Source organism: Isoptericola cucumis (assembly GCF_014635665.1).
Lineage (GTDB): Bacteria > Actinomycetota > Actinomycetes > Actinomycetales > Cellulomonadaceae > Isoptericola > Isoptericola cucumis.
The window spans coordinates 1-56263 of sequence record NZ_BMDG01000016.1; the positions used below are offsets into that span (position 1 = coordinate 1).

Annotated in this window: 54 protein-coding genes (1 of these 54 cut by a window edge); 24 read left to right on the forward strand and 30 right to left on the reverse strand. The window is 74.0% G+C overall.

The window, feature by feature from the left end; translation table 11 throughout:
• The first annotated feature begins 153 nt into the window (after window positions 1-153).
• Window positions 154-873, forward strand: a complete 720-nt coding sequence (locus tag IEW03_RS18650) for a FadR/GntR family transcriptional regulator (RefSeq protein WP_188525225.1) — start codon at window positions 154-156, stop codon at window positions 871-873.
• A gap of 32 nt (window positions 874-905) precedes the next feature.
• On the opposite strand, the gene IEW03_RS18655 is transcribed toward IEW03_RS18650, so the two are convergent.
• Complete coding sequence (locus tag IEW03_RS18655) at window positions 906-1574, reverse strand: TetR/AcrR family transcriptional regulator (protein ID WP_188525226.1); 669 nt, start codon at window positions 1572-1574, stop codon at window positions 906-908.
• Window positions 1575-1707: 133 nt separating this feature from the next.
• On the opposite strand from IEW03_RS18655, the gene IEW03_RS18660 reads away from it, so the two are divergent.
• A complete protein-coding gene (locus tag IEW03_RS18660) occupies window positions 1708-2826 on the forward strand; it encodes an epoxide hydrolase family protein (protein ID WP_188525227.1) in 1119 nt (372 codons plus the stop codon).
• Here IEW03_RS18660 and IEW03_RS18665 read toward each other — a convergent pair.
• The 5 genes from IEW03_RS18665 to IEW03_RS18685 form a co-directional block, all read right to left on the reverse strand.
• Window positions 2801-3256, reverse strand: coding sequence for an RbsD/FucU family protein (locus IEW03_RS18665; protein WP_188525228.1), 456 nt, complete (start codon window positions 3254-3256; stop codon window positions 2801-2803). The genes IEW03_RS18660 and IEW03_RS18665 overlap by 26 nt on opposite strands.
• A gap of 2 nt (window positions 3257-3258) precedes the next feature.
• Window positions 3259-4143: a fumarylacetoacetate hydrolase family protein gene (locus IEW03_RS18670; protein ID WP_188525229.1), complete on the reverse strand. Its 885-nt coding sequence runs from the start codon at window positions 4141-4143 to the stop codon at window positions 3259-3261.
• Window positions 4144-4298: 155 nt separating this feature from the next.
• Window positions 4299-5294 carry an aldo/keto reductase gene (locus IEW03_RS18675; protein ID WP_188525313.1) on the reverse strand — a complete coding sequence of 332 codons (996 nt, stop codon included), beginning with the start codon at window positions 5292-5294 and terminating at the stop codon, window positions 4299-4301.
• A 38-nt stretch (window positions 5295-5332) separates the two neighbouring features.
• Entirely contained in the window at window positions 5333-6112 is a 780-nt protein-coding gene (locus IEW03_RS18680; RefSeq protein WP_188525230.1) for an SDR family NAD(P)-dependent oxidoreductase, read from the reverse strand.
• Window positions 6109-7083, reverse strand: a complete 975-nt coding sequence (locus IEW03_RS18685; protein WP_188525231.1) for an amidohydrolase family protein — start codon at window positions 7081-7083, stop codon at window positions 6109-6111. Before IEW03_RS18685 ends, IEW03_RS18680 begins: the two co-directional genes overlap by 4 nt.
• Window positions 7084-7219: 136 nt before the next feature.
• Between IEW03_RS18685 and IEW03_RS18690 the strand changes: the two genes are divergently transcribed.
• On the forward strand, window positions 7220-8551 hold the full coding sequence (locus tag IEW03_RS18690) for an alpha-L-fucosidase (protein ID WP_229738430.1): 1332 nt from the start codon (window positions 7220-7222) through the stop codon (window positions 8549-8551).
• Between the two features lie 10 nt (window positions 8552-8561).
• On the opposite strand, the gene IEW03_RS18695 is transcribed toward IEW03_RS18690, so the two are convergent.
• A complete protein-coding gene (locus IEW03_RS18695; RefSeq protein ID WP_188525232.1) occupies window positions 8562-10061 on the reverse strand; it encodes a hypothetical protein in 1500 nt (499 codons plus the stop codon).
• Window positions 10062-10350: 289 nt separating this feature from the next.
• Between IEW03_RS18695 and IEW03_RS18700 the strand changes: the two genes are divergently transcribed.
• The 3 genes from IEW03_RS18700 (at window position 10351) to IEW03_RS18710 (ending at window position 13504) form a co-directional block, all read left to right on the forward strand.
• Window positions 10351-12051 (forward strand): thiamine pyrophosphate-binding protein, encoded by a 1701-nt coding sequence (locus IEW03_RS18700; protein ID WP_229738431.1) that lies wholly within the window; start codon window positions 10351-10353, stop codon window positions 12049-12051.
• A 114-nt stretch (window positions 12052-12165) separates the two neighbouring features.
• Complete coding sequence (locus IEW03_RS18705) at window positions 12166-12657, forward strand: hypothetical protein (protein ID WP_188525233.1); 492 nt, start codon at window positions 12166-12168, stop codon at window positions 12655-12657.
• Window positions 12658-12799: 142 nt separating this feature from the next.
• A complete protein-coding gene (locus IEW03_RS18710; RefSeq protein WP_188525234.1) occupies window positions 12800-13504 on the forward strand; it encodes a PAS and ANTAR domain-containing protein in 705 nt (234 codons plus the stop codon).
• A gap of 3 nt (window positions 13505-13507) precedes the next feature.
• Here IEW03_RS18710 and IEW03_RS18715 read toward each other — a convergent pair whose 3' ends face one another.
• The gene (locus IEW03_RS18715; protein ID WP_188525235.1) at window positions 13508-15406 is read right to left on the reverse strand and encodes an FAD-binding monooxygenase; all 1899 of its coding nucleotides are present in this window, start codon (window positions 15404-15406) and stop codon (window positions 13508-13510) included.
• Between the two features lie 213 nt (window positions 15407-15619).
• Here IEW03_RS18715 and IEW03_RS18720 point away from each other — a divergent pair, with 213 nt between their 5' ends.
• The gene (locus IEW03_RS18720) at window positions 15620-16333 is read left to right on the forward strand and encodes an IclR family transcriptional regulator (protein WP_229738432.1); all 714 of its coding nucleotides are present in this window, start codon (window positions 15620-15622) and stop codon (window positions 16331-16333) included.
• 30 nt (window positions 16334-16363) lie between these two features.
• Here the strand turns inward: IEW03_RS18720 and IEW03_RS18725 are convergent, their stop codons facing one another.
• The gene (locus tag IEW03_RS18725) at window positions 16364-16966 is read right to left on the reverse strand and encodes a TetR/AcrR family transcriptional regulator (protein WP_188525237.1); all 603 of its coding nucleotides are present in this window, start codon (window positions 16964-16966) and stop codon (window positions 16364-16366) included.
• 71 nt (window positions 16967-17037) lie between these two features.
• On the opposite strand from IEW03_RS18725, the gene IEW03_RS18730 reads away from it, so the two are divergent.
• Window positions 17038-17568, forward strand: a complete 531-nt coding sequence (locus IEW03_RS18730) for a DnaJ family domain-containing protein (protein ID WP_188525238.1) — start codon at window positions 17038-17040, stop codon at window positions 17566-17568.
• A gap of 128 nt (window positions 17569-17696) precedes the next feature.
• Window positions 17697-18566, forward strand: a complete 870-nt coding sequence (locus IEW03_RS18735; RefSeq protein ID WP_188525239.1) for a hypothetical protein — start codon at window positions 17697-17699, stop codon at window positions 18564-18566.
• 18 nt (window positions 18567-18584) lie between these two features.
• Here the strand turns inward: IEW03_RS18735 and IEW03_RS18740 are convergent, their stop codons facing one another.
• Complete coding sequence (locus tag IEW03_RS18740) at window positions 18585-19967, reverse strand: MFS transporter (protein WP_188525240.1); 1383 nt, start codon at window positions 19965-19967, stop codon at window positions 18585-18587.
• A 107-nt stretch (window positions 19968-20074) separates the two neighbouring features.
• Between IEW03_RS18740 and IEW03_RS18745 the strand changes: the two genes are divergently transcribed.
• Genes IEW03_RS18745 through IEW03_RS18790 form a run of 10 tightly spaced genes read left to right on the forward strand, consistent with a single transcriptional unit; the run spans window position 20075 to window position 30553 of the window.
• A complete protein-coding gene (locus tag IEW03_RS18745) occupies window positions 20075-21523 on the forward strand; it encodes a fumarylacetoacetate hydrolase family protein (protein ID WP_188525315.1) in 1449 nt (482 codons plus the stop codon).
• Window positions 21520-22236 carry a GntR family transcriptional regulator gene (locus IEW03_RS18750; RefSeq protein ID WP_188525241.1) on the forward strand — a complete coding sequence of 239 codons (717 nt, stop codon included), beginning with the start codon at window positions 21520-21522 and terminating at the stop codon, window positions 22234-22236. Before IEW03_RS18745 ends, IEW03_RS18750 begins: the two co-directional genes overlap by 4 nt.
• Entirely contained in the window at window positions 22233-23762 is a 1530-nt protein-coding gene (gene hpaE / locus IEW03_RS18755) for a 5-carboxymethyl-2-hydroxymuconate semialdehyde dehydrogenase (RefSeq protein ID WP_188525242.1), read from the forward strand. Before IEW03_RS18750 ends, hpaE begins: the two co-directional genes overlap by 4 nt.
• Window positions 23763-23791: 29 nt before the next feature.
• Window positions 23792-24952, forward strand: coding sequence for a 3,4-dihydroxyphenylacetate 2,3-dioxygenase (gene hpaD, locus IEW03_RS18760; RefSeq protein ID WP_188525243.1), 1161 nt, complete (start codon window positions 23792-23794; stop codon window positions 24950-24952).
• Window positions 24949-25770, forward strand: coding sequence for a 2-oxo-hept-4-ene-1,7-dioate hydratase (hpaH, locus tag IEW03_RS18765; protein WP_188525244.1), 822 nt, complete (start codon window positions 24949-24951; stop codon window positions 25768-25770). Before hpaD ends, hpaH begins: the two co-directional genes overlap by 4 nt.
• Entirely contained in the window at window positions 25755-26567 is an 813-nt protein-coding gene (locus IEW03_RS18770; RefSeq protein WP_188525245.1) for an HpcH/HpaI aldolase family protein, read from the forward strand. Before hpaH ends, IEW03_RS18770 begins: the two co-directional genes overlap by 16 nt.
• A gap of 56 nt (window positions 26568-26623) precedes the next feature.
• On the forward strand, window positions 26624-27673 hold the full coding sequence (locus tag IEW03_RS18775) for an iron-siderophore ABC transporter substrate-binding protein (protein ID WP_229738433.1): 1050 nt from the start codon (window positions 26624-26626) through the stop codon (window positions 27671-27673).
• On the forward strand, window positions 27670-28662 hold the full coding sequence (locus IEW03_RS18780; RefSeq protein ID WP_188525246.1) for a FecCD family ABC transporter permease: 993 nt from the start codon (window positions 27670-27672) through the stop codon (window positions 28660-28662). Before IEW03_RS18775 ends, IEW03_RS18780 begins: the two co-directional genes overlap by 4 nt.
• Window positions 28659-29720 carry a FecCD family ABC transporter permease gene (locus IEW03_RS18785; RefSeq protein ID WP_188525247.1) on the forward strand — a complete coding sequence of 354 codons (1062 nt, stop codon included), beginning with the start codon at window positions 28659-28661 and terminating at the stop codon, window positions 29718-29720. The genes IEW03_RS18780 and IEW03_RS18785 overlap by 4 nt, the downstream gene beginning before the upstream one ends.
• On the forward strand, window positions 29717-30553 hold the full coding sequence (locus tag IEW03_RS18790) for an ABC transporter ATP-binding protein (protein ID WP_188525248.1): 837 nt from the start codon (window positions 29717-29719) through the stop codon (window positions 30551-30553). The genes IEW03_RS18785 and IEW03_RS18790 overlap by 4 nt, the downstream gene beginning before the upstream one ends.
• A gap of 9 nt (window positions 30554-30562) precedes the next feature.
• Here the strand turns inward: IEW03_RS18790 and IEW03_RS18795 are convergent, their stop codons facing one another.
• From IEW03_RS18795 to IEW03_RS18845, 11 genes are all read right to left on the reverse strand, one after another.
• Window positions 30563-31936, reverse strand: a complete 1374-nt coding sequence (locus IEW03_RS18795) for a class I SAM-dependent methyltransferase (RefSeq protein ID WP_188525249.1) — start codon at window positions 31934-31936, stop codon at window positions 30563-30565.
• Between the two features lie 95 nt (window positions 31937-32031).
• The gene (locus tag IEW03_RS18800; protein WP_188525250.1) at window positions 32032-33477 is read right to left on the reverse strand and encodes an alanine/glycine:cation symporter family protein; all 1446 of its coding nucleotides are present in this window, start codon (window positions 33475-33477) and stop codon (window positions 32032-32034) included.
• 124 nt (window positions 33478-33601) lie between these two features.
• A complete protein-coding gene (locus tag IEW03_RS18805; RefSeq protein WP_188525251.1) occupies window positions 33602-35092 on the reverse strand; it encodes a dihydrolipoamide acetyltransferase family protein in 1491 nt (496 codons plus the stop codon).
• 34 nt (window positions 35093-35126) lie between these two features.
• The gene (locus IEW03_RS18810) at window positions 35127-36128 is read right to left on the reverse strand and encodes an alpha-ketoacid dehydrogenase subunit beta (protein WP_188525252.1); all 1002 of its coding nucleotides are present in this window, start codon (window positions 36126-36128) and stop codon (window positions 35127-35129) included.
• A complete protein-coding gene (gene pdhA / locus IEW03_RS18815) occupies window positions 36125-37309 on the reverse strand; it encodes a pyruvate dehydrogenase (acetyl-transferring) E1 component subunit alpha (RefSeq protein WP_188525253.1) in 1185 nt (394 codons plus the stop codon). The genes IEW03_RS18810 and pdhA overlap by 4 nt, the downstream gene beginning before the upstream one ends.
• A 272-nt stretch (window positions 37310-37581) precedes the next feature.
• Window positions 37582-37785 carry a transcription antiterminator/RNA stability regulator CspE gene (cspE, locus tag IEW03_RS18820; RefSeq protein ID WP_188525254.1) on the reverse strand — a complete coding sequence of 68 codons (204 nt, stop codon included), beginning with the start codon at window positions 37783-37785 and terminating at the stop codon, window positions 37582-37584.
• A 492-nt stretch (window positions 37786-38277) separates the two neighbouring features.
• The gene (locus IEW03_RS18825) at window positions 38278-38544 is read right to left on the reverse strand and encodes a DUF805 domain-containing protein (RefSeq protein ID WP_229738434.1); all 267 of its coding nucleotides are present in this window, start codon (window positions 38542-38544) and stop codon (window positions 38278-38280) included.
• Between the two features lie 69 nt (window positions 38545-38613).
• Complete coding sequence (locus IEW03_RS18830; RefSeq protein WP_188525255.1) at window positions 38614-39069, reverse strand: SRPBCC family protein; 456 nt, start codon at window positions 39067-39069, stop codon at window positions 38614-38616.
• A gap of 12 nt (window positions 39070-39081) precedes the next feature.
• Window positions 39082-39462 (reverse strand): ArsR/SmtB family transcription factor, encoded by a 381-nt coding sequence (locus tag IEW03_RS18835; protein WP_188525256.1) that lies wholly within the window; start codon window positions 39460-39462, stop codon window positions 39082-39084.
• The gene (locus IEW03_RS18840) at window positions 39459-39920 is read right to left on the reverse strand and encodes an SRPBCC family protein (protein ID WP_188525257.1); all 462 of its coding nucleotides are present in this window, start codon (window positions 39918-39920) and stop codon (window positions 39459-39461) included. Before IEW03_RS18840 ends, IEW03_RS18835 begins: the two co-directional genes overlap by 4 nt.
• Window positions 39921-40011: 91 nt before the next feature.
• The gene (locus IEW03_RS18845) at window positions 40012-41229 is read right to left on the reverse strand and encodes a pyridoxal phosphate-dependent aminotransferase (RefSeq protein ID WP_188525258.1); all 1218 of its coding nucleotides are present in this window, start codon (window positions 41227-41229) and stop codon (window positions 40012-40014) included.
• A 116-nt stretch (window positions 41230-41345) separates the two neighbouring features.
• On the opposite strand from IEW03_RS18845, the gene IEW03_RS18850 reads away from it, so the two are divergent.
• The gene (locus tag IEW03_RS18850) at window positions 41346-42026 is read left to right on the forward strand and encodes an SDR family oxidoreductase (protein WP_188525259.1); all 681 of its coding nucleotides are present in this window, start codon (window positions 41346-41348) and stop codon (window positions 42024-42026) included.
• 9 nt (window positions 42027-42035) lie between these two features.
• Here the strand turns inward: IEW03_RS18850 and IEW03_RS18855 are convergent, their stop codons facing one another.
• From IEW03_RS18855 to IEW03_RS18865, 3 genes are all read right to left on the reverse strand, one after another.
• Entirely contained in the window at window positions 42036-43253 is a 1218-nt protein-coding gene (locus IEW03_RS18855; protein ID WP_229738435.1) for a Fic family protein, read from the reverse strand.
• A gap of 485 nt (window positions 43254-43738) precedes the next feature.
• A complete protein-coding gene (locus IEW03_RS18860; RefSeq protein ID WP_188525261.1) occupies window positions 43739-44674 on the reverse strand; it encodes a transketolase family protein in 936 nt (311 codons plus the stop codon).
• Window positions 44671-45417, reverse strand: a complete 747-nt coding sequence (locus IEW03_RS18865; RefSeq protein ID WP_188525262.1) for a thiamine pyrophosphate-binding protein — start codon at window positions 45415-45417, stop codon at window positions 44671-44673. Before IEW03_RS18865 ends, IEW03_RS18860 begins: the two co-directional genes overlap by 4 nt.
• 132 nt (window positions 45418-45549) lie before the next feature.
• On the opposite strand from IEW03_RS18865, the gene IEW03_RS18870 reads away from it, so the two are divergent.
• On the forward strand, window positions 45550-47289 hold the full coding sequence (locus IEW03_RS18870) for a pyruvate dehydrogenase (RefSeq protein ID WP_229738436.1): 1740 nt from the start codon (window positions 45550-45552) through the stop codon (window positions 47287-47289).
• Here IEW03_RS18870 and hisC read toward each other — a convergent pair.
• The gene (hisC, locus tag IEW03_RS18875; RefSeq protein WP_308808260.1) at window positions 47286-48380 is read right to left on the reverse strand and encodes a histidinol-phosphate transaminase; all 1095 of its coding nucleotides are present in this window, start codon (window positions 48378-48380) and stop codon (window positions 47286-47288) included. The genes IEW03_RS18870 and hisC overlap by 4 nt on opposite strands.
• A 97-nt stretch (window positions 48381-48477) precedes the next feature.
• Between hisC and IEW03_RS18880 the strand changes: the two genes are divergently transcribed.
• Window positions 48478-48870, forward strand: coding sequence for a phage holin family protein (locus tag IEW03_RS18880; protein WP_188525263.1), 393 nt, complete (start codon window positions 48478-48480; stop codon window positions 48868-48870).
• Here IEW03_RS18880 and IEW03_RS18885 read toward each other — a convergent pair.
• The 3 genes from IEW03_RS18885 to IEW03_RS18895 all read right to left on the reverse strand — a co-directional run bounded on the left by IEW03_RS18885 (window position 48839) and on the right by IEW03_RS18895 (window position 51692).
• The gene (locus IEW03_RS18885; RefSeq protein WP_188525264.1) at window positions 48839-50482 is read right to left on the reverse strand and encodes a hypothetical protein; all 1644 of its coding nucleotides are present in this window, start codon (window positions 50480-50482) and stop codon (window positions 48839-48841) included. The genes IEW03_RS18880 and IEW03_RS18885 overlap by 32 nt on opposite strands.
• Window positions 50479-50697: a hypothetical protein gene (locus tag IEW03_RS18890; protein WP_188525265.1), complete on the reverse strand. Its 219-nt coding sequence runs from the start codon at window positions 50695-50697 to the stop codon at window positions 50479-50481. Before IEW03_RS18890 ends, IEW03_RS18885 begins: the two co-directional genes overlap by 4 nt.
• 116 nt (window positions 50698-50813) lie before the next feature.
• The gene (locus IEW03_RS18895) at window positions 50814-51692 is read right to left on the reverse strand and encodes a sigma-70 family RNA polymerase sigma factor (protein WP_188525266.1); all 879 of its coding nucleotides are present in this window, start codon (window positions 51690-51692) and stop codon (window positions 50814-50816) included.
• 106 nt (window positions 51693-51798) lie between these two features.
• Here IEW03_RS18895 and IEW03_RS18900 point away from each other — a divergent pair, with 106 nt between their 5' ends.
• Both IEW03_RS18900 and purB read left to right on the forward strand, forming a co-directional pair.
• A complete protein-coding gene (locus IEW03_RS18900; protein WP_188525267.1) occupies window positions 51799-53148 on the forward strand; it encodes an FAD-binding oxidoreductase in 1350 nt (449 codons plus the stop codon).
• Window positions 53149-53181: 33 nt separating this feature from the next.
• A complete protein-coding gene (purB, locus tag IEW03_RS18905) occupies window positions 53182-54672 on the forward strand; it encodes an adenylosuccinate lyase (RefSeq protein WP_188525268.1) in 1491 nt (496 codons plus the stop codon).
• A 204-nt stretch (window positions 54673-54876) separates the two neighbouring features.
• Here purB and IEW03_RS18910 read toward each other — a convergent pair whose 3' ends face one another.
• The gene (locus IEW03_RS18910; protein WP_188525269.1) at window positions 54877-55485 is read right to left on the reverse strand and encodes a hypothetical protein; all 609 of its coding nucleotides are present in this window, start codon (window positions 55483-55485) and stop codon (window positions 54877-54879) included.
• 19 nt (window positions 55486-55504) lie between these two features.
• Window positions 55505-56263 carry the 3' portion of an arylamine N-acetyltransferase family protein gene (locus tag IEW03_RS18915; protein WP_188525270.1) on the reverse strand. Its footprint extends 87 nt past the window's final position, so only the last 759 of its 846 coding nucleotides appear in the window; its start codon lies off the right edge, out of view — the gene reads right to left on this strand; the stop codon is at window positions 55505-55507.

Consider the following 56263-nt stretch of genomic DNA (forward strand, 5'->3'; position numbering starts at 1 on the left):
TGGCAGGACGTCGCCGCCCGCCTCGAGCGCGCCCGCACCCAGACCGCGGGCCTGATCGTCCCCGCGTGACGGCAGCGACCTCGTCTGTGCGCGGCCGTCGATTCATCGGAGGAATCCCGGCACGAAGCGCCACGGTGCGGGATACTGCCTGACGTGTCGCGCACAGATGAGGTCGTCGACGGCGTCCGCCGCATGATCACCGGCGGCGAGCTCGGCCCCGGTGACCGGCTCCCCGTCGAGAAGGAGCTCGCGGAACGCCTCGGCGTCTCGCGCGGGTCGCTGCGCGAGGGGGTGCGCGCGCTCACCGTGCTCGGCGTGCTCGACACGCGCCAGGGCGACGGCACCTACGTGACCAGCCTCGACCCCGCGCGGCTCATGTCCTCGCTGCAGTTCGTCGTGGACCTGCACGGCGACACCAGCGCCCGGCCCTTCCACGCCGTGCGGCGCGTGCTCGAGACCGAGGCGGCGGGCCTCGCCGCCCACCGCATCACGCCGGAGGCCCTGGAGGAGGCTCGCGCCGTCCTCGACCTGGCGGCGCGCACGCTCGCGCAGGACGAGGTCGACCATGCCGCCTTCATCGAGGCGGACACCGCGTTCCACCGCATCGTCTCCGAGCAGGGCGGCAACCCCGTCGTCACGGCGCTCGTGGAGGCGATCGCCGGGCGGACGTTCCGCGAGCGCCTCTGGCGCGGCCGGCACGAGGAGGGCGCCGAGGAGCGTACCCAGCGCGACCACGAGGCCGTCTGGCGCGCCCTCGCGGCCGGGGACGCCGAGGCCGCGCGCGTCCGCATGGCCGCGCACCTCCTCGACGTCGAGGAGTCGCTCCCCACCCCCGCCCGCCTCGACGAGGCAGCACAGCCCGACGAGTCGTAGGGCGCGGGCCGCGAGCCGAGGCAGGTCCTGCACTACCTCGCGGCGCCCGTCCCCGCCTCCCGCTGCCAGCGGGCACCGAGCTCGGCCTGCGAGGGGCCGTGGCCCGGCAGCGCGCCGTGCGCCTCGGCGTCGGCGCGCAGGCTCGCCAGATGGAGCTCGAGGTACCGGCGCCGCAGCGCCGCGTCCCGTGCGGGGCCCCCGAGACGGATCGCGGCGAGCTGCTCGTAGACCATCGGCAGGTCCGTGTCGACGACGTCGGACCGCACCGCCCGGGCGTCCTGCGCCCGGCGGAGGATCTCCCCCGCGAGGCGCCCGGCCTCCTCGGCGAGCGCACCGTGCTCGGGCGTCGGCGCGAACCGGCCGGCGAGGTGGACGGTGAGGGAGTGCACGTCCGCGTCGACGACGCCGCGCAGCAGGGCCTCGAACGCGCCCCACGGGTCGGCGGTGTCCCGGGCGGCGCGCGCGATCTCGACGAACCGCCGCAGCCCGTCGAGGCAGAGCGTCGCCAGGAGCTCCTCCTTGCTGGCGTACCGGCGGTACAGGGCGCTGATGCCCACGCCCGCGGCGTGGGCAACGGCGGAGACCGGGGCGTCGGGCGCCGCCATGAAGACCTCGCGGGCGGCGTCGAGGATCACCGCGTCGTTGCGGGCCGCCTGTGCTCGCCGTCCGCTGAGCGGGGCGTCGGTGCTCGGGGTGCTCATGGTCTGCTCCGGTGGTCGGGGGGAGAACCGATGGCCGACGATACCACATGTGCGGAACGGAACGTTCCGCTACTGTCTCCAACAGCGGAACATTGCATTCCGTTCCAAGCTTTCGTCGTCAACGGAGACCCCGATGAACGCCCAGCTCACCCCCACCCGGATCGACGTCCCGCAGGCCGAGCTCGACGACGTGCGCGAGCGTCTCGCCCGCATCCGGTTCACCGACCAGATCGGGGACGACGGCGAGGACGGCACGAGCGTCGGCCGCGTCCGCGAGCTCGTGCGGCACTGGCTCGAGGAGTTCGACTGGCGGGCGCTGGAGGCGCGGATCAACGCCTACCCGCAGGTCGAGACGGTCATCGACGGCCAGCGGGTGCACGCGATCCATGTCCGTTCCGGCCGCCCGGACGCCGTCGGGCTCGTCCTCACGCACGGCTGGCCGGGCTCCGTCGTCGAGTACCTCGAGGTCGTCGAGTACCTCGAGGTCGTCGAGCCGCTCACCGCTGCCGGCTACGACGTCGTGCTGCCGTCGATCCCCGGGTTCGGGTTCTCCGGCCCGACCACCGACCGCGGCTGGGACGACGAGCGCGTCGCCCGTGCCTGGGCCGAGCTCATGCGCCGGCTCGGCTACGAGCGGTACGGCGCGGTGGGCAACGACGCGGGCGCGACGATCTCGGTCGCGGTCGGCCGGGTCGACCCGGAGCACGTCGTCGGGGTGCACGTGGCCCAGCTCTTCTCGTTCCCGTCGGGCGACCCCGCGGAGCTGGTCGACCTCACCGAGGAGGAGCAGGCGGCCCTCGCCCACCTCGGGTGGTTCTGGGAGAACATGGGCGCGTTCAACCAGCTGCAGTCGCAGCAGCCGCAGACCCTCGCGCACGCGCTCGCGGACTCACCGTCGGGCGTGCTCGGCTGGCACGCCCAGCTCATGGGCGACGCCGACCCCGGGTTCGTCGTGGCCAACGCCGCCGTGTACTGGTTCACCGGGACGCAGGGCTCGGCCCTGCGGCTGTACCGGGAGAACGCCCTGGCGGCCCGCCGCGCGCAGGAGTCGGGCGAGCGCCGCGAGCCGACGACGGTGCCGACCGCGCTCGCCGCCGCGCAGGGCGATTTCGCCTCCATCCGCCGGTTCGCCGAGCGGGACCACTCCGACATCCGGCACTGGAACGTCTACGAGCGCGGAGGCCACTTCGCCGCCCACGCGGAGCCGGAGCAGACCGCCGCGGACATCACGGCGTTCTTCGCGGCTCTCTGACGCCGATCGTCAGCAGCAGGTTCGCGTAGACGCGCTGGTCGCCGGTCGCGACGAGCAGCGCGACGTCGTCGGACCGGGCGGCGTCGTAGAACGCGAAGCGGTCCAGCTCCTCCCAGCCCACGTCGGGGCCGAGCGTCGCCCGGTACCCGGCGTGGGCGGGGATCTCCTCGCCCGCGGCGACGACGTCGCCCGTCACCCCGCCGGGCACCATCACGGCCGCGGACTCGACCGGGACGGCGTCCACCAGCACCTCCAGCACCTGGTCCACGGTCAGCAGGCCGGGACGCAGGTTGAGGTGCACGCGCTCGGCGCCGGCCCGGGCGCCCGTCGAGTGCGGGTAGTTCGCGTCGGCGAGCAGCACCCGCGACCCGTGCCCCGCCGCGGCCAGCGCCCCGACGAGGCCCGGGTGCAGCAGCTCGTAGCGCAGCACGGTCAGCCCGCCGTCGCTGGCGACGCGGCCGCGACCGCGTGCCGCTGCCGGCCCAGGCCCTCGATCTCCAGCTCGACGACGTCACCGTCGGCCAGGTACGGGAAGCGGCCGGACAGCGCGACGCCCTCGGGCGTGCCGGTGCAGATCAGATCGCCGGGCTCGAGCGTCATGTACTGCGACAGGTGGTGCACGATCGCCGCGACGTCGAAGATCATGTCAGCGGTCGAGGAGTCCTGCCGCGGCTCGCCGTTCACCCACGACCGCAGCCGCAGGCTGCCGGGCTCGACCTCGTCCGCGGGGACGAGGGCCGGGCCGGTGGGCAGGAAGCCCGGGCCGCACTTGCCCTTGGACCACTGGCCGAGGGAGTCCTCGAGCTGCCACGCGCGCTCGCTCACGTCGTCGACCACGGTGTACCCCGCGACGTGCTCGAGAGCCTCGTCGACCGACGACAGGTAGCCGGCCCGCCTGCCGACGACGATCGCGAGCTCGACCTCCCAGTCGACCTTCTGGGCGCCGGGCGGCAGCGGCACGGTGTCGTCCGGGCCGACCACGGTGTTGGGGTGCTTGAAGAAGATGATCGGCAGGCGCGGCGGCTCGGCGCCCGACTCGCGCGCGTGCGCGGCGTAGTTCTGGCCCACGCACACGACGGCGGCGGGCCGCGCGATCGGCGCCCCGCGGCGCAGCGCGTCGGCGCCGTCGAGCACGGGCAGCTCGCCTGCGGCCAGCGCGGCGCGGGTGCGCGCGACGCCGTCGGCCGCGAGGAACGCGCCGTCGACGTCGCGGCTGCCGTCGATGCCGGCCACCAGGGGGCGCAGGTCGTAGGTGACGCCGTCGTGAGTGACGGCGGGGATCTCCTGGCCCACGGGGCCCAGGCGGAGCAGCTGCATCAGTGTCCTCGTTCTTCGTCGGGAGAGATCCGACCCTTCCAGCACGCCATCTCGGACGTTTGCAGGCGTCGAGACGTCCAGCATGACGTTCTCGAAGGGTAGGGGGGCGGGTCGGGGGCGCGAGCGGATGGGTGGATGGGCGGGTGGGTGGTGCTTCAGGCGAAAGCGTCGGGGTGGGCGTCGGGGGCGAGCAGGCCGGCCCCGACGAGGGCGGTCCACAGGTCGGGGGGCACGACGGCGGTGTGCCGGGCGACGGCCTCGCGCACCTGGTCGGGGGTGCGCAGCCCGACGACGGTGCTCGCGACCGCGGGATGGCTGCGCACGTACGCGAGCGCCGCCTCCGGCAGGGTGACGCCGTGCTCGGCGCAGACGGCGGCGACGCGCCGCGTCCGCTCCAGCAGGGCGGGCGGGGCCTGCACGTAGTCGTACGTCGCGTCGTCGGGCGGCACGTCTCGGGCCAGCAGGCCCGAGTTGTAGACGCCGGCGACGACGACGGCCACGCCCCGCTCGGCCGCGAGCGGCAGCAAGTCGGTCAGGGCCGGCTGCTCCAGCAGCGTGAACCGCCCGGCGCACATGACCACGTCCACGTCGGCGTCGCGCACGAACCGCGCGAGCATCGCGGACTGGTTCATCCCGGCCCCGATCGCGCCGACCACACCCTGCTCGCGCAGCTCCACGAGCGCCGGGAGGGCCTCGGCGAATGCCTGCTCCTCATGGTCGTCCGGGTCGTGCAGGTACACGACGTCGAGGCGGTCCAGGCCCGTGCGCTCCAGGCTGGACTCGAGCGAGCGCAGGATCCCGTCGCGGGAGAAGTCCCAGACGCGGCGCACGTCGGCGGGGACGTCGAACATGTCCGGGTCGCGCTCGTGGGCCGTCTCGGGCGACGGCACCAGCAGCCGGCCGACCTTCGTGGAGACGACGTACTCGTCGCGCGCGCGGGCGGCCAGGCTCGCGCCGAGACGCCGCTCGGACAGGCCCAGCCCGTAGTGCGGCGCGGTGTCGAAGTACCGGACCCCGGCCTCCCACGCGACGTCGAACGCGGCCTGCGTCTCGGCGTCCGTCGTCGGCCGGTACAGGTTGCCCGCCTGCGCGGCCCCGTAGCCCAGGCTCGTCAGCCGCACGCCGGTGGCGCGGACCTCCCGGGCCGGCATCGTCGTCGTGGCGGCCGCCTCCTCGTGCCGTGCCGCGCTCACGGCTGCTGCGGCGGGCGCACCCGCAGGTCGTGCATGCCGCCGTCGACAGCGAGCGCGGTGCCGGTGGTCGCCGTCGCGAGCGGGCTCGCCAGGTAGCACACGGCGTGCGCCACGGCCTCGGGGCTCACGAGCTTCCCGGTGGGCTGGCGCGCCTCGAGGGCGGCGCGCTCCGCGGCGGGGTCGTCGGCGGCGTCCAGGAGCCGGCCCACCCACGGCGTGTCGACGGTGCCCGGGTTCACGCAGGTGACGCGGATGCCCTCGCGCACGTGGTCGGCCGCCATCGCGAGCGTGAGCGCCTGCACGGCGCCCTTGCTCGCGGAGTACAGCGCGCGCGACGGCAGCCCGGACCACGACGCGATCGACGCGGTGTTGACCACGGCCGCGTGCTCGGAGGCGCGCAGGTGGTCCAGCGCGGCCCGTGTGACGCGGACGATGCCGAGCACGTTGACGTCGAGCACGCGCAGCCACTCGGCGTCGTCGTTGTCCGCCACGGTGCCCTGCGCGCCGATGCCGGCGTTGTTGACGACGACGTCGATGCCGCCCATCGCGGCCGCGGCCGCGTCGACGGCCCGGCGCACCGCGCCGTCGTCGGTCACGTCGGCGATCTCGGCCCCGGCGCCGGCCGGGACGCCGTCTGAGGTGCGGTCGATCGCGACGACGCGGGCACCGCGGGCGAGCATCGCCGTCACGACGGCGGCGCCGATGCCGGACGCGCCGCCGGTGACGATCGCGCGGATGCCGTCGAGCTCGGGCGGGAGTGCGGTCGGGACGGTCACAGGGGGTCCTCCTGGTGAGCGGGGGTCGTGGCGGGTGCGGTGGCGGGTACGGGCCGGCTCGTGCTCGGGCCGGGCTCCAGCCGGTAGGTGCGGGTCGCGGTGCCGGCGAGCACGGCCGCCCGCTCGTCGCCGGTGAGGCCGGCGACCAGCTCGCGGGCGGCGTCGAGCCACCGGTCGTAGCGGGAGGCGAGCAGGCAGACGGGCCAGTCGGAGCCGAACATCAGCCGGCCGGGCCCGAAGACGTCAAGGGCGTGGTCGGCGACGGGGCGCAGGTCCGCGACCGTCCAGCGGTCCCAGTCCGCCTCGGTGACGAGCCCGGACAGCTTGGCGACGACGTTGGGCCGCGCGGCGAGGTCGGCGAGGTCGCGACGCCAGGCGTCGAGTGCGGACGGGTCGCCGGACGCTCCGCCGGGCGTGCCACCGGACATCGCGGTGGCGACCGGCGGCTTGCCGAGGTGGTCGAGGACGAACGTCACGTCGGGCAGCGCCGACGCGAGCCGGGCGCAGGACGCGAGCTGATGGTCGCGCACGACGAGGTCGAACGGCAGGCCGGCGGCGCCGACGGCGGCGATGCCGGCCCGGACGTCCGGGCGGTCGAGGTAGGCGGGGTCGGTCTCGTCCTGCACCATCGTGCGGACGCCGACCAGGCGCTCCCCGCCCGGGCCGGCGCGCAGGGCCGCGAGCCGGTCGGCGAGGTCGGGGGCGAAGAGGTCGGCCCAGCCCACCACGCCGGCGATCCCGGCCGCGCGGCCCTCCGCCGACGTGGCGGTGGCGAGCAGGTCCACGGTCTCCGCCCAGCGGCTCACGGTCTGCACGACGACGGTCGCGTCGACGCCGGTGGCCGCTGCGCGCAGGTCGGCGGGCGTGAAGTCGGCGTCGATCGCCGCCATCGTGGCAGGGTCGACCCAGGGTTGGGGGGTACGGTCCCGCACCCACAGGTGATGATGGGCGTCGACGACGACGTCAGGCATGGCTGTGCTCCCTCGCGCAATTCATCTAATCTATAGCAAGCGCGTTCGCCAGAGTCCAGACGCCCGCGCGAGAGAACCGCCAGATACGTCGGATCTCTTCTCAGGTCATGACCCAGCTCGACGAGGAGTGAAGCCCGTGCCCCTGCCCCATCGCCCCGTCCCCCGACCGCCCGCCGGCCCGGCCGAGTGGTTCACCGAGACCAGGTTCGGCCTCTTCGTGCACTTCGGACCGTACTCGGCGGCGGCACGGCACGAGTGGGTCATGACCAACGAGCGCATGACCGTCGAGGAGTACGCCCGGTACGTCGACGTCTTCGACCCCGACCTCTTCGACGCCCGCGCGATCGCCCGGGCGGCCAAGGACGCCGGGATGGGCTACGTGGTGCTCACCTCCAAGCACCACGACGGCTTCGGCCTGTGGGACTCCGCCGTCAGCGACTACACGATCGCCCGCACCCGCGGCCGCGACCTCGTCGCCGAGCTGGCGGAGGCCGTGCGCGCCGAGGGGCTCCGGCTCGGGCTGTACCACTCGGTCATCGACTGGCACCACCCCGACTTCACGGTCGACCACGTGCACCCGCGCCGCGACGACGCGGGCGCCCACGCCCTGAACGACGGCCGCGACATGGCCCGCTACCGCGAGTACCTGCACGCCCAGGTGCGCGAGCTCCTCACCGGCTACGGCGCCGTCGACTACGTCTTCTTCGACTTCACCTTCGCCGAGGACAAGGACGGGTGGCGCGGCAAGTACCCCGAGGACTGGGACGCCGAGGCGCTGCTCGCCCTGGTCCGCGAGCTGCAGCCGCAGGCCGTCGTCAACGACCGCCTCGGCATCCCCGGCGACCTCGTCACCCCCGAGCAGTACCAGCCGGACGAGCCGATGCGCGGCCCGGACGGCGAGCCCGTGGTCTGGGAGGCGTGCCAGACCCTCAACGGCAGCTGGGGCTACGACCGGGACAACACGGACTTCAAGGACCCGGACCTCCTCGTGCGCATGCTCGTCGACACGGTGGCCAAGGACGGCAACCTGCTGCTCAACATCGGGCCGGACGGGCGTGGCGCGATCACGCCGCACGACGCCGCGTCCCTCGCCTACGTCGGGGAGTGGATGCGGCTGCACCGCCGGTCGGTCGTCGGCGCCGGTTCGCCGGACCCCGAGCTCGCCGCCGCGATCGGGCCGGGCCTGCCGCCCGGGGTCGTCGTCACGCAGCGCGACGACCGGCTGTACCTGCATCTGTTCGCGTGGCCGTTCGGGCACCTGCACCTGCGCGGGATCGCCGACCGGGTGCGGTACGTCCAGCTCCTGCACGACGGCTCCGAGCTGCGCAGCACGCGCACCGACCCCGACCAGAAGGCGTGGAACACCAACCCCGGCGGGCAGCCTCCCGGCACGCTCACGCTGCACCTGCCCACCGTGCGGCCGGACGTCGCCGTGCCGGTGGTCGAGCTGTTCCTCGACCGCGCCTGACCACCCTCGCTCACGGGTCGTCGGACGTCCGGCCGTACATGCCCCGTTCCGGGTCGTACTTGCTCCGCTCCAGGTGCTCGACCGGGACGCCCGCCGTGGCGGCGCGATTCTCGAGCGCCGCCACGACCGTCCTCACGTCGTCGGTGGGGTGGATCCACAGGTCGGCCCGCGCGTACCCCGAGGCGAGGTCGCCGTCCGCGTACAGGGCGCGCCGCTGGGCGCGAGTGGCCCGGGCGGCGACGACGGCCGGCTCGCGCAGCACCAGGGCGACCCTGGTGCGGGAGTGGCCCGGCACGAACGTCATGTTGATCGCGAGGCTGGAGGACAGCAAGCCCGACCCCAGGAAGGCCGTGATGCGGCGGTCCGCGACCACGAGGACGTCGGCGATCTCGGACCAGCCGATCGCCAGCCCGCCGCGCGTCACGACCCCCGCGTCGGTGACGGCCAGGTCGAGCGCGTCGGCACCGCGCCGGAGCAGCACGGGGACCGCCAGCGTCGCGAGCGTGATCCCCACCCCCAGGAAGATCACGGAGATCGACGCCAGCAGGGCCAGGACCCTGTCGAAGTCCGCGAAGAACCACTCGCCGAAGGCGCCGAAGTGCTGCGGCGCGTCCCACTCCCACTCGTCGACGACCGGGCTCGACCACATCAGCCCCAGGTGGTCCAGGTAGGCCAGCAGGACGTACCCGACGACGTAGGCGCCCGGCAGCCCGAGCATGACGTACAGCGCGGTCCGCGAGAGCAGGTCCGCCTGGCCCCGCGGCGAGGAACGCAGCACCGGGCCGGACAGGTCGACGGCGCCGGTGAGGTCGACGGGCGCAGGCTCGTCCGCCCGGCGGACGCGGGCGCGGGCACGACGGGCAGCGGCGGACCGCGCGCCGGCGCGGACCGCGCCCACCAGGAGCGTGATCCCGCAGCCCAGCGACACCGCCAGCACGGCGAGCACCACCACGGGCCAGCGGTTCGTCACGGTGAACAGCGGGTCGATCGCGACCCCCTGGTACCCCCAGGCCAGCCAGTCGAAGCTCCCGTACCCGGCCAGCTCCTCGACGTACGCCGACAGGATGTGCACGACGAGGACGGCCACGGGCGCGCTGAGGACCAGGAGCACCGCGGTCCACGCCCGGGGCCGCCGCCGCGCGGACGCCGCCTCGGGCTCGGGCTCGGGTTCCGGCTCGGCAGCCCGCGGGGCGGCGCCGCGGAGGCGCCGGAACCGGCCCTCCGGGCGCAGCCGCTCGCGGACGAGACCGTTGAAGGTGACGAGCCCGACCCACAGCGCGATCGCGATCGCGACGAGGAGGAACGGCGCTGCGACGTACACGCCCCACCCGCCGTCCTGCGCCATCAGCACGATGACCCAGACGCCCAGGCCGGCGAGCGCCAGCGCGACCAGCTTGGCGACGACGAGGCCCCAGGCCTCGGCGACGTAGTAGCCGGAGCGTTCGGTGAGGTGGCGCTCGATCGGCGAGACGGGCGTGGCGGCGCGCGCGGACTTCCGGAGCCTGGTCATTCGTGCCTCCGCAGGCTGTCACGTGGTGGTCGCGCGGGGCCGCGCGGCGCCCGGACCTGCGCGGGCATCCGGCGATCCTAGCCGCCGGCCCGTGGACGACCGCGCCGGACCGGTGGATATAGTGGCGGCGTCGAGGCGGACCTGCGCCGCCTTGCGCTCGAAAAAGGGGCGCACGGCAGCCCGGTCACCGGCAGTCACCACTGCAGCCAGCACGTCGGACCGGCGTCGGGACCGCACGGGACACATACGGACTGTCACTCTCATCCGTCACTGTTCCCAGGAGGCCCCCGTGCCCACGTCGTCCAGCCCCGCGTCCGGCACCGTGTCCGCGCATGTCGCCCGCACGCTCGCCCAGCACGTCGACCACGTCTTCGGCGTCATGGGCAACGGCAACGCCTGGTTCCTCGACTCCCTCGAGCGTTCGACGACGGCCCGCTTCACCGCCGTCCGCCACGAGGCGGGCGGGGTCGTGGCGGCGGACGCCTACTTCCGCGCGGCGGGCCGCATCGCGGCCGCGACGGTCACCTACGGCGCCGGCTTCACCAACACGCTCACCGCGCTCGCGGAGGCCGCGCAGGCCCGGGTGCCGCTGGTGCTGCTCGCCGGCGACGAGCCGACCTCCGGGCCGCGCCCGTGGGACGTGGACCAGATCGCCCTCGCGGCGGCCGTCGGCGCGCGCACGTATACCGTCGGCCGCGCGGACGCCGCCGCGACCACGGTCATCGCCATCGAGCACTCGCTGACCTACCGGGTGCCGGTCGTGCTCGCGATCCCCTACGACGTCGCCGCGCTGGAGGCCGGGCCCGTCCCCGAGGCGCCGGAGCCGGCGCTGCCCGCCCCCCTCGCCCCGTCCGGCCCCTTCGACGCCGCCGCGATCACCGACCTCGCCCGGCACCTCGCAGGCGCCGAGCGGCCGCTGCTGGTCGCGGGCCGCGGCGCGTGGCTCGCCGGCGCGGGCGAGGCGCTCGGCGAGCTCGCCGAGGCGACCGGGGCCCTGACCGCGACGACGGCACTGGGCCGCGGCGTCTTCCCCGACGGCCGCTACGACCTCGGCGTCGCGGGCGGCTTCGGGGCCGAGGGCGCGATGGCGCTGGTGCGGGAGGCGGACGTCGCGGTCGTGCTCGGCGCGTCGCTCAACCAGTTCACGATGCGCTTCGGCGAGCTGTTCTCCCCCGGCACCCGGGTGGTCCAGGTCGACGTCGCGGCGACGGCGACGCACCGGCACGTGGGCGGGTTCGTGCGGGGCGACGCCGCGCTCGTGGCCCGCGCCCTCGTCGACGAGCTCAGCGCCCTGGGGGCGTCGCCGTCGGGCTGGCGCGAGTCGGTGGACGCCACCGTGGGTGTCGCCGCCGCGCGCGAGCACGAGCCGGGCCCGGCCGACGGGCTCGCCCCGGACGGACGGCTCGACCCCCGCGCCGTCGCCCACCGGCTCGGCGCGCTGCTCCCGGAGGACCGCGTCGTCGTCTCGGACGGCGGCCACTTCATCGGCTGGGCCAACATGTACTGGCCGGTCGCGTCGCCCGACCGGATGATGATGGTCGGCACCGCCTACCAGTCCATCGGGCTGGGCTTCCCCAGCGTCGCGGGGGCCGCGGCCGCCCTCCCTGGCTCCGCCGTCGTGCTCACGACCGGCGACGGGGGCGGCCTCATGGCCCTGGCCGACCTGGAGACCGCGGTCCGCACGGCCGGCGGGCGGGGGATCGCGGTCGTGTGGAACGACGCCGTCTACGGCGCCGAGGTGCACGTGTACGGGCGACAGGGGCTCGCCGAGGAGCCGATGCGCATCCCCGAGACCGACTTCGCGGCGCTCGCCGCAGCGGTCGGGGCGGAGGGCGTCGTCGTGCGCTCGCTCGCCGACCTCGACCGGCTCGCGTCGTGGACGGCCGAGCCCGTCGACGAGCGCCGGTTCCTCATGCTCGACTGCCGCGTCTCCCCCACCGTCGTCGCCCCGTACCAGGAGGAGATCCTGCGGGTGAATCTCGGCCGGTGACCCGCGGCGGGCGGGCCACGGACTCGCGCGGTCCTGCCCCGCGTGCGCGGCATCTCCACCGGCCCGGGCGAAAGGCCTCGCTCCGGCCGCGGGGGCCGTGCCAGGCTCGCGCGCATGTCGATCCCCCCGCACGTGCCTGGCAGGTTTCCGCTCCACGTCGCGCGCGTCCTGCGCGTCGAGGAGGACGCCTGCGGCCTGTGGACGCCCGACGGTGTCACGTCGGCGGTGTTCGCGCCGATGTTTCCCACCCCGCGGGTCGAGCGCGTCCAGCCTGGCCACCTCGTCGCCCTCGCCACCAGCCCGGACGGGGCCGAGGCCGTCGTCTGGCGCTGGTTCGACGCCGTGGTGCTGGGGCCCGCGGACGACGACGGCGTCCGGCTCTGGGAGCCTGCGCACGGCGAGGTCGTGGCGCGCCGACGCCGGCCCGCCACTGCCCTCGAGCCCGGGTCGCGCGCCTTCGCCTCCGCGGGTCTTCCCGGCGCCGACTGGTGGGTGACCTGCCCCGCCGGTCACCTCCCGCCCGCCGCGGACGTCGACCTGGACGAGGTCCACGCGCTCTACTCGGACAACCACCTGTGGGACGGGATCTTCACGCACCCGGCATGACCGGCCGACGCGGGGTCCTCGCGGCCCTGGCGCCGCGGCACGGACCGGTGCACAGTGGGGGCAAGCACGCGCACCTTGGCCGTCGGCTTCGGCCTCGGGCACGCACGGGCGACCACACGTTGTGACGACGAGGGGAGTCCCAGTGAACGAGTCCCAGGTCTCGGAAGAGGCTCTCGAGGCGGCGCTCGCCGCCGGCTCCCGGCCGCCGGTCGGCCGGTATCGGCTCGACCTGACCACCGGCCACTGGGCCTGGTCGGACGAGATCTTCGAGATGCACGGCTTCGCACCGGGCGACATCGTCCCGACCACCGAGCTGATGCTCACGCACAAGCACCCCGACGACCGGGAGCGCGTCGACAGCGTGCTGAAGCAGGCCGCCCGGACCGGGCAGCCGTTCAGCTCCGTGCACCGCATCGTCGACGGCCACGGCAAGGTCCGCACCCTCGCGGTCACGGGGCAGGGGCGCCGCGACCCCGACAGCGGCGAGGTCACGGAGCTCTTCGGCTACTTCATCGACGTGACCGACGCCCACCGGGAGCTGGCCCAGCGGGAGGCCACCGTCTCCATCCAGGCCTCGGCCGAGCGCCGCGCCTCGATCGAGCAGGCGAAGGGCGTGCTCATGGTCGGCCTGGGGCTCGAGCCGGACGACGCGTTCGACCGGCTGCGGGTCGCGTCGAACCTCACCAACGTGCCGGTCCGCGAGCTCGCCACGTGGCTCGTCGAGTGGTTCGCCCGGCCGGGCATGACCACGTTCCCCACCACCGACGAGCTGACGGCGTTCCTCGACGCACCCGTCCCGGCACCCGTGGAGGACGAGCCGGCCGCCGAGACGCCGGCGGCCGGCTGACGCTCACGACCCCGCGCGCAGGGCGCCCTCGAAGAACTCCCCCAGCTCCTCGGTGGCGTCGAGCGGCAGGACGTGCGCCACGTACTGGTCGGGCCGGACGACGACGACCACGCCGCCTCGGTCGAGGCCGCGCAGGTCGAAGACGTCGTCGGGCACCTCCTCGGACGTGCCGGCGGCATAGACCTTCTCGTAGTCGACGAGCTCGAACGGCCCGACCCGGGGCAGGAAGGCCTGCGGCACCCGGCCGACGTCGACCGCGGTGTGGTCCTGCTGGTAGACGACCTTGACGTCGAACCAGGCGTCGGGGTCGAGGCCGTCGGGCGTGGCCGCCAGCGGCGAGCGGGGCGACGTCGCGACCCACTCGGCCCACCGCTCCAGCGCCGAGGGCTGCCCGGGTGCCGGCGCGTCGGCGAAGGCGTAGATCCGCCAGCGCCCGTCGGCACGGTGGTGGTGGCCCAGGTGCACCGGGTTGGCGTCCGCGACCCGCACGACCGGGGCGGAGCGGAACCGCTTGCCGACCGGGAAGCCCGTGGCGAGGCGCTGGTGGGTCGCCGGCCCCACGATCATCGACGGCTGGTACTCCGTCATGAAGCCGGCGGGGAACTCCGCCGTGCGCACGTAGAAGTCCTCCAGCTCGGACGGCGAGTCGAACTCCTCCGGCTTCTTCGCCATCATCGTCGACCACTCGCGGTCGAAGTCGATGAGGTCCTTCGCCACGACGTGCCGCTCGGCGGAGTACGTCGCGAGCAGGCTCTCCGGGGCGCGCCCGTCGAGCACGTGGCCCAGCTTCCAGCCGATGTTGAAGCCGTCCTGCATCGAGACGTTCATCCCCTGCCCGGCCTTGGCGCTGTGCGTGTGGCACGCGTCGCCGGTGATGAAGACGCGCGGCGTGCGGGTGCCGGCCTCCCGGGTGGGCACGTCGTCGAACCGGTCGGTGAGCCGGTGGCCCACCTCGTACACGCTGTGCCACGCGACGTCCTTCACGTCGAGCGTGTAGGGCGTGAGGATCTCGTTGGCCTTGGCGATGATCTGGTCGATCGTGGTGGCACGCACGGCGTGGTTGTCGCCGGTGGGCACCTCGCCCAGGTCGACGTACATGCGGAACAGGTAGCCGCCCTCGCGCGGGATGAGCAGGATGTTGCCCGCCTCGGACTGGATCGAGCACTTGGTGCGGATGTCCGGGAAGTCGGTGACGGCCAGCACGTCCATGACGCCCCACGCATGGTTCGCGGGGCTGCCCATGTGCTGCGCGCCGATCGCCGCGCGCACGCCGCTGCGCGCGCCGTCCGCGCCGACGACGTAGCGGGCGCGCACGGTGCGGCGGACGCCGTCGTGCTCCCCCGCGCACCCCTCGAGCGTCACGACGACCGGGTGGGTGCCGGAGTCCTCGACCTGCAGGCCGACGAACTCCCATCCGTAGTCCGGGCGCAGGCGCGTGGGGGCGTTCGCCGCGGCCTCGGCGAAGTAGTCGAGGACGCGCGCCTGGTTGACGATGAGGTGCGGGAACTCGCTGACGCCCGACGGGTCGTCGACGGGGCGCGCGGCGCGCACGATGTGCGCGACGTTCTCCGGGTCCGGCTTCCAGAACGCCATCTCCGTGATGCGGTACGCCTCGGCGACGATGCGCTCGGCGAACCCGAACGCCTGGAACGTCTCGACGCTGCGGGCCTGGATGCCGTCGGCCTGGCCGATCTCCAGCCGGCCGCCGCGCCGCTCGACGAGGCGCGTCGTGACGTCCGGGAACTGCGCGAGCTGCGCGGCGGCGACCATGCCGGCCGGCCCGGACCCGACGATCAGGACGTCGACGACGTCGGGAAGCTCGTCGGGCCGGTCCACGCCGGTGCCGGCGGGCGGCTGGACCGACGGGTCTCCCGACACGTAGCCGTGGTGGTGGAACTGCACGGGTTCTCCTCATCGTCATCGATGCGCTCCCTCGACTCCCCTGTCGAGGCCTTGCACTTCGCTCGTCGTGCGTTCTATATTCGAACGCAGCGTTCTACTATTGAATGCAGGTTAGCCCACCGGCGCCGACCGGCTCAACGCCCGCAGCGACGACCGACCGCACGACCAGACGACGACCAGACGACGACCAGACGACGACCCCGGAGGACGACGGTGACGACACAGCCCCGGGACGGCGGCGCCCCGTCGCAGACCCTCAGCCGCGGCATCCGCATCCTCGAGCTCCTCGCCGACTCCCACGGGTCCCTGACCATCGACGACGTCGCGGCCCGCCTGGGCGTGCACCGGTCGATCGCCTACCGGCTCCTGCGCACGCTGGAGCACCACGGCCTCGTCGTGCGCGACCGCAACGGGCGGGTCGCGCTGGGCGCGCGGATGGCGGCCCTCGCCGCCGGCGTGGCCCACGACCTGCAGGCCGAGGCGCTCCCCGAGCTGACCGCCGTCGCGAACGAGCTGGGCATGACCTGCTTCCTCGCGGTGCTCGACCACGACGAGTGCGTGACCCTCGTCAGCGTCGAGCCGCGGCACGCCGTCGCCCCGGTGGCCCAGCGGCCCGGCGCCCGGCACCCCGTCACCGCCGGCGCTCCGGGCAAGGCCATCCTCACGCTGGTGCCCGACGCGGAGTGGCCGGCGGACGCGACCGACGGGCTGCGCGACGCCGTCGCCCGGGCGTCGCGCCGCGGCTACGCCACCAGCCACGACGAGGTCATCCCCAGCCTGGAGTCCGTCGCGGTGCCGCTGGCGCTGCACGGGCGGGAGCCCGCGGCGATCGCCGTCGTGCACGTCGCCAGCCCGCTCGGGCACGCCGAGATCGCGGCGCGGCTGGAGCGCTCGGGCCGCGCCGTCCGCGACGCCCTCGGCGGCTGACGCCGAGCGGGGGGCAGCTCGCGCGGACGATCAGGGCGCCGCGGCGAAGAGGCGGTCGAGGTGCTGGTCGACGGCGGCCAGCGCGGCCTGCGGCTCGATCACCTCGAGCTCGAGCAGCGGGGCGAAACCGGTCAGCGCGAGGACGAGATCCGTCTCGACGTCGGGGTCGCGGTCCGGCGCGATCTGCCCCTGCGCGATCGCCTGCCGGACGAGGCTCTCGACCATGGCGCGACCTTCCCGCAGCCCGAGGCCCGCCTGCTCGCGCAGTGCCGGGTCGTGCAGCGTCTCGAGGACGTAGGCGGCGCGCATGCGGCTCGAGGCGCGCGCCTCGGGACCCAGCGGGAGCATCTCGGCGAGGACGAGCCGCAGCACGTCCCTGGGGTGCGGAGGCTGGTCGAGCGCGGCCAGCGCACGGGTGATCCGGTCGCCGGTCTGCGCGGCGGTGAGGTCCATCGCGAAGGTCAACAGCTCCGTGCGAGACGTGAAGTAGTGCTGCAGGTGCCCCAGCGAGACCCCCGCCTCGCGGGCGACCTCACGCATCGTGACCTTCGTCCAGCCGTGCTGGTCGACGACCCGCCACAGCGCACGTGCGAGCGCCTCGCGGCGTTCCTGGTGGTCCACCAGCTTCGGCATGCTGCCTCCGGTTCCTTGCCCATGCGCATGACACAATACAGGCGTATTGGCAACCATGAGAGGGAGCGACGATGGCTGACCCGGACCTACCCTCCGCGTTCTTCAACCCGTACGCGGTCGCCATCGACGACGAGGTGGCGATCGCGCTGCTGGCCGACCTGCTGGTGCGCAAGGCGATCGAACGAGGCGACTTCGACGACCTGCCCGGCAGCGGCAAGCCGCTCGACCTGCCCGACCGCCACGACCCCGACTGGTGGCTGAAGAACCTCCTGAAGCGCGACCGGTTCGTGCTGCTGCCGCCCTCCGTCCAGCTGCGCAAGGAGGACGCCGCGCTGGACGAGCGCCTCGACGCGCTGTGGAGCGAGGACGACGTCCGTCAGGAGGTCGAGGAGTTCAACGAGCGGGTGCGTCGTGGCCGCTACCAGCCGCCGGCCGGGCCGCCCCTGGTCACCATGCCGCGGGACGTCGAGGCGACGGTCGCCGCCTGGGCGGACCGCCGGGCGGCACGGGCCGCGGAGGCACGCGCCGCAGAGGCACGAGCGGAGGCGCACGGGAAGAGCCGCCGCCGTCTCGTCCGTCGGCGGCGGTCGCTGCGCGCCTGAGCGCGCTGACCTGCGGGAACGGATCCTCGCGTGGCGGTCCTGGCGACATCTGTGCATGGTGTGCGAGGTGACTCGAGCAACGGCTGACCCCGGAGTCCCCGCCGCGACACCGACCCCGGAGGTGCCCGATGAGCTCAAGCCCGATGTCCCCCGCCGACGCCGGCCCGTGGACCGGCCGCCGACGGCTCGCCGCCGTCGGGGCGGCCGCCGCCCTCCTGTGGTCCCTCTGCCCGTCGCCCGCGCTCGCCGGGCCGGTCGCGGCCCCGGAGCGGGAGGGGCACGTCATGACACGGCCCGAGGCGCTCCTGCCCATGGGGTTCGGCAAGCAGAGCAGCCGCTCCAGCACCTTGAAGCGCTACCTGCGCTGGGCCGACGCCTACGGGTTCCGCGTGTCCGAGCACCCCTCCTACGGGGGCGTCACCCGTGGGGCGCACGCGTCGCGGTCGTGGCACTACGACGGCCTCGCCGCGGACCTCAACTGGGGCCCGCCCGGAGCGCCCGCGTCCGAGCGGACCAACGTGAGGTTCGCGATCAAGGTGGCGAACTCGCTGGGCCTCGGCGTGATCTACGCGCGGGACGGCACGGTCGGCTCGGCCGCCGACCACCGCAGCCACCTGCACGTCGACGTCGGCTCGACGTCCAACTACGGCAGGGGCCTGGTCCGGGTCCCCGAGGGGCAGCGCAGGACGCAGTCGCTGCAGGGCGCCGCCCACTTCCCCTGGGCCCAGCGCGACAACCTGTGGGGCACCAACACGGACAAGCGGCTGCAGGCCATCCGCGCCGCCTCCCGGATGCACGGCACGAAGTTCCCCTACGGCGTGAAGCTGGCCCAGCGCGCGGTGGGCGTCACCGCCGACGGCAAGTGGGGCCCGAAGTCGCGCGCCGCCCACGACAGGACCGTCGCCGCCGTGCAGCGCGCCATCTCCGTGTCCCCCACCGGCATCTGGGGGCCCGTCACCGAGCGCACCTACCTGAAGGTGCGCGCGAAGCTGCGCTGAGCTCCCCGGACGCGCCCGTCAGGCCCTGCCGACGCCGTAGATCGGGCTGGCGGACTGCTCGGCCTCGTGCTCGGGTCCGAGCGGGATGCCGGTGCGGTCGCGCAGCAGGAGCGTGGCGGCGAACGCGACGACCATGACGCCCGCGATGTAGTACGCGACGGACGTCGCCGTCCCCGTGGTCTGCACGAGCCAGGCCGCGATCGTCGGGGCGAACGCGCCGCCCAGGATGGCGCCGATGGCGTACGTGATCGACACCCCCGAGTAGCGGATCGACGCCGGGAAGAGCTCGGTGAAGTACGCCGCCTGCTGCCCGTACGTGAACCCGTTGCCCACGGCGAAGAGGGAGACACCGAGGAACAGCAGCCACGGGTCCCCGGTGTTCACCAGGGGGAACAGCAGGAACACGGTGGCGAGGAAGGCGATCCAGCCGATGATGTAGGTGTTCCGGCGCCCGATCCGGTCCGACAGGGCGCCCGCCGCGAACGTGCACACCAGCCAGACGACGGACGCGCCCGCCACCGCGAGCAGCACGGGGGTGCGGTCCATCCCGACGAGCCCGCCGTCGGCGACCGGGGTGGTCGCGTAGTTCTGCAGGTACCCGCCGGTGGTCATGTAGCCGGCGGCGTTGTTGCCCGCGAAGGTGAGCGCGGCGAGCAGCACGAGCAGCCAGTGCTTGCGGAAGAGCGTGAGGATCGGGGTCTTCGCCGCGGCCTTCTTCTCGGCGATCTCGAGGAACACCGGGCTCTCCTCCACCCGGCGGCGCACCATGATGCCGACGCCGATGAGCACCACGCTCAGCAGGAACGGGATGCGCCAGCCCCACGCGACGAACGCGTCGCCGGGCGAGATCACCCCGGTCATGAGCGCGAGCACCCCGGAGGCCAGCAGCAGGCCGACGGGGACGCCGATCTGCGGGAAGGCGCCCATCCGGCCACGCCGCCCGGCCGGGGCGTGCTCGACGGCCATGAGCACGGCGCCGCCCCACTCCCCGCCGGTGGACAGACCCTGCAGGATGCGCAGCAGCACGAGCAGCACCGGTGCGGCGATGCCGATCGTCTCGTAGGTGGGCAGCAGGCCGATCAGGGTGGTGGCCCCGCCCATGAGCATCAGGGTGACGACGAGCATGGCCTTGCGGCCGATCTTGTCGCCGAAGTGCCCGGCGAGGAACGCGCCGAGGGGCCGGAAGAGGAAGCTGATGCCGACGGTCGCGAACGCCAGGAGCGTCCCGATCGAGGAGCCGGCCGGCTCGAAGAAGAGCGTGCCGAAGACGAGCCCGGCAGCGCTGGCGTAGAGGAAGAAGTCGTACCACTCGATGGTGGTACCGATGACGGTCGCGAACGCGACGCGCCGCATCTCGCGACGCTCGGTGTCGCTGGGGGTGGCTGCAGTGCCGGTGGTCATGTCCGGAAGACCTCTCTGTCAGTCCGCAGGTGGTGCAGTGGGCAGGATCGTATATCATCCGAGATACGACACGACAGCTTCTACCTGACAATGGGGTGCCCGTGGTCATCGACGACCAGCCCAAGCCCGGCAAGATCATCGCCGTCCACCTCAACTACCCGTCGCGCGCGGCGCAGCGGGGCCGGACGCCGAGCCAGCCCTCCTACTTCCTCAAGCCCGCGTCGTCGCTCGCCGGCACCGGCGGGACGATCGTGCGCCCGCTCGGCACGGAGCTGCTCGCGTTCGAGGGCGAGGTCGCGATCCGCATCGGCACCGCCGCCCGCTGGGTCTCGCCGGCCGAGGGCTGGTCGCACGTCGACGCCGTCACGGCGGCGAACGACTTCGGCCTCTACGACCTGCGCGCCGCCGACAAGGGCTCCAACCTGCGCAACAAGGGCGGCGACGGCTTCACCCCGCTCGGCCCGCGCTGGATCCCCGCGCCCGACGTCGACCCCGCCGGCCTGCGCGTGCGCACCTGGGTGGACGGCGAGCTCGTCCAGGACGACTCCACCGGCACGCTGCTCTTCGACTTCGGCCGCCTGGTCGCGGACCTCTCGCAGCACCTCACGCTCGAGCCCGGCGACGTGATCCTCACCGGCACGCCCGCCGGGTCGTCGGTCGTCGAGCCGGGCCAGACGGTGGAGGTCGAGGTGGACGCCCCCGAGGCGCCCGGCGCCCCGACCAGCGGCCGCCTCGTCACCACCGTCACCGCCGGCACGCGCGCGTTCGGCGACTTCGGCTCCCAGCCCTCGGTGGACGACACGCAGCGCGCCGAGGCCTGGGGCACCCCCGCCCCCGCGCCCGAGCCGGCCTTCGTCCTCACCGACGCGATGCGCGAGCGGTTCGGAGGCGTCGCCGTCGCCACGCTGTCGGCGGTGCTGCGCAAGCGCGGGTACACCGACGTCTTCGTCGAGGGCGTGCACGCGGGCCGCCCGGGCGACCGGTTCGTCGGCACCGCCCGCACGCTGCGGCTCATCCCCTTCCGCCCCGACCTCTTCGCCTCCCACGGCGGCGGCTTCAACGCGCAGAAGCGCGCGTTCGACGCCGTCGAGCCGGGCGAGGTGATCGTGGTCGAGGCGCGCGGCGAGCGCGGCACCGGCACCGTGGGCGACGTGCTGGCCCTGCGCGCGCAGGTCCGCGGCGCGGCCGCGATCGTCACCGACGGCGGCGTGCGCGACTCCGAGGCCGTCGCGGAGATCGGCATCCCCGTGTTCTCGCAGGGCCCGCACCCGTCCGTCCTCGGCCGCAGGCACGTGCCGTGGGAGACCGACGTGACCGTCGCGTGCGGCGGGGCCGCCGTGCAGCCGGGCGACGTCGTCGTGGGCGACGGCGACGGCGTCCTCGTCATCCCGCCGGCGCTCGTGGCCGAGGTGCTCGCCGAGGCCGAGGCCCAGGAGGCCGCCGACGCGTGGGTCGCGCAGCAGGTCGCCGCGGGGCACCCCGTCGACGGGCTGTTCCCGATGAACGCCACCTGGCGCGCCCGCTACGAGGCCGAGACCGCCGGCGGTGCCGGATGAGCCTCACGACCGGTCCGACCAGCAGCGTCAGCAAGTCCCAGCGCGCCTACGCGTTCCTGCGCGAGCGGATCGAGGACGGCCGGTTCGTCCCCGGCTACCGCCTCGTGCTGGCCCAGCTGGCGGGCGAGCTCGACATGTCGGTGGTGCCGGTCCGGGAGGCGATCCGCCGCCTCGAGGCGGAGGGCCTGGTGACGTTCGAGCGCAACGTCGGCGCGCAGGTCGCCCTCATCAAGGAGACCGAGTACCTCCACACGATGGAGACCCTCGCCCTGGTGGAGGGCTTCGCCACGGCCCTGTCCGCCCCGCACCTGACCGCCGCGCAGCTCGAGGCCGCCCGCGCGGTCAACGAGCGGATGCGCCGCTGCCTCGAGGACTTCGACCCGCACCGCTTCACCGAGCTCAACCTCGAGTTCCACGCGGTGCTGTTCGAGCCGTGCCCCAACCCGCACGTGCTCGACCTCGTCCACCGCGGCTGGCGCCGGATGAACGTGCTGCGCGACTCGTCGTTCTCGTTCGTGCCCGGCCGGGCGCACGAGTCCGTCGCGGAGCACGACCGCATCCTCGACCTGATCACCGGCCTGCAGGCGGGCAGCACCGACGTGCTCGACGTCGAGCTGGCCGCCCGCCGCCACCGCACCGCCACCCTCGACGCGGTGCTCGCCTACCAGCAGTCCCGCCACTCGTCCCACCAGACCACGGAGGTCCAGCGATGACCAGCCACACGTCGGATGCCACCACCCACGTCGGGAACGGGCACCGCCCCGACGGCCTGCCGGACCGCATCCGCCACTACGTCGACGGCGCGTTCGTCGACTCCGTCGGCGGCGAGACGTTCGACGTCCTCGACCCGGTGAGCAACGAGACCTACGTCCAGGCCGCCGCCGGCCAGCAGGCCGACATCGACGCCGCCGTCGCCGCCGCCCGCCGCGCCTTCACCGATGGCCCGTGGCCGAAGATGCTGCCGCGCGAGCGCTCGCGCGTGCTGCACAAGATCGCCGACCTCGTCGAGTCGCGCGACGCCCGCCTCGCCGAGCTGGAGAGCTTCGACTCCGGCCTGCCCATCACCCAGGCGCTGGGCCAGGCGCGCCGCGCCGCCGAGAACTTCCGCTTCTTCGCGGACCTGATCGTGGCCCAGGCCGACGACACCTACAAGGTGCCCGGCCGCCAGATCAACTACGTCAACCGCAAGCCGATCGGCGTCGCCGGGCTCATCACGCCGTGGAACACGCCGTTCATGCTCGAGTCGTGGAAGCTCGCGCCCGCGCTCGCCACCGGCAACACCGTGGTGCTCAAGCCGGCCGAGTTCACGCCGCTCTCCGCGTCGCTGTGGGCGGGGATCTTCGAGGAGGCCGGGCTGCCCCGCGGCGTGTTCAACCTCGTCAACGGGCTGGGCGAGGAGGCCGGCGACGCGCTGGTCAAGCACCCCGACGTCCCGCTCATCTCGTTCACCGGCGAGAGCAGCACGGGCCAGCTCATCTTCGCCAACGCCGCCCCGCACCTCAAGGGCCTGTCGATGGAGCTCGGCGGCAAGTCCCCCGCCGTCGTCTTCGCCGACGCCGACCTGGACGCCGCCGTCGACGCGACGATCTTCGGCGTCTTCTCCCTCAACGGCGAGCGCTGCACCGCCGGGTCGCGCATCCTCGTCGAGCGCGCCGTGTACGACGAGTTCGTCGAGCGGTACGCCGCGCAGGCGAAGCGCGTACGCGTGGGCTACCCGCACGACGAGGCCACCGAGGTGGGCGCCCTCGTGCACCCGGAGCACTTCGAGAAGGTGATGAGCTACGTCGAGCTCGGCAAGTCGGAGGGCCGCCTGGTCGCCGGCGGCGGCCGGCCCGAGGGCTTCGAGACCGGCAACTTCGTGGCCCCCACGGTGTTCGCCGACGTGAAGCCCGACGCCCGGATCTTCACCGAGGAGATCTTCGGGCCCGTCGTCGCGATCACGCCGTTCGACACCGAGGAAGAGGCGCTCGAGCTCGCCAACGGCGTGAAGTACGGCCTCGCCGCCTACGTCTGGACCAACGACCTCAAGCGCGCGCACAACTTCTCGCAGGCCGTCGAGGCCGGGATGGTCTGGCTGAACTCGAACAACGTGCGCGACCTGCGCACCCCGTTCGGCGGCGTCAAGGCCTCCGGCCTGGGCCACGAGGGCGGCTACCGCTCCATCGACTTCTACACCGACCAGCAGGCCGTGCACATCACGCTCGGCAAGGTCCACAACCCGACCTTCGGCAAGCACTGACCCGGCCTCGAACGGCAAGGACGCCTGACATGACCCACAAGAACGACCGCACCCTCACCTCCTCGGGCTTCTACGTCTCGCAGGAGGCCCCGATCCACTCCGACAACCCGATCGCGACGCCGTCGAGCCCCGCGCCGGACATCCTGCGCTGCGCGTACATGGAGCTCGTCGTCACGGACCTCGCGGCCTCCCGCCGGTTCTACGTGGACGTGCTCGGCCTGTACGTCACCGAGGAGGACGAGAACAGCGTCTACCTGCGCTCCACCGAGGAGTTCATCCACCACAACCTGGTGCTGCGCCAGGGTGACGTGGCCGCGGTGGCCGCGTTCTCCTACCGCGTGCGCACGCCGGAGGACCTCGACAAGGCCGAGGCGTTCTACGGCGAGCTCGGCTGCGACGTGCGCCGGGACCCGGCGGGCTTCACGAGGGGCATCGGCGACTCGGTGCGCGTGGTCGACCCGCTCGGCTTCCCGTACGAGTTCTTCCACGACACCACCCACGTCGAGCGGCTGTCGTGGCGTTACGACCTGCACACCCCCGGCGAGCTGGTGCGCCTGGACCACTTCAACCAGGTCACCCCGGACGTGCCGCGGGCCGTGAAGTTCATGCAGGACCTCGGCTTCCGCGTCACCGAGGACATCCAGGACGACGAGGGCACCGTCTACGCGGCGTGGATGCGCCGCAAGCCGACCGTGCACGACACCGCGATGACCGGCGGCGACGGCCCCCGCATGCACCACATGGCGTGGTCGACCCACGAGAAGCACAACATCCTCGCGATCTGCGACAAGCTCGGCGCCCTGCGGATCTCCGACTGCATCGAGCGTGGCCCCGGGCGCCACGGCGTCTCCAACGCGTTCTACCTGTACCTGCGCGACCCCGACGGGCACCGCGTCGAGATCTACACGCAGGACTACTACACCGGCGACCCGGACAACCCGGTCGTCACGTGGGACGTGCACGACAACCAGCGCCGCGACTGGTGGGGCAACCCCGTCGTGCCGAGCTGGTACACCGAGGCGTCGCTCGTGCTGGACCTCGACGGCAACCCGCAGCCCGTCGTCGCCCGCACCGACGACTCCGAGATGGAGGTGACCGTCGGCGCCGACGGCTTCTCCTACACGCGCCGGGCCGATGACGGCACAGGCGACGGCGGCGTGCAGGGCTTCAAGCTCGGGGCGACGCTGTGACGGCCGGGGACACGTCCCCCGACGGCGCCCGCACCCTCGACGACGCGGCCGTCGTCGCCATCGCCGACGAGCTCGCCGAGGCCGACCGCACCCGCACGCCCGTGCCCCTCCTGACGGCGCGGCACCCGGGGATGACCGTGGCCGACGCCTACGCCGTGCAGCGCACGTGGCGCGACCGCGGGGAGGCCCGCGGCCGCCGCGTCGTCGGGCACAAGATCGGCCTGACGTCGAAGGCCATGCAGGCCGCGACGGGCATCACCGAGCCCGACTACGGCGTCATCTTCGACGACATGGTGCTCGAGTCGGGCGGCGTCGTGGAGCACGCCGCGTACTCGAACGTGCGCGTCGAGGTGGAGCTCGCCTTCGTCCTCGCCTTCCCGCTGGAAGGGCCGGGCGTGACCGTCACCGACGTGCTGCGCGCCACCGAGCGTGTGGTGCCCGCGCTGGAGATCCTCGACGCGCGCGTCGAGATGCCGGGGCGCACGATCGTCGACACGATCAGCGACAACGCCGCCATGGGTGCCATGGTGGTGGGCGGTCGGCCCGTGCGGCCCGACGACGTCGACCTGCGCTGGGTGTCCGCCCTGCTGTACCGCAACGAGACCATCGAGGAGACGGGCGTCGCCGCGGGCGTGCTGGGGCACCCCGCGCAGGGTGTCGCCTGGCTCGCGAACAAGCTGGCCGCGCACGGCGACTCGCTCGCCGCGGGCGAGACCGTCCTGTCCGGGTCGTTCACCCGCCCCACCTGGGTGCACCCGGGCGACACCGTGCACGCCGACTACGGGACCCTGGGGGCCGTGACATGCCGCTTCGTGTGACCACCGACCGTTCGTTCGCCGCCGTCCTCGCCGACGCCGCCGCCGAGGGGCGGGCCGCCTCCGGCGCCTGGTCGTCCATGGGCAGCCCGGTCGCGGCCGAGATCCTCGCCGGCAGCGGCCTGGACGTCGTCCTGGTGGACGGCGAGCACGGGCCGAACGACCTGACCACCGTCCTCGCGCAGCTCCAGGCCACGGCCGCCTACCCGGTCGCGACGCTGGTGCGGGTGCCGTCGGGCGACCCGGTGGGCCTCAAGCGGGTGCTCGACCTGGGGGCCACGAACGTGCTGGTGCCCATGGTCGATTCCGTCGCCCAGGCGACCGACGCCGTCCGCGCCGTGCGCTACCCGCCCGCCGGTGTCCGCGGCGTGGGCAGCGCGCTGGCCCGGTCGTCGCGGTGGAACCGGGTGCCCGGGTACCTGGGCGGCGCCGACGACGGGATCACGCTTGTCGTGCAGCTCGAGACGCGCGCCGCGATCGCCGACGCCGAGGCGATCGCCGCGGTCGACGGGGTGGGTGCGGTGCTGGTCGGGCCGGCCGACCTCGCGGCGTCGCTCGGCCACCTCGGCCAGCAGGACCACCCCGAGGTCACCGGCGCGGTGCTCGGCGCGATCGACGCGTGCCGCCGGGCAGGGACGCCGGTCGGCGTGAACGCGTTCGACCCGGTCATGGCGGAGAAGTACGTCGCCGCGGGCGCCGCGTACGTCGTCGTCGGGGCCGACGTCACCCTCCTCGCGCGCGGGGCGGAGAAGCTCGGCACGCAGACGGCGGGTTTCACTCCCGCCCCGGACTTTGGTTAGGCTGCCCTAAGCGCGCTTCCCCGGTGCGCATCCCGACCAGCCTCCGGAGACCACCTGTGCCCAGCTCGACCCGCCGCGCCCTGGCGACCAGCGCCGCCGCGATCAGCCTGACCCTGCTCGCCACCTCGTGCGCGAGCGACGACGGCACCACGTCCGCCGGCGGTGCCGACGGCGGGGCCGGCGCCGGCGGCGCGTTCGAGCCCGTGACCATCAGCCACGCGCTGGGCGAGGCCGAGATCACCGAGAAGCCCGAGCGCATCGTCACCCTCGGCCAGGGGTCGGCCGAGACGGCGATCGCGCTGGGCACCGTCCCCGTCGGCATCGAGGAGTACCCCTGGGGCGCCGACGACACCGGCTACCTGCCCTGGATCCACGAGGCCGTCGAGGCCGAGGGCGCCGAGCTGCCCGAGCAGTTCACCGGCGGCACCGAGCTCGACGTCGAGGCCGTCCTCGAGCTCGAGCCCGACCTGATCCTCGCCCCGTGGTCCGGCCTCACGCAGGACCAGTACGACCTGCTCGCCGACATCGCGCCCACCATCGCCTACCCCGAGCAGCCGTGGACGATCGAGTGGGACGAGCAGATCGAGACGATCGGCGAGGCGATGGGCCAGCCCGAGGAGGCCGAGAAGCTCGTCGCCGACCTCGAGGCCCAGCTCGCCGACGCCGCGAAGCCGGAGTACGAGGACCTCACGTTCTCCTACGTCTACAACGACGGCCCCGGCACGCTCGGGGTCTTCCTGCCCGACGAGCAGCGCGTCGCCATGGTGCGGGCGCTCGGCCTCACCGTGGACCCCATGGTCGACGGGCTCGGTGAGTACGAGGTCGCCGGCACCGACTCGGCCGTCATCGGGCTGGAGAACGCCGACATGCTCGCCGACTCCGACCTGGTGTTCACGTTCTACTCCGACCCCGCGAACCGCAAGGAGATCGAGGCACAGCCCCTGTACGCGAAGATCCCCGCCGTCGAGCGCGGGTCCGTCGTCGCGGCCGAGGACCAGTCGTTCGTCACCGCGTCCTCGATGATCAACCCGCTCACCGTGCCGTGGACGCTGGAGCGCTACGTGCCGATCATCGACGAGGCCGTCGGGCACCTCGACGAGAAGTGACCCGGGGATCCCGCGCCCTGGTCGTCCTGCTCGGGGCGACCGCGCTGCTGGTCGTCGTCGCCGTCGTCAGCCTGTTCGCGGGCAGCAAGGACACCGGCCTGACGGACGTGCTGCCCGTGCTCGCCGGCGGCGGCGACGAGTACGTGCAGGCGGTCGTGGACTCCCGCGTCGCGCGCACCGCCCTCGGTGCCCTGGTGGGTGCGGCGCTGGCCGCGTCGGGCGTCATCGTGCAGGGCATCACCCGCAACCCGCTCGGCGAGCCGGGGCTGCTCGGCGTCACCGTCGGCGCCTCGGCCGCCGTGGTCACCGCCACCGCGTTCTTCGGCTTCACCGGCGGCGGCGCGACCGTGTGGGTCGCCCTGCCCGGCGCCGCCGTGGCCGTGCTCGCCGTCGTGACGCTCGGGCGGCGCTCGGGCAGCGAGAGCGTGGTCCCGCTCGTGCTCGCCGGGGCCGTCCTGTCCGCCGTCCTCGGCGCCTACATCCAGGCGATGGTGCTCGCGCGTCCGGACGTGTTCGACTCCTACCGGCACTGGGTGGTGGGGTCCCTCGCCGGGGCGGACCTGCAGACCCTCCAAGCGGTGGCGCCCGCCGCGATCGCCGGCGCCGTGCTCGCCCTGGTGCTCGCGTCGTCGCTGGACTCCCTCGCCCTCGGCGACGAGCTCGCGACGTCGCTGGGCGTGCGGGTCCCGCTCGTGCGGGGCGCGGGCATCGCGGCGGCCACGCTGCTCGCCGCGGCCGCCACCGCCGCGGCGGGGCCCGTCGCGTTCGTCGGGCTGGCCGTGCCGCACGTCGTACGGGCGCTGGTCGGCACGGACCACCGGTGGCAGCTCCCCGTGTCGTTCGTGCTCGGCGCCGCGCTCCTGGTCGCCGCCGACGTCGCGGGGCGCGTCGTCGCGCGCCCGGGCGAGCTCATGGTGGGCGTGGTCACCGCGTTCGTCGGCGCCCCGTTCCTGCTCGCCGCCGTCCGCCGCGGCCGGGTGACGACGTGAGCGCGGCCGCGCGCGGGGACAATCTCGCGGCCCGTCGCGAGGTCCGGCTCGGCACGGCGGTCGCCCTCGGCTTCTCGCGCCGCAGCGCCCGCGTCGTGCTCGCGCTGCTGGCGGCGCTGGTCGTCGTGGCGGCGGCCTCCCTCGCGCTCGGCAGCCTCGGGATCTCCCCGGCGGACGCCCTGGCCGCGCTGCGGGGCGAGGCCGACGTCACGACGACGTTCGCCCTGGAGCGGCTCCGCGGGCCGCGGCTGCTCGTCGGCGCGGGCGTCGGCGTGGCGCTCGGGCTGGCCGGAGGGCTGTTCCAGACCGTCACCCGCAACCCCCTCGGCAGCCCCGACGTGATCGGGCTCAGCGCCGGGGCGGGCGCCGGCGTCGCCGTCGCCACGCTGCTCGTGCCGGGCGCGGTGCCGGCCCCGGTGGGCGCCGTGGCCGGGGCGGGGGCGGCCATCGGCCTCGTCTGGCTCGCCACCGGCACGGGGTTCTCGTCGCCCGCACGCCTCATCGTCACGGGCATCGGAGTCGCCGCGATGGCCACCGCCGTCACCCAGTACGTCGTCGCGGTCATGCTGCGCGACCAGGGGGCGGAGCTCGCCGTCTACGTCGTCGGCTCCCTCGGCTCGCGCGACCTGGGGCACGTCGCCCAGATCTGGGGCGCGCTGCTCCTGCTCGTGCCGTGCGTCGCGCTCCTCGGCCACCGGCTGGCCGTCACCGACATGGGCGACCCCCTGACCGACGCCCTCGGTGCCCGCTCCAACCAGACCCGCACGCTCGCGATCGTGCTGTCGGTGCTGCTGGCGGCGGCTGCCGTGGCGGTCTCCGGGCCGATCACGTTCGTGGCGCTCACCGCCCCGCACGTCGCCCGGCTCCTCACCCGCGCGCCCGGGCCGAACCTCACGGTCTCCGGCCTCACGGGCGCCGTCCTCGTGGTGGCCTCCGACCTCGTCGTGCAGCACGTGCCGGCGCTCGAGGGGCTCCCCGTCGGCGTCGTCACGGCCGGGCTGGGCGGCGTCTACCTCGGCTACCTGCTGACCACCGGATGGAAGAAGACTCGGGCATGACGGACACGACAGCGGCGTCGCACACGGCACCGGGCACGACCGCCCGCGGCCTGGTCGCCGACGACCTCGAGGTGGGCTACGGGCCGACGACCGTCCTCGACGGCCTGAACCTCACCCTGCCCGCCGGCGCGTTCACCGCGATCGTCGGGCCCAACGGCTGCGGCAAGTCGACCCTGGTGCGCACGCTGGCGCGCACGCTGCGGCCCCGGCGTGGCGCCGTCCTGCTCGACGGCCGCCCCCTGACCGCGTGGCGCCCGAAGCAGCTCGCGCAGCAGCTCGCCTTCCTCCCGCAGGACCCGGTGGTGCCCGACGGCGTCACCGTGCGGAGCCTGGTCGCGCGCGGCCGCCACCCGTACCACTCGCCCCTGCGCCAGTGGGCGCCGGGCGACGACGAGGCCGTCGCGCACGCCATGGACGTCACCGGCGTCACCGCGCTCGCCGACGACCCGCTCGCCGAGCTCTCCGGCGGCCAGCGACAGCGGGCCTGGATCGCGATGACGCTCGCGCAGGACACCCCGCACGTGCTGCTCGACGAGCCGACGTCGTTCCTCGACCTGGCGCACCAGATCGACGTGCTGCACGTGTGCCGCGACATGCGCGACCAGGGGCGCACCGTCGTCGCCGTCCTGCACGACCTCAACCAGGCGGCCCGCTACGCCGACCACCTCGTCGTGATGCACGAGGGCCGGGTGCACGCGGAGGGCACCCCCGACGCCGTGCTGGGCGGCGACGCGGGTGCCCGGCTCGTGGGCGACGTCTTCGACCTGGCCTGCGAGATCGCCACCGACCCGCAGAGCGGCACCCCGATGGTGGTGCCGCTCGCGCGGGCCTGACCCGGGCGGTCAGGACGGGCGGGTCAGGCGGGCGCGGGCCTGGCGGAGAGGCTCCGTCAGCCGCCACGACCGGCTGGTGCGCAGGTCGTGGAGGTCGTCCTCGAGCTGCGCGATCGTCGCGTCCCGCGCGGCGACCGCGCGGCGCAGTCGGGAGATCTCGTTCATCGCCCCCTGGGGCGCGCCCTTCCGCTTCTTCGAGAAGACCGACAGCCAGCGGTTCGGGATCGGTGACGGGATGAGCTGGTGGTGCCCGAAGGCCCGGACCGTGTCGAGGAGGTAGCGCTCGAGGCTCGCCGGGCTGAAGACGAACGTCTGGTCCTTCCGCCGGGTGCTCAGGCCGATCAGGGGCTGGTCCTCGGGGAGCTCGCCCGCACCGTCGAGGGTCGAGCGGAACTTGCGGTCGGCGAGCCCCGGGTACTCGAGCACCAGGTGGGACGAGGTCAGGTCGGCGGCGCGGTCGAGGAACGCCAGCGGGTCGCGCGAGTGGTGGATGACGTTGAGCGCGAGCACGACGTCGAACGCGCCGGACCTCGACCGCAGGTCCTCGAGCGCGACGTTGCGCAGGTCGATCGAGGCGTCGAGGGTCTTGGCGATAGTGCAGGCCTCCTCGAACCGCCGGCCCCAGGGCTCGATGGCGGTGACCTTCGCGCCCATCCGGTGGGCGCTCAGCGCCGCCGCACCCTCGGCGCACCCGATGTCGAGCACGCGCTTCCCGGCGAGGGGCATCTGGAGCGCCAGCTCCAGCGTCGTCGACCGTGCCGACCCGGCCGCACCCTCCCGGTAGTCCGCCTGGTAGGAGCCCTGGCGGACCTCGAGCACCTGCGTCGGGTGACCCTCCCGGCAGAGCTGCTCCGAGTCCGCCCCGGCCAGCCGCGGATAGTCCCACCGCGACAGGGTGGCGAAGTCGTCGTGGACGTCGCCGTTGGAGCACAGGTAGCGGACCGGCGTCGTCGAGTGGTCCAGGTGCAGCGCGAGGTGCTCGTAGACCTGGGCCAGGCGGCGGCCCTCGAGCGCGCGGGCCCACCGGTCGGCGTTGTAGGGGCGTCCCGCGCGCCCCGCCTCGACGGGTTCGTCCCCGGACCGCTGGGACGCCCGCCGGAGGAGGACGGGGCGCGGCGCGGCCAGCACGACGACCTCGTCGGCGGCGTCGATGAGACGAGCCACCATCGGGCTGACCGTCGCGCGGCCGGCGTCGGCCGGGCGGTCCTGGGCGCTGTGCAGGAGGTTGAAGTGGACGACGTCGTCCACCCCGGTCGGAATCGCCGACCGGTCCTTGATCTCGTAGGCGAAATGGAGGCGGAGGTCGCCGCCGGACGCCGAGTCTCGCATTCGCTCGACGAACGTCGACTTCCCCGCGGAGGTGGGGCCGATGACGAGGCGCATGGCCGGACGCTACACCCGTTCACCCGGCGTTGGCCGGGCGTTCGGCTCGCCGTGTCGCGACCAGCGGGTCGCGACACGGCGAGGTCGACGGCCGCTCAGCCGACCGAGGTGCGCTCGGGCACCTGCGGCTCCCAGCACTCGATGCCGGTGAGGTCGGGGACCTTGTCGCGGGTGAACTGCGGGTCGAGCCCCTGCTTGCGCTGCGCGGTGAAGTCGCGCATCAGGCGGAACGCGATCGCGCTCAACGGGGCGATCGCGGCGAGGTTGACCAGCGCCATCACCGCCATCGTCGTGTCGGCGAGCGTCCACACGAGCTGCACCGAGCCGATGGACCCGAGGAAGGCGATGACCAGGAAGACCACGCGGAACGCGGTGAGCGCCGCGGGCCGGCGGGTGAGGAACGCGACGTTGGCCTCGCCGTAGTAGTAGTTGCCCAGCACCGAGGTGAACGCCAGCAGCAGGAGGATCACGGTGAGCACGTGCAGCGACCAGTCGCCGAGGCTGGACTGCAGCGCCTCCTGCGTCATGGTCGGCCCCGCGTTCTCGCCGTACGTCGGGTTGGAGACCAGCACGATGAACGCGGTGATCGAGCAGACGAACAGGGTGTCGATGTAGACGCCGAGGGTCTGCACCAGCCCCTGCTTCACCGGGTGGCTCACGGTGGCGGTGGCGGCGGCGTTCGGCGCCGAGCCGAGCCCGCCCTCGTTGGAGAACATCCCGCGGCGCACCCCCTGGGAGATGGCCGTGCCGATGCCCGCCGCGGCGAACTCCTGGAAGCCCAGCGCGTGTCCCAGGATGCTCGCGACGACCTCGGGGACGCGCTCCACGTTCAGCCCCACCACGAGGACGCCGAGCCCCAGGTAGAGCACCACCATGAGCGGCACGAGCAGCTGCGCGGTGTGCGCGATCCGGTGCAGCCCGCCGAAGATGATCGCGGCGACGAGCGCCACCAGCAGCGCCCCCACGACCGGGGCCAGCCAGGCCGGCGTCTCGCCGAGGATCTGCTCGGCCGAGGTGCCGATCGCGCCCGAGATCGTGTTGGCCTGGACCGAGTTGAAGACGAAGCTGAACGTCACGATGATGACGACGGCGAACAGCAGCCCCATCCACCGCTTCCCGAGGCCGCGCTCCATGTAGTAGGCCGGGCCGCCGCGGAAGTCCTTGCCGTCCCTGACCTTGTAGAGCTGGGCGAGGGTCGACTCGACGAAGCTCGCGGCCCCCACGACGAGGGCCATCACCCACATCCAGAAGACGGCCCCGGGGCCCCCCAGCGCGATCGCCGTGGCGACGCCCACGATGTTGCCCGTGCCGATCCGCGCCGCCGCGGAGATCGCGAACGCCTGGAACGACGAGACCGGCTTCTCCCCCGGCGCGGTCGGCGGCTTCGCCACGATGGCCCGGAACATGTCCGGGATCAGGCGGATCTGCACCGCGCGGGAGCGGATCGTGAACCAGATGCACAGGACGGCGAGGATCGGGACGACGACGTAGAGCCAGAGTCCGTCGTTGAACGCGGCAAGTTCCTCGTTGAAGCTTTCCATGGTCGAGCGGGCCCTTCAGGTCGCGGTCGGCCCCGGCGTCGGTAGCGGAACCGGTCGGTTACCTTAGCGAACCATCCGGATCGGGTCATCTTCCGACCGCGGGTCGACCAAGAGCGCCCTCCCGTCAGCCCCAGACGAGGCCGCGCGCCGGGTCCTCGAGCACCTTCGCCACGTCGGCCAGGAAGCGGGCGCCGAGCTCGCCGTCCACCAGCCGGTGGTCGAACGAGAGCGCGAGCTGGGTGACCCAGCGCGGCTTCACCTTCCCCTTGTGCACCCACGGCTGCTTCCGGATCGCGCCGAACGCCAGGATCGCGGCCTCGCCCGGGTTGAGGATCGGGGTGCCCGTGTCGGTGCCGAAGATGCCGACGTTCGTGATGGTGACCGAGCCGTCCGCCATGTCGGCCGGCGGGGTGCGGCCCGCCCGGGCCGTCGACGTCAGGCCGGCGATCGCCTTCGCGAGGCCGAGCAGGTCGAGGGTGTGCGCGTCCTTGATGTTCGGCACGACGAGCCCGCGCGGCGTCGCGGCCGCGATGCCGAGGTTCACGTAGTGCTTGTAGACGATCTCCTGGGCCGCGTCGTCCCAGCTCGCGTTGATCTCCGGGTGCCGGTTCACGGCGAGCAGCACGGCCTTGGCCGCCACGAGCAGCGGCGTCACCCGCACGTCGGCGAAGTCGCGGTCCTCCTTCAGGCGCGCGACCAGCTTCATCGTCTTGGTGACGTCGATCGTCTGGAACACGGTGACGTGGGGCGCGGTGAACGCGCTCGCCACCATCGCCTCGGCGGTGCGCTTGCGCACCGACTTCACCGGCACGCGCGTCTGCCGCCCGTCGGTGCTGACGCTCCCGGAGGCCAACCACGGCTGGTCGTCGTCGGGGTAGGTGGCCAGGCCCTTCGGCGCCGCGCTCTCGCTGTGCGCGACGACGTCCTCCCGCGTGACGATCCCGCCCGGGCCCGTGGGCTGCACGGACGCGAGGTCGACCCCGAGGTCCTTGGCCAGCTTGCGCACCGGCGGCTTGGCCAGCACGCGCACGCGCTGCGCCGACGACGTGGCGCCGGAGGCCGCCGCGTCGGCCGGGACGCTCGACAGGGCGCGCTCGATCGACGGCCCGGCGGGAGCCGGGGCCGGGCTCGGCGCGGGGGCGGGCTTCGGCGCGGGCGCGGGCTGTGGCGCGGGCGCCGCGGGCCTGGGTGCGGGAGCAGGCTCCGGCGCAGGGGATCCGCCCCCGGCGCGGCGGCGCCGGCGCCCCGAGCCCGCGGCGTCCCCGGTGCCGTAGCCGACCAGCACGGACCCGGAGCCCTCGTCGGCAGGCGCGGCGGCACCCGCGGAGCCGGAGGCCGCGGGGCCGTCCGCGGCCGGCGCCGGTGCGTCGTCCGAGCCGGTGGCGATCTCGACGATCGCGGTGCCGACGTCGACGGTGGTGCCCTCGTCGGCGAGGAGCGCGGTGACGGTGCCGGCCCACGGGGACGGCAGCTCGACCAGCGACTTCGCGCTCTCGATCTCCACGATCACCTGGTTGACCGTCACGGTGTCGCCGACGGCGACGCGCCACTCGACGATCTCGGCCTCGGTCAGGCCCTCGCCCACGTCGGGCAGCGGGAAGCGCTGGGTCGTCATCGTTCTCCCTCGGGTCGGCTCGGCAAGGCCGGTGTCAGTAGGCCAGCGCGCGGTCGACGGCGTCCAGGACGCGGTCGACGCTGGGCAGGAACTCGTGCTCGAGCTTGGCCACGGGGTACGGCGCGTGGAAGCCGCCGACCCGCAGCACGGGCGCCTCCAGCGAGTGGAAGCACTCCTCGGTGACGCGTGCCGCGACCTCCGCGCCCGCGCCCAGGAACGACGGCGCCTCGTGCACGACCACGCAGCGGCCCGTGCGGCGCACGGACTCGGCCACCGCCGTGACGTCGAGCGGCGAGATGGCGCGCAGGTCGACGACGTCCGCGGACGTCCCCTCGGCGGCGAGCGCGTCCGCGACCTTGAGAGCCGTCGCGACGGTGGGGCCGTAGGCCACGAGGGTGACGTCGTCGCCGCGTCGCGCGACGCGGGCCCGGTTGAGCACGTCGGCGCGGCCGGCGTCGTCGGCCGACGGGTACGCGCCCGTCGTCACGTCGCCCTTGGTCCAGTACCGGCCCTTGGGCTCGAAGAACAGCACCGGGTCCGGGGACGCGACCGCCGCGCGCATCATGTCGTAGGCGTCCTGCGGGGTGGACGGCGAGACCACGCGCAGGCCGGGCGTGTGCGCGAACAGCGCCTCGGGGCTCTCCGAGTGGTGCTCGATCGCGCCGATGCCGCCGCCGTAGGGGATGCGGATGACGACGGGCAGCTGCAGGCGGCCGCGCGAGCGGTAGTGCAGCTTGGCGAGCTGCGTCGTGATCTGGTCGTAGGCGGGGAAGACGAAGCCGTCGAACTGGATCTCGCACACCGGCCGGTAGCCGCGCAGCGCCAGCCCGATCGCGGTGCCGACGATGCCGGACTCGGCGAGCGGGGTGTCGACGACGCGGTCCTCGCCGAAGTCCTTCTGCAGCCCGTCGGTGACGCGGAAGACGCCGCCGAGGCGGCCGACGTCCTCGCCCATGACGAGGACCTTCGGGTCGGACTCGAGCGCCGAGCGCAGGCCCTCGGTGATGGCTCGCGCGAAGGTGAGGGTCTCGCTCATCGGGTCGCTCCCGTCCCGGCCGTGGCGTGGCCCGTCTCGGACTCGTACTGCTCGAACCATGCCCGCTCGGCGGTGACCTGGGCGTGCTCGGTGGCGTACACGTGCTCGAACATCGCGGTGGCGGGCGGGGCGCCGAGCTCGCGGACCCCGGTGCGCAGGCGCTCGCCGAGCGCCTCGGCCTCGGCGTCCACCTCGGCGGCCCAGGCCTCGTCCCAGCCGTCCTCGGCGCGCAGCAGGGCGGCGACCCGGTCGATCGGGTCGCGCTGGCGCCAGTACTCCTCCTCCGCCCGCTCCCGGTACCTGGTCGGGTCGTCGGACGTGGTGTGCGCGCCCATGCGGTACGTGTACGCCTCGATGAACGTGGGGCCGCCGCCCGCGTGCGCCCGCTCGAGCGCCTCGGCGGTGACGGCGTAGCAGGCGAGCACGTCGTTGCCGTCCACGCGCACGCTGGGGACGCCGAAGCCCTCGCCGCGCCGGTACAGGGGGGCGGGCGACTGGCGGGACGTCGGCTCGGAGATCGCCCACTGGTTGTTCTGACAGAAGAACACGACCGGCGCGCTGTTGACGCCGGCGAAGACCAGGCCCTCGCTGACGTCGCCCTGGCTGGTGGCGCCGTCGCCGAAGTAGGTGATGACCGCGGCGTCGCGCTCGGGGTCGCCGTGCCCGACGAGCCCGTCGCGCTGGATGCCCATCGCGTAGCCGGTGGCGTGCAGCACGTGGGAGCCGATGACCAGCGTGTACAGGTGCACGTTGGACTCCGCCGGGTCCCAGCCGCCGTGGTCCTGGCCGCGGTACATGCGCAGGCGGTCGACCGGGTCGATGCCGCGCACGTGCAGCACACCGTGCTCGCGGTAGGAGGGGAAGACGAAGTCCTGGGGGGCGAGCGCGTACGCGGAACCGACCTGCGCGGCCTCCTGGCCACGGCCCTGGGCGTAGAGGGCGAGCTCGCCCTGGCGCTGCAGGGCCGTGGCCTCGTCGTCGAACCGTCGCGTCAGCACCATGTCGCGGTACATGTCGCGCAGGTCGCCTGCGGAGAGGTGGTCGACACGCGACCGGTAGGCCGCGTTGTCGGGTTCGACGACACGCTCGCCGGTGGGCGAGACGAGCTGGACGAGCGGCGTGACGTCGGCGGGCGCGCCGTCGGGCCCGCCGGCCGGTGCGCCGGGTGTGGTGTGCGGCACGCGTTCTCCTTCGCTGGCGTCCCCGGGCGGGGCTGTTCCGGCATGGGACGAGGTCCCGGCGGGCGGACCGCCGAAACCTACGCCTTCGTAGCCTACGCCAGCGTAGGTTGCGGTCCAGGGGGTGCACCCCCCGACGGCGGTGCCAATGTCCCCCCGGCCGTTTTGGAGGTTTCCTCTAACGCTGGAGATGCCGAGACTCCTCCAGCAACGACGAGAGCAGGGCCGCGCGTGTGCGCGACCCTGCTCTCGTGCCTGTCAGATCGAGAGATCTGTCAGAGCGGGCGGATGTTCGACGCCTGCGGGCCCTTGGGGCCCTGGGTGACGTCGAACTCGACCTTCTGGTTCTCGGCGAGGGTGCGGAAGCCATCGGCCGCGATCGCGCTGTAGTGCGCGAACACGTCAGCCGTGCCGTCCTCGGGGGCGATGAAGCCGAACCCCTTCTCCTCGTTGAACCACTTCACGGTGCCGGCGGTCATGTTGTCTTCTCTCGTTGATGCGACGGACCCGCGAACGTGGGTCCGGTCGTCGCGCCCGGGAGGGCACGGACGTGGTGGGGGCGCGCTCGGTGCGAGCGCACGGTGCCGCGGCGCGACGGGGCACGGAGCCTCGTCGCGGCGGACAGGGTGGCGGTGACGCCGATCGGCCGCGAGAAGCGGTCGTGGACGTGGTAGCCGTCAGGGAGCCGGGTGATCATGCCGCCGTACTCGCCGTCGACCGTCGCGACCCACAGGTCGTCGTCGGCGCGGCGCCACACGGGGGCGACGACCGGCCTTGCAAGGATGGAAGAAGAAGTGATGCTCTCTACTCTCGCTCCGCGCTCTGTGGGCGGAGATCGTCGGGCGACGGGGGGGCCGTCGACGCGCAGGTCCTCGCTTCGATGCTGAGGAACCGAAGGCTGCCGCGGGAAGAAGCTCGCGGCGTGCGCGACCTCCAGGGTACACGCTCTGACGACCGGCGCGTGCCGCCGGTCAGCGCGGCGGCAGCTGACCGGCCCGCATCGCGTCCCGTTCGCGCAGCACGGGCCACCGGGAGAACGCGAAGACCAGGAACATCACCAGGTTGAGGATCGGCACGATCCCGACGAGCACCCACCATCCCGAGTAGCCCGCCTTCTGGATGATCCGGACGTACGCGATGACGATGATCACGAGGAAGACGACGTAGACGGCGATGGCAGCACCGCCGACGAGCCACCCGTAGTCGTCGGCGAACTGTTCGTAGTCCCAGGTGTCCATGGCCAGGAGTCTTCTCCACCCCGGCCCAAGCGCAACCGGGAGCACATCGGCGTCAGCCCCCGGGACGCCTCAGTTCCAGTCGTCGATCTTCACGTCCCGGGGCGACGGCGCGCCCGCACCGTGCTCCACCAGGGCCTTGAGGCTCACGAGGAACGTGGCCCACTTGGTGCTGCAGTGGTGCATGAACTCCACCGGTTCGCGCCAGCCCCGGTGCGCGAACAGCACGATCGTCCAGTCGCCGTCCTGACGCAGGTCCCACTCGATCGTCGTGCCGACCCACTCGTCAGGGCCGCCGACCACGCGCCACACCACCCGCTCGCGGGGGCGCAGCTCGGCGACCTCCATCTCGAAGCCCCCGTCCGGGAACCGGAACTCGAGCCTCCCTCCGACGCCGGCGCTCCCTCGCGTGTCCTCCGTCCACCAGCCGGCGAGGCCGGCGACCGTCGTCAGCGCGTCGTACACCCGCCGTGTCGTCGCCTCCGGCGCCGGGGTCGTGACCCCGATCCGATGCAGGATGTCCACCATCGCGCTCTCCTCTCAACCGTGCTGCGGGTCGTCCGGGTCGCCCTCGTCGTGCCGGGCCGTCTGGATCGCCTCCGCGATCCCCTTGATGCGCTGCAGCCGGGCGTCCCACGTCCGGCCCACGGCCGCCAGCTGCTCCGCCGCGCGGGCGAGCTGGGCGGCGTCGACCTGGCACCGCTTCTCCCGGCCCACGGGCGTCGAGCGGACGAGGCCGGCACGGTCGAGCACGTCCAGGTGCTTGGCCACCGCCTGCCGGGTGACCGGCAGCCGGTCGCTCAGCGACGTGGCGGTGCCGCCGCCGTCGGCGAGCAGCAGGTCGAGGATGCGTCGCCGCGTCGGGTCGCCGATCGCGGACCAGAGGCCGTCGTCCACCGGCCCCGGCGCCGTGGGTGTCACGACCGCACCTGGAGCGACTCGGCGTAGGGCGCCAGCCGCGGCAGGAAGAAGGCCCAGCCCTCGACGTGCTCGGCATAGCGCTGCTCGAGGACGGCGACCTCCCAGCCCATCTCCCGGAAGCCCGTCTCCGTCATCCGCAGCAGCGTGCCGTCGCCGGACGGGACGAGCTCGAAGGTGACGAGCAGCGAGTTGCCCTCCCGGGCCGCCTCGCCCGCCGGGTGGGTCCAGCGGAACGAGAACGTGCGCGGCGGCAGCGACTCGACCACGGTGAGCTGCTCGACGCCGCCGTCCGCGTCGGGGTCGCCGAAGACGATCTCCCCCGTCCCGCCGGGCGCGGGGTCGTAGCGGGCGTCGTCCGGCCACCACTGCCTGACGTGCTCCGGCTTGCTCACGACGTCGAAGACGACCTCCGGCGACGCCTCGACGAAGATCTCGCGCTCGATGCTCCCGAGTTCCATGGCCCCTCCTGCAACTGTTGGTTGCACATCACGCTAGACCCGCGGCGAGCAATGCGCAACCTTTTGTTGCAGAAGGGTGTCGAGGGCGCCGCTACCGCCGGCGCGTGGCCAGGAATTCCCCGATGCGGCCGATGGCCTCGGTGAGGACCTCCTCGTCGGGCAGCGTGACCAGCCGGAAGTGGTCGGGCTCGAACCAGTTGAACCCGGTGCCGTGCGTGACCAGGATCTTCTTGGCCCGCAGCAGCTCGATGACGAACTCCTGGTCGTCGTCGATCGGGTACATCTCCGGGTCGAGGCGCGGGAAGCAGTACAACGCGCCCCGCGGCCGCACCGAGGACACGCCCGGGATCTCGTTGAGCAGCTTGTCGGCCAGCATCGCCTGGTCGTAGAACCGCCCGCCGGGCACGATCAGCTCGTCGATGGACTGGTAGCCGCCCAGCGCCGTCTGGATCGCGTGCTGCGCGGGCACGTTGGCGCACATGCGCATGTTGGCGAGCAGGGTCAGGCCCTCGAGGAACTCCGCGGCCGTCTCCTTCGGGCCGGAGACCATGACCCAGCCGGCCCGGTACCCGCACACCCGGTACGCCTTCGACAGGCCGCTGAACGTCAGGCACAGCACGTCGTCGCCCGCGGCGGCCGCCGCGTGGTGGTGGGTGGCGCCGTCGAACAGGATCTTCTCGTAGATCTCGTCGGTGAGGACGACGAGGTCGTGGCGGCGGGCGATGTCGACCATCGCCTCCACCATCTCCTTGCTGTACACCGCGCCGGTGGGGTTGTTCGGGTTGATGATCACCATCGCGTGGGTGTTCTCGGTGATCTTCGACTCGAGGTCCTCGAGGTCCGGCATCCAGCCGTTCTCCTCGTCGCACCGGTAGTGCACCGCCGTGCCCCCGCACAGCGTCACCGCGCCCGTCCACAGCGGGTAGTCCGGCGCGGGCACGAGGATCTCGTTGCCCTCGTCGACGAACGCCTGCAGCACCATCGAGATGAGCTCCGAGACCCCGTTGCCGATGAAGACGTCCTCCACCGTCGTGTCCCGCAGCCCCCGCGACTGGTAGTACTGCGCCACCGCGGTGCGCGCCTCGTAGATCCCGCGCGAGTCGCTGTACCCCTGCGCCTCCGGCAGGTGGTGGACGACGTCCGCCTGGATGGCTGCCGGCGCCTCGAAGCCGAACGGCGCCGTGTTGCCGATGTTCAGCTTGAGGATGCGGTGGCCCTCGGCCTCGAGGCGCTGGGCCTCGACGAGGATGGGACCGCGGACGTCGTAGCGGACGCCGCGGAGCTTCTTGCTCTGTCGGATGGTGCGCACGGGTCCATCTTCCCCCCGTCGCGGCGGTGCCGACACGGCCATTCGCCGACGACTGGCATCCGCAGACGTCGTGAGCGACGGTGGGAGCCCACCCTCGGCAGCACTCGGAGGTCGTCATGAAGGTCGTCGTCATCGGCGCGCTCGGCAAGGTCGCGCGCCTGCTGGTCCCTCTCCTGGCGGACGGCGGCACGGGTCCGGTGGTCGACGTCGTGGGCGTCGTGCGCCGGCCCGAGCAGGTCGACCGGGTCGCCGACCTCGGCGCGGACCCCCTGCTGCTCGACGTCGAGAACGCGAGCACGGACGAGATCGCCGCCGCGCTGACCGGCGCCGACGCCGTGGTGTGGTCCGCCGGCGCGGGCGGCGGCAACCCGGAGCGCACGTACGCCGTCGACCGCGACGCCGCGATCCGCTCGATGGACGCCGCCGCGGGCGCCGGGGTGCGGCGGTACGTCATGGTGTCGTGGATCGGCTCGACGCCCGAGCACGGGGTGCCGACCAGCGCCGGCTTCTACGCGTACGCGGACGCCAAGCTCGCCGCCGACGACCACCTGCGCACCACCGACCTGGACTGGACGATCCTCGGCCCCGGCACGCTGACCGACGAGCCACCCACCGGGCGGATCGCCCTCCTGCCGGAGACCGGTGCCGTGCCCTCCGGGACCGACACGAGCGTGCCGCGCGCCGACGTCGCGCAGGTGGCCGCCGCGGCGCTGCGCGAGCCCGCGACCATCGGGCGCTTCGTCCGGTTCTCCTCCGGGGACGACCCGATCCCCGCCGCGCTGCGAAAGCTCGGATAGGGGCGGGCTTCAGCCGCGGCGCAGGCGCTGCGCGTAGACGTCGAGCACCTGGATGATGCCCGTGTGCTGGTAGACCCGGTTGCGCTGCATCCCGGTGCGCTCCTCCAGCACCCCTGCCTCGACCAGCTGGCCGAGCGCGCGCTGGGCCCCCATGCCGTTCATGCCCACCAGCTCGACCAGCAGGCTCGCGTTCACCACCGGGTGGGCGACCAGGTGCGGCAGCACCTTCCATGCCCCCGCGTTGCGGCGCACGCCCGTCATCTGCTCGCGCGACCGCACGACCTGCGCGGCGAGGGCGTCGACCAGCTGAGCGCCGGAGGAGGCGGCGAAGCGGCTCGCGTTGCCGAAACTCTCGATGATCGGTCTCGCGTCGCCGGCGCGATAGGCACCGAGCGCATGGAAGTAGGCCTCGGTGTCGCGCAGCAGCCCCGCCGAGACGGGTGCCGTGGTGCTGGTGAGCACGCCCTTGGACTTCAGCATCGCGTGCACGATCGCGCGGCCGGTGCGCCCGTTGCCGTCAGCGAACGGGTGGATGGTCTCGAACTGGGCATGCGCGATCGCGGCCTGCACGAGCACAGGCATGTCGTCGCGGCGCATGAACTCCACCAGGTCGTCGACGGCGGCGGGCACGTGCTCCGCCTGCGGGGCGACGTGGCTGGCGCCGATCGGGGTGAGACCGCTGGAGCCGACCCACACGAGCCCGTCGCGGTAGCGTCCGGCGTGCTTCTCCCAGCCGATCTGAGCCTCCAGCAGCTCGCGCTGCATCGTGAGGATCGCGTCGGCATCGAGGCGATCGGCGAGGTCGAGCGCCGCCTCCATGGCGCGCACGTTGGCCACGACCACCTTCGCGTTCTGGGACGTCGACTGGTCGATCTCCGCAAGAGCGAGCTGACGTGCACCCACCGTCAGGTTCTCGATCTGGGAGGACGAGGTGGACTCGGTGCGCAGCAGGATCGACGACATCGGGCCGAGCGTCGGGCTGTCCGCGCCGAGCACCGAGCGGGCGTAGGTGTCGAACCGCGCGAGAGCCGCGGTCGCCTCTTCGGCATCGGCGGCAAGATCCGTCGGCAGGCTCGGCACGAAGCGCGCGATGGGCGGCGTCCGCGTGGACCGGTACGGCCCGCTGGCGGCCGCTACTCGGGCGCGGCCGTGCAGCCCGTCGGGCTCCGCTTGCCAGACATGCTCCTCGTAGCCGATCTCGGGCACGCTCACCGGAAGTGTGACCACGCCCGCCATCTTAGTAACACTTCATTCGAATGTGTTGGTGAGCGACCTACGAGAGTCACATGACGCCGGCTCCGGGGCGTGTCCACGCCGCGCAGGCCATAGGGTTCGGAGCGTCGAAGAGGACGCCGATGACCGCTCGAGGCTGGGTCGTCCTGCTGGGTGCCGCCGTGCTGCTGGGCGTGGCCGTCGCGCTCTCGGCAACCGGGAGCCCGTGGGCGCCGGTCCCGGTCTGGACGTTCTGGGTCGCGGTCGTCGTCGCGCTGGTCGTCCGGGTGCTGCGGTCGCGCAGCCCGGGCCCTGCGGCCGGGCGGGCAGGGGCTCGGCGAGGTACAGGACCTCTACCTCGGCCGGATCCGCCCGGAGGTGGAGCACGGCGGAGCCGCGGGGCCGGTCGCCGAGCTGGTGCAGCCGGTGTCCGACGACCCGCTCGCGGGCGGCCGGGTCACGCTCGACCCGCCTCCCGACGTCGCGCGCTGATCGCGCGGTCAGCCGAGGAACGCCGCCACCCGGCGTCGGACGCCCGCGGCGTCGAGGCCGTGCGCGGCGGCGTGGTCGCGCGGGGTGCCGTAGCGCCGCAGCTCGGTCTCGCCCGGCACGCCGACGTGCAGCACGCGGCTGGGCCGGTCGACCAGCGCGGCGGCCACCTCCCCCGCGCCGGTGCCCTCCAGGTACGGCGTCACGACGGCGAGCACCGGCGCCGGGCCTGCGAGCGCCCGCAGGCCCTCGGCGTCGAGCGGGTGCGGCGTGGCGGTCCACGCGACACGGACGGGCAGGTCGGCGGTGGCCACCAGCACGGTCTCGAGCATCGGCCCGACGGCGACGACGAGCGGCCCGTGCTCGCCGCCGGCACCCGCGCCGTCGCGCACCAGGTGCAGGCGCCCGTCCACCGGGTGCGGGCGGGAGTTGCGCTGCCCCGACAGCCGCAGGTACACCCGCCCGGTGCCCGCGGCCTCGCGGTGCAGCAGCTCGGCGACCTCGTCCGCGTGGCCCGGCACGTGCACCGTCCAGCCGGGCAGCGCGGAGATCAGCGCGACGTCGGCGGGGGCCTGGTGCGTGCGCCCGCCGGCGCTCACGTCGTAGGACGCCCCGGCGCTCACGAGCACCGCGCCGACGTCCTGGTGCCCGAGGTCGAGCTTGACCTGCTCGTACGGCCGCTCCACCAGGAACGACGCGAACGTGTGCACGATCGGGCGCCGACCGGCGAGCGCGAGCCCGCCCGCGACGCCGATCAGCGCCTGCTCGCGGATGCCGACGTCGATCACGCGGCCCGGGTGCCGCTCGATGGCTCGGCCCATGTACCCGGACCCGATGACCGCCAGGACGACGTCGACGTCCGGGTACGCGTCGAGCAGCGGGTCGAGCTCGTCGTAGAAGCGGGTGCGCAGGTCGAGCGCCGGCGCGGCGGTGGCCAGGGCGGTCATGCTGCCTCCTTGCTGGTCGGGGTGATCGTCGGGGTGATCGTCGGGGCGGGCGACGTGTCGACGACCACGACGGTGGGCCGGTCGGGCTCGGCGCGCCGCAGGGCGGTCACCAGGCCGGGGCCGTCGTGGGCGCGCGTCTCGGCGGCCGACCAGCCCTCGCCGGCGAACCGCGTCGCGATGCCGCCGGGCCAGCCCAGCGAGTCGCTGTGGTTGTCGACGACGACGCACGTGAGGTTGCCGAGCCCGAACCGGCCGGCGACCTGGATCGCCTCGGCGTTGCTGCCCTCGTCGAGCTCGGCGTCGCCCACCAGCACGACCACCCGCGCGGGCGAGCGGCCCCGCAGCCCGATCGCGAGGCCCACCGCGAGCGGCAGCCCGTGACCCAGCGAGCCGCTGCCGATCTCGATGCCGGGCACCAGCGTGCGGTCGGGGTGGTGGCCCAGCGGCGAGTCGAACGACGCGACGTCGTCCAGCCAGGCCGCGGGGAAGAACCCCTTCGCCGCCAGGACCGCGTACGTCGACGCCGGTCCGTGGCCCTTGGAGAGCAGGAACCGGTCGCGCCCCGGGTCGTCGGGGCGGTCCGGGTCGACCCGGAGCACCTGGTCGTAGAGCGTCCAGACCACCTCGAGGGTGGAGTGGGCGCTCGGGTCGTGCTTCTCGTCGCCGGTGACGCGGGCGACGAGGTCCCGGACCTGCTGCGGGACGACCCCGGGAACGGTCGTCGTGGGTGTGGTCGTCGTCATCCCCCGATCGTGGGACCTCAACCATGCTTGAGGTCAAGGGGGTGCGGGACGTCACCCTCCGACGTCCTGCGGAAGCGCCGCACCGGGGGCAGGATCGGCAGGGAACGCCGCTCCCGTCTCAGGAGGTCGATCGTGGCCCGCACCGTCGCCGAACATCTCGTGGACCAGCTCGTCGCCGCCGGGGTGAAGCGCATCTACGGCATCGTCGGGGACTCCCTCAACCCCGTGGTGGACGCCGTGCGCCGCACGGAGGGCATCGACTGGGTGCACGTGCGCCACGAGGAGGCCGCCGCGTTCGCCGCGGCCGCGGACGCCGAGGTCACCGGCGGGCTCGCCGTGTGCGCCGGGTCGTGCGGGCCGGGCAACCTGCACCTCATCAACGGCCTCTACGACGCGAACCGCTCCGGCCTGCCGGTGCTGGCGATCGCGTCGCACATCCCGAGCCCGCAGATCGGCACGAAGTTCTTCCAGGAGACGCACCCGGACCGGATCTTCAACGAGGCGTCCGTGTTCTCCGAGATGATCTCGACGGCGGCCCAGCTCCCGCGCGTCACCCGGTCCGCGATCCAGCACGCGCTCGCCGCCCCCGGCGTCGCGGTGCTCACGCTGCCGGGCGACGTCGCCGACCAGCGGGTGCCCGACGACGACGCCCCGATCCTCGTGCCCGGCGCCTGCCCGGCGCGCGTCGTGCCGAACGACGCCGACGTCGAGGCCCTGGCCACCGCGATCAACAAGGCGAAGAAGGTCACGCTCTTCGTCGGCGCCGGCGCGCGCGGCGCCCGCGACGCGGTGCTCGAGCTGGCCGACCTCGCCGCCGCGCCCGTCGGCCACTCGCTGCGCGGCAAGGAGATCATCCAGTACGAGAACCCGCACGACGTCGGCATGTCGGGCCTGCTCGGGTACGGCTCGTGCCACGAGGCGATGCACGACGCCGACCTGCTGGTGCTGGTCGGCACCGACTTCCCGTACGACTCGTTCCTGCCCGCCGACGTGCGCACCGCGCAGATCGACATCGACGCGTCCCACCTGGGGCGCCGCACGCGGCTCGACCTGCCGGTGCACGGCGACGTCGGCGAGGCGCTGCGCCTGCTCAACCCGCTCGTGAAGCGCAAGAAGGACCGCAAGTTCCTGCGCGCCATGGTCGACAAGCACGCCGGGCTCATGACCAAGGTCGTGGGCGCCTACACCCGCAACGTCGAGAAGCACACGCCCATCCACCCGGAGTACGCGGCCGTGCAGCTCGACGAGACCGCGGCCGACGACGCCGTGTTCACCGTCGACACCGGCATGAACAACGTCTGGGCGGCGCGCTACCTCACGCCGAACGGCAGGCGGCGCGTCATCGGGTCGTTCATCCACGGGTCCATGGCGAACGCCCTGCCGCACGCGATCGGCGCCGCGTTCGCGCAGCCCGGCCGGCAGGTGGTCGCGCTCGCCGGCGACGGCGGCCTGTCGATGCTGCTGGGCGAGCTCATCACGGTGCGCACCTACGACCTGCCCGTGAAGATCGTCGTGTTCAACAACGCGACCCTCGGGATGGTGAAGCTCGAGATGCTCGTGGAGGGCCTGCCCTCGTACGGCACCGACTCGCCCCCGGTCGACTACCGCAACATCGGGCTCGCCGTCGGCATCCCGTCCGTGCGCGTCGAGAGGCCGCGCGACCTGCGCAAGGCGTTCAAGGACGGCCTCGACCGCAAGGGACCCGCGCTGATCGAGGTCGTCACCGACCCGAACGCCCTGTCCATCCCACCGTCGATCACGTCGGGCCAGATCCGCGGCTTCGCCACCGCCATGACCAAGCAGATCTTCGGCGGCGGCATGGGCGAGGTCATGTCCATGGCGCGCTCGAACCTGCGCAACCTGCCCCGTTAGAGCGCGGAGCGCCAGCGGGCGGCGACGTCGAGGAACGCGTCGTTCGCCTCGACCTCACCGATGCTCACGCGCAGCCCGTCGCCCGCGAACGGCCGTACCAGGACGCCGGCGGCGGACGCCTCGGCGGCGCGCTCCAGGGTCGCGTCGCCGAGGGGGAACCAGACGAAGTTCGCGTGCGTCCCGGGCAGGTCCCAGCCCTGCTCGCGCAGCGCCGCGGTGACGCGGTCGCGCTCGGCCACCAGCGCCGACACCCGCTCCAGCAGCTCGGTCTGCGCCGTCGGCTCGAGCGACGCGATCGCGGCCCGCTGCGCGACGTGCGAGACGCCGAACGGCGTGGACACCGCGCGGATCCCCGCGGCCAGGCGCGGCTCGGCGACGGCGTACCCGACCCGGAGGCCCGCCAGGCCGTACGCCTTGGACAGGGTGCGCAGCAGCACGACGTTGGCGTGACGGCGCAGCACGTCGACGCCGTCCGGCGCCTGCGGGTCGCGCACGAACTCCAGGTACGCCTCGTCCACGATCACGAGCACGTCGCGCGGGACGGCGGCGAGGAACTCCTCGAGCTCGCCCGCCTGCACCACCGGGCCGGTCGGGTTGTTCGGCGTGCACACCATGACGACGCGGGTGCGCGGCGTGACGGCCGCCGCCATGGCGGGCAGGTCGAGCCGCCCGTCGTCGCGCACCGGGACCGTGACGGCGGCGCCGCCCGCGACGGCGACCGTGATCGGGTACGCCTCGAAGGACCGCCACGGGAACACGACCTCGTCGCCGTGCTCGACGACGGCCTGCAGCACGTGGCCCAGCACGGCGACGGACCCGTTGCCGACCACGACCTGCTCGGCGGGGACCCCGACGTGCGCGGCGAGCGCCTCGACCAGCTCGGTGGCGAACATGTCCGGGTAGCGGTTCGTCTGCTCCGCGGCCCGGGTGATGGCCTCCAGCACCGACGGCAGCGGCGGGTACGGGTTCTCGTTCGACGACAGCTTCCAGAGCTTCGCCCCCGGAGCGGGACGCGCGCCCGGCACGTAGGCGGGCAGCGCGGCGACGGCGGCGCGCAGGGGGACGGTCAGCGGTTCAGCAGGGGTGGTCACAGCCGTCAAGGATGCCACCCGCGGGGCCGGGCGCGCTCGGACGCCGTTCGCGCCCGGCCTCCTGCCCCGTGGGGCCCTCACGTGCCACGATGACGGGATGAACTTCATCGTCCGCACCATCGTCACGGCGGTCGCCCTGTGGCTGAGCGACCTGATCTTCACGAACCTCGAGATCTACGGCGGCGACGACAGCACGCTGAACCGGATCCTCGTCATCCTCGGCGTGGCGCTGATCTTCACGATCGTCAGCAGCTTCGTGAAGCCGATCGTCAGCATCATCTCCATCCCGTTGCTGATCCTCACCCTCGGGCTGTTCTACCTGCTGATCAACGCGTTCATGCTGTGGCTGACCACGTGGATCACCGACCAGGGCTGGTTCGGCGACTGGGGCATCGACGTCACCGGCGGGTTCTGGTGGTTCATCTGGATCGCGCTGATCCTCGCGGTGCTGCAGGCGATCATCGGAGCGTTCGCCCCGAAGAAGGACTGAGCGCGTCGGGCCCGGGCGCCATCACGACGCCCGGGTCCGCCGGCTCGCGCCGGACGCCGTAGAACCGGGTCCGCGCGCGCTCGCCGCCGAGCAGCGCCTCGATGCGGCCCGCGACCCCCGCCACCTGCACGTTCCCCGACGCACGGGCCGCGGCGAGCGTGCGCAGGTGGGTGGGCATCGCGTGGGCGAGGGACAGGCTGCCCGACGCCGCCCGGTCGGCCGGGTCGGCCGACGCGCGCAGGGCGCGCCCCACCGTGACGCGGTCGGGGGCGGCGGGGTTCTCCGCCGTCGACCGGCCGTCCAGCGGCGAGACGAGCTCCTCGTCGTTCTCCAGGTGCAGCACGGGCACGCCCGCCGGGGTGCGGAACGTGGCCGTGGGCGAGCCGGCCGTCACGACGCCACCCACCCGGTGCCGCGCCCGGAAGGCCGGCGACGACGCGAGCGCGACGGCCGCGATCCCGCCGAGGCTGTGGCCCACGAGCACCACCGGCTCGTCGCGCGCCGCCCCGGCCTCCGCCAGCGCCCGGGTGACACCGTCGGTGACGTCGGCCGCCCGGTCGGCCATCAGCTCCAGGTCGGTGAGCCCGTCGAACGGGTTCGACGCCGAGACGGACGTCTGTGTGCCCGGCACCAGCACGGTCCACGACGTCGACCCGTCGTCGTGCGTCACCTCCTCGACCGCGACGGTGCCCGCGGGCGCCCCCGCCCCCGACCGACCCACGATCCCGCTGCCGTGGGGATAGAGGTCGGCGGTGCGGGCGAGCGCCTCGGCGACCGTGCCGGCCGGCCGGCCGGACCAGGCGGGCGTCCCGGCGGGGAACGCCGCCGCGGCGAGGGGCCACACCCGGACCTCCGAGTCCGGCATCGCGGCGCGCGCCAGCCCGCCCAGCGACCCCGCCGCGCCGGTCACGCTCGCGTCCCCGGCCGGGTGCCGGCTCGCGACGAGGCCCACGCCCCAGCCCAGCCCCGCGACCGCCTCGTCCGCCACCGGGGCGACGCCCCGCAGCAGGGCGCCGGCCGGGTCGTCGCCACCGGTCGTGACGACCCGGCCCGCCGGCGTCGCCGGGTCGCCGCCGACCGGCGCTGCGGGCGTCCGGCCGAGGGCGGCCCCGCGCGTCGCCCAGGTGGCGACGTCGCCCACGGCGTGCGCGCCCCAGCGCACGAACGGCTGCGCCAGGACCGCCCCGGCCGCGAGGCCGGCTGCCGCGGCGACGGTCGTCACGACACCGCCCGCCACCTGCTCCGCCGTCGACTCCGACCGGCGGTAGAGGCCGGCGGCGATCCGCAGCCGTGTCGCGAGCGCGGCCGCCCGGCGGGCGCGCTCCCCCAGCCGCGCGGCGGCGTCGCCCACCAGCGCGACGGCGCGCCCGCGGACCGCCGGGTCGCGCATCGCCCGGTCCAGGGCGACCTGGAGCCCGAGGAGGTCGGGCGCCCACAGCGACCGTTCGAGGGCGGTGTGCGCGACCGCGCACCGCGACGCCGCGCCCTGCAGCCGCGCGGCGGCGTCGTCGAGCAGCCCGGCCGCCGCCAGCACCGCGTCCGCGTCCACCCGGACCAGCGGTGGACCGCCGACGACGGTCAGGGTGTCCCGCGGGGGCAGGACGTCGGTCACGACCGCACCACCGCGACCGCCTCGCCGAGTACCCGCAGGTCGCCCTCGAGGGCGACCAGCAGCGCCGACACGCCCGCCCGGAACCCGTCGGCCGCCGGCGACTCCCACCCGACCGCCAGGCTGCGGCGCGCCGCCGCCGCGGCCTCCCCGACCGACGCGTGGGCGCCGAGCAGGTGGTCGAGGGCGGCGGCGGGGCTCAGGAGGTCGGGCGTCATGCCGGGGACGCTAGGGCCGGGCCTGGTCCGCGGGGCGCCGGCCTGCCCGTCCCGGTGGACGACCGCCCCTGGGGACGGCGTCGTGGCCCACGGGCGCCTGCCGGCGACCCGTGGGGTCAGTCGTCCGGCAGCGTGCCGTCGTGGGCGGCGAGCCGCTCCCGGTCGGACAGGATGTCGATGCCGGCGACCCGTCCGTCGCGCACCGTGAAGGCGAGCACCGAGAACACCGTGCCGTCGTCGAGCACGGTGACCAGCCCGGGCGAGCCGTCGACGAGCGCGAGCCGCGAGGACGCCGCCGTGCCGAAGTGCAGCCGCGCCTGCTCGGCCACGCCCCGCGCGCCCCGGACGAGCCGCGCGGCACCACCGGGCCCGTAGTCGACCCGCACGACCACCTCGGGGTCCAGGAGCGCCAGCAGGGCGTCGAAGTCCCCCGCCTGCGAGGCCGCGAGGTACGCCGCGACCACCTCGCGGCGGCGGGCCACGTCGTCCTGCACCGGGGTCGCGTCGCGCACCTTGCGACGCGCCCGGCTGGCGAGCTGGCGCGTGGCCGCCACCGACTTGTCCACGATGGGGGCGACGTCCTCGAACGGCACGGCGAACTGGTCGTGCAGGACGAACGCGACCCGCTCCGCCGGGGTGAGCGCGTCCAGGACGACCAGCAGCGCCTCCCCCAGCTCGTCGGACCGCACGGCCCGCTGCTCGGGGCCGTCCGCAGCCAGGACCGGGTCGGGCAGGTGCCCCGACCACTCGGCGTCCCAGCCGGTCTCGCGCCGCGTCGCACGCGACCGCAGCAGGTTGAGCGCGACCCGCGCGACGATCGTCGTGAGCCACCCGCCGAGGTTGTCCACGCCGTCCGCCCCGGCGGCGTGGGCGCGCACCCAGGCGTCCTGCACCGCGTCGTCGGCGTCGGCCGCGGAGCCGAGGACCCGGTAGGCCACCGACCGCAGGTGCGGTCGGTACGTCTCGAAGCCCTCGGCCAGAAGATCCGTGCTCACCTGTCACACTCCTCCGCCGCGGCGTGTCAGACCGGATGACAGCACCCGCTGCCGGTGCCCACCGAACCACAACCCTCGGACGCCGGCCACAGACCGAGGAGCACCCATGACCGACCTGACCTCGACCGACACCTTCGCCGAGGGCCTCGCCGGTGCCCTGACCGGACGCCTGCTGCGGCCCGGCGACGACGCCTTCGACCGGGCCGCCACCCCGTGGAACCTGGCCGTGCACCAGCCCGTCGCGGCCGTCGTCGAGGCCGCCGACGCGGACGACGTCGTCGCCACCGTGCGGCACGCGCGGGCGGCCGGCCGGGCCGTCGCCGCCCAGTCCACCGGGCACGGCGCGACCGGTGACACGGCGGACGCCGTCCTGCTGCGCACGGGGCGGCTCGACCGCGTCGAGGTGGACCCGGTGGCCCGCACCGCCCGCGTCGGTGCCGGGGCCTCGTGGCGGTCCGTGCAGGCCGCGGCGGCGCCGCACGGCCTCACCGGCCTGCTCGGCAGCGCCCCCGGCGTCGGCGTCGCCGGGTACACGCTCGGCGGCGGCCTGGGCTGGTTCAGCCGCGCCCACGGGCTGGCCGCCGACCACGTCCGGTCGTTCGACGTCGTGGACGCGGCGGGCGAGCCGGGCACCGTCACCGCGGACTCGGACGGCGAGCTGTTCTGGGCGCTGCGCGGCGGGGGCGGCGACCTGGCGGTCGTGACCGCCATGGAGATCGGCCTCGAACCGGTGCCGTCGTTCTCCGGCGGCAAGCTGGCCTGGCCCGCCGAGCGCGCCGCCGAGGTCCTCGACGTCTTCCGTGCGGTCACCGCGACCGCCCCGGCCGGGCTCAGCGTGTGGCTGTCCCGCGTCGAGGCGCCGGGCGCCCCGGCCGTCGTCGTGGTCCACGCCGCCCACCTGGGCGACGCGCCCGAGGCCCGTGCGCTGCTGCGGCCGTTCGCCGCGGTCCCCGGCGTCCTCGGTCCGGGTGTCGACGCCGCGATCGGGCCGGTCGGGCTCGCGGACGTCGGCGACATCACGGCCGACCCCACCGACCCGGCCGCGGGGCGGTCGCGCGCCGAGCTCCTGACCGGGGTCGACGGCCCGGAGGTCGAGCGGCTGTTCACGTCCTCGGTCGCGCCGCTGCTCCTGCTGCAGCTGCGGCACCTGGGCGGGGCGCTGGCGCACCCCGGGCCGGACGCGGGCGCGCTCGGGGCGATCGCCGAGCCCTACCTGCTGTACGGCTTCGGGCTCGCCTTCGGGCCCGGGCTCGCGGCGGCCGTCGGCGACAGGCTCGCTGCCCTGCCCGCCGAGCTCGCCGGGACGGCCACGGGCCGCACGCCGGCGACGTTCCTCGCCCCCGGGGAGCGCGCCGCGGCCGCGTACGACGACGCCGCCCTCGCACGGCTGACGGACCTCAAGCGCTCTCGCGACCCGCAGGGCACGATCCGCGGGGCCTACCCGCTCCTCGGCTGACCGCCCCTCGGCCGTCCGTCCCGTCGTGGGAGAATGTGCGCCGTGACCTCCTCCGCGCCGCAGACCGTCCAGCCCGCCCGCGTGAACCTCGCCGACGTCACGCCGCCCCTCGCGCTCGGCCCGCTCGACGGCCGCTACCGGGGCGCCGTCGCACCGCTGGTGGACCACCTCAGCGAGGCCGCGCTCAACCGGGCGCGCATCCACGTCGAGGTCGAGTGGCTGATCACGCTCTGCAACGGGACCGCGGGGGCCGGTGCGCCGGGCGCCGTCGTGCCCGGCGCACCGTCGCTGTCCGACGCGGAGATCGCCTACCTGCGGCAGGTCCCCGCCACCTTCGGCGCCGACGAGATCGCCGAGCTCGGCGCCATCGAGCGCGAGACGGTGCACGACGTCAAGGCCGTCGAGTACTTCATCAAGCGCCGGATCGCGGCCGCGCCCGACGTGCTGGGCACCACGAACCTGCCGGCCGCGAGCGAGCTCGTGCACTTCGCCTGCACCAGCGAGGACATCAACAACCTCTCCTACGCGCTGATGGTGCAGGGCGCGGTGCGCGACGTGTGGCTGCCCGCCGCCGAGGCGCTGGCCGACCAGCTCGCCGACATGGCCCGCGAGCTCGCCCGGGTGCCGATGCTGAGCCGCACGCACGGCCAGCCCGCCACCCCGACGACGATGGGCAAGGAGCTCGCGGTGCTCACCCACCGCCTGCGCCGGCAGCTGCGCCGCGTCGAGGGCGCGGAGTACCTGGGCAAGCTCAACGGCGCCACCGGCACCTACGGCGCGCACGTCGTCGCCGTGCCGGGTGCCGACTGGCCCGCGGTGTCGAAGGCGTTCGTCGAGCACCTGGGCCTCGTCTGGAACCCGCTGACCACGCAGATCGAGTCGCACGACTGGCAGGCCGAGGTCTACGCGGACGTCGCCCGGTTCAACCGCATCCTGCACAACCTCGCGACCGACGTGTGGACATACATCTCGCTCGGCTTCTTCAAGCAGATCCCCGTCGCGGGCGCGACGGGCTCGTCGACGATGCCGCACAAGGTCAACCCGATCCGGTTCGAGAACGCCGAGGCGAACCTCGAGATCTCCTGCTCGCTGCTGGACACGCTGTCCGCGACGCTCGTGACGAGCCGCCTGCAGCGCGACCTCACCGACTCCACGACGCAGCGCAACATCGGCCCGGCGTTCGGCCACTCCTTGCTCGCGATCGACAACGTCCGTCGCGGTCTCAAGGCTCTCGACGTCAACGCCGAGCTCATGGCCGACGACCTCGACGCCAACTGGGAGGTGCTCGGCGAGCCCGTCCAGTCGGCGATGCGCGCCGCGTCCGTCGCCGGCGTCGAAGGTATGGAGAACCCCTACGAGCGGCTCAAGGAGCTCACCCGCGGGCAGCGCGTCGACGCCGCTCGGATGCGTGAGTTCGTCGCCGGGCTCGGGCTGCCCGACGACGTCGCCGCCCGCCTCGCCGAGCTCACCCCCCAGTCGTACACCGGCGTCGCCGCCCGGCTCGTCGAGGACTACCTGGCCTGAGGTTCGACGTCAGCCTCGCGCCGAGGGCACTCTCGTTTCGAGGGGTGCCGGCACGGCAGGATCGCGTCCGCCTCAGCACGCACCGATTCTCCGTTGCAGGGATTCCCTGCTGACCAGGATTCGTGACCGCCCCGTAGGCCGATCTCCTGCTACGCCGACACCCCTCGAAACGACAATGCCGTCGGGTCGAGTTCCGCTCAGGCGTCAGGCCGTCGTAGGCCCGCCGACGGCGGAAGACCACCCATCGGCGGGATCGACGACGTCCAGCTGCGCGAGGGATGCAACGACGTGACCGATCCGGCCCAGACCGAGGGCGACCGCGACGCATCCCAGCACTCCGACGGTGGCGAGAAGACCACCGGTGGCGACATGGGAGAGCACGATCATCCCGGTCCCCGTGAACCAGGGCTGGATCCCGAGGAGCCCCTGCGCCATCGTCAGGACGGGCAGCGCCGCACCCAGTGCGGCCACCTTTCCCCGTGCGCGCGGGCGTGCAGCCGCACCTCCGAGGGACGAGACGGAAGCCCGCTGCGCGACGGCCACGGCGAGGACCGACTGGCCGACCGTCCAGCCCACCCACGTGCGGATGCCCACGTCACCGAGCGAGAGAGTCCAGGTCAGCGACCCGAGCACCCGCGCCGCGGGAACATCAGGACGAGCGGCAACAGGGCCACGAGCCGGGCTCGGCGCCGTCGAGCAGGTGCCCAGCCTCTCGGCCTCGTGCGCACGAGATCCCGTACCCGTGTGCCGGACCCGCGCCGCGAGCGCGGACAGGATGAGGAACGCCGGTTCGTGCAGCGGTCTGGATGCCATGCCCGGAACCACACTCTTGTCACGAAGGCATTGCCTCGGACACGCCCGACCGGGCCAGCAGGCGGGACACCTCGTCCTCGGTGAGCGACGGCGCCAGCAGCTCGAGCCACTCGCGCAGTTCGCCGGCGGCGAGGTCGCGGTGCTCGGTCGGGGAACCCGGGCGCCGGACGGTCACGGCGGACTCCGTGACGGTCACGTGGCGGCCCGGCAGGTGCCTGGCGACGACGAGACCCTGCGTGAAGTGCGAGCCGGGGTACGTGCTCGTGTAGTGGTGGCCGATCTCGACGTCCTGGGGCACCACCGGGTGCTCGTCGGTCGAGTGCATGGGCTCCCACCCGTGCCCGCGGGCGCGGGCGAGCCGCCAGACCGCCCGGTCGCCGTCCCGCGTGACGCGGAACCGCCAGCCGCCGCCCTGCTCGGCGACGTGCCCGTCGACGAGCGGGACCGGACGCACCAGGCCCATGCCGAAGCCCGGGTCGCACAGCAGCCGCTGGCCGTCCAGCACGACCTCGACGACCAGGTGCGTGCGCCCCGACACGGGGACGGCGGCCGGGTCGCCGACGCGGGCGAGACGTCGCACGACCGGGTAGCCGAGCCGCTCCAGCGCGGCGGCAAGGATGGTCGAGTGCTCGAAGCAGTAGCCGCCCCGGCCGCGCCCGACGAACTTGCCCTGCACCGCCTCGAGCCCCACCCCGGGGTGCTGCCCGAGCAGCACGTCGACGTTGTCGAAGGTGAAGGTCCGCACGTGCTGCTCGACCAGCTCGTCGAGCGCCGCCCG

Bases quoted from the DNA above. Each gene is read 5' to 3' on its own strand.
- IEW03_RS18735 (WP_188525239.1), top strand. From the start codon at position 17,697: ATGAGCTCAAGCCCGATGTCCCCCGCCGACGCCGGCCCGTGGACCGGC.
- hpaD (WP_188525243.1), top strand. From the start codon at position 23,792: ATGACCCACAAGAACGACCGCACCCTCACCTCCTCGGGCTTCTACGTC.
- IEW03_RS18740 (WP_188525240.1), bottom strand. From the start codon at position 19,967: ATGACCACCGGCACTGCAGCCACCCCCAGCGACACCGAGCGTCGCGAG.
- purB (WP_188525268.1), top strand. From the start codon at position 53,182: ATGTGCGCCGTGACCTCCTCCGCGCCGCAGACCGTCCAGCCCGCCCGC.
- cspE (WP_188525254.1), bottom strand. From the start codon at position 37,785: ATGACCGCCGGCACCGTGAAGTGGTTCAACGAGGAGAAGGGGTTCGGC.
- IEW03_RS18750 (WP_188525241.1), top strand. From the start codon at position 21,520: ATGAGCCTCACGACCGGTCCGACCAGCAGCGTCAGCAAGTCCCAGCGC.
- IEW03_RS18770 (WP_188525245.1), top strand. From the start codon at position 25,755: ATGCCGCTTCGTGTGACCACCGACCGTTCGTTCGCCGCCGTCCTCGCC.
- IEW03_RS18685 (WP_188525231.1), bottom strand. From the start codon at position 7,083: ATGCCTGACGTCGTCGTCGACGCCCATCATCACCTGTGGGTGCGGGAC.
- IEW03_RS18725 (WP_188525237.1), bottom strand. From the start codon at position 16,966: ATGCCGAAGCTGGTGGACCACCAGGAACGCCGCGAGGCGCTCGCACGT.
- hpaE (WP_188525242.1), top strand. From the start codon at position 22,233: ATGACCAGCCACACGTCGGATGCCACCACCCACGTCGGGAACGGGCAC.
- IEW03_RS18655 (WP_188525226.1), bottom strand. From the start codon at position 1,574: ATGAGCACCCCGAGCACCGACGCCCCGCTCAGCGGACGGCGAGCACAG.
- IEW03_RS18800 (WP_188525250.1), bottom strand. From the start codon at position 33,477: ATGGAAAGCTTCAACGAGGAACTTGCCGCGTTCAACGACGGACTCTGG.
- IEW03_RS18865 (WP_188525262.1), bottom strand. From the start codon at position 45,417: ATGACGACGACCACACCCACGACGACCGTTCCCGGGGTCGTCCCGCAG.
- IEW03_RS18660 (WP_188525227.1), top strand. From the start codon at position 1,708: ATGAACGCCCAGCTCACCCCCACCCGGATCGACGTCCCGCAGGCCGAG.
- IEW03_RS18670 (WP_188525229.1), bottom strand. From the start codon at position 4,143: ATGCAGCTGCTCCGCCTGGGCCCCGTGGGCCAGGAGATCCCCGCCGTC.
- IEW03_RS18695 (WP_188525232.1), bottom strand. From the start codon at position 10,061: ATGACCAGGCTCCGGAAGTCCGCGCGCGCCGCCACGCCCGTCTCGCCG.
- IEW03_RS18705 (WP_188525233.1), top strand. From the start codon at position 12,166: ATGTCGATCCCCCCGCACGTGCCTGGCAGGTTTCCGCTCCACGTCGCG.
- IEW03_RS18900 (WP_188525267.1), top strand. From the start codon at position 51,799: ATGACCGACCTGACCTCGACCGACACCTTCGCCGAGGGCCTCGCCGGT.
- IEW03_RS18850 (WP_188525259.1), top strand. From the start codon at position 41,346: ATGAAGGTCGTCGTCATCGGCGCGCTCGGCAAGGTCGCGCGCCTGCTG.
- IEW03_RS18805 (WP_188525251.1), bottom strand. From the start codon at position 35,092: ATGACGACCCAGCGCTTCCCGCTGCCCGACGTGGGCGAGGGCCTGACC.
- IEW03_RS18825 (WP_229738434.1), bottom strand. From the start codon at position 38,544: ATGGACACCTGGGACTACGAACAGTTCGCCGACGACTACGGGTGGCTC.
- IEW03_RS18860 (WP_188525261.1), bottom strand. From the start codon at position 44,674: ATGACCGCCCTGGCCACCGCCGCGCCGGCGCTCGACCTGCGCACCCGC.
- IEW03_RS18795 (WP_188525249.1), bottom strand. From the start codon at position 31,936: ATGCGCCTCGTCATCGGCCCCACCTCCGCGGGGAAGTCGACGTTCGTC.
- IEW03_RS18910 (WP_188525269.1), bottom strand. From the start codon at position 55,485: ATGGCATCCAGACCGCTGCACGAACCGGCGTTCCTCATCCTGTCCGCG.
- IEW03_RS18675 (WP_188525313.1), bottom strand. From the start codon at position 5,294: ATGCCGGCCCGGGAGGTCCGCGCCACCGGCGTGCGGCTGACGAGCCTG.
- IEW03_RS18830 (WP_188525255.1), bottom strand. From the start codon at position 39,069: ATGGTGGACATCCTGCATCGGATCGGGGTCACGACCCCGGCGCCGGAG.
- IEW03_RS18880 (WP_188525263.1), top strand. From the start codon at position 48,478: ATGAACTTCATCGTCCGCACCATCGTCACGGCGGTCGCCCTGTGGCTG.
- IEW03_RS18840 (WP_188525257.1), bottom strand. From the start codon at position 39,920: ATGGAACTCGGGAGCATCGAGCGCGAGATCTTCGTCGAGGCGTCGCCG.
- IEW03_RS18890 (WP_188525265.1), bottom strand. From the start codon at position 50,697: ATGACGCCCGACCTCCTGAGCCCCGCCGCCGCCCTCGACCACCTGCTC.
- IEW03_RS18790 (WP_188525248.1), top strand. From the start codon at position 29,717: ATGACGGACACGACAGCGGCGTCGCACACGGCACCGGGCACGACCGCC.
- IEW03_RS18810 (WP_188525252.1), bottom strand. From the start codon at position 36,128: ATGAGCGAGACCCTCACCTTCGCGCGAGCCATCACCGAGGGCCTGCGC.
- IEW03_RS18730 (WP_188525238.1), top strand. From the start codon at position 17,038: ATGGCTGACCCGGACCTACCCTCCGCGTTCTTCAACCCGTACGCGGTC.